Here is a 57,671-nt window from a genome sequence, read left to right on the forward strand (position 1 = left end):
ATTTCTCGTGTCGTCGATTTTTCTCGCTGAAAATCGACGGCACTTCAAAAACTACGAATTAATCAGCGCTTCCCTAACTATTTTCATGATTTTCTCCAAAACGGATCGTGCTTTGAGACAGTCGCACCGATTCGATCCGACGCTTGAGTTGGTCGCGATTGCGGCGCATCGCCATTGATGCCAAACGCGCCGGCATCGTTGCGACTTCCTAGGCGACGCACCGCGACAGGCCGGCATGCCGGCCATGCGCGTGGTCCGCAATGCCCCGCTCCAGCGCTCCAGGGCGAAACCGCTCAGACTTTGCGACGCCGCGCGGCGATGCCAAGCAGCGCCAAGCCGCCCAGCAGCATCGCATAGCTCGCCGGTTCCGGAATCGGTGGCGCAACCGGATCAGGCACGCCGGTCAGCATCCAGCGACCGGTGTCGCCCAAATTGCCATTTATTGGATGGTGGACGGTATACACACGGGCGTCCCAACTACCGTTGCTATCGCTGTGAAAGCTCAAGCCATTTCCATTGAAAACATTGGAAATATGGAAATCCTCCTTCGCGTAAACGCCGAGCGTCGCAGGCATGGTCCCACTGATGGAGAACGAGGGGGCAAGATTGCGAACGGAAATCGAGCCGGATACTGCATTGCCGTCATAGAAAAACGAGACAAAATCGTTTGCGGTGATGGCCGTGCCGGGGACGTAATTGGCAGACAATACCAAGTCCGCACCGTCGATCGAATCTTGATGACAGCTTGACGTGCAATTCCCGATAAACGAGTAGACATAGGTGTCGTGGACGTACGCCTGGGCCGTGCCGGCGAAACCCGCCATCGCCAATAAACATGCGCTTGTTAATTTTTTCATAGTCGCTTTCTGTTGATGAGAAATAGGGTCCACCGACCCGAGGGCCGCGTCGCGCGTGCGAACGGCGGGGAGATCACAGCGGGCTGGATACGCGCGCCCAGCCGATACGGCATCGCTATCGCGATTTAATCGTGTTTTTGTCCATCTGATTCTTTCGCTACGCGCGCGTCTGCAGCACAAATGTGCTACAGGCCGCGTTGAGTAGATGCGCGTCCGATCCGCGCCAATACAACACAAGGCCGCGTTGGCGCGCGCGGCGCTCACCGGCCGGCCTACGTGGTGCGGCGTTGAGGCAGCCACAGCGTGAAACAAGCCCCGCCCGGACCGGAGCGCCCGTCCATCTCGCCGTCACTGGTCGAGTCGCGGCGGCGCTGGCTAAAGCGGCTTCCGCTTGCCTGGATATCGTGTAGCCGCTGCGGTACATCTCGCTCGACGAAGCCACGGTTGACGCCGCCATCAAAGCCGCCGGTGTCGGCATTTTCTTGACTTCATTCATATCGTTCACCCATCCGCTGAATGATGCCGCTTTGACAATCAACACTGTAGCATCGGCGGATCCTGCCGAGAATAGGGGAAAGTCCCCGATTTACCCCGTCGTCAGGTACTGGATCGCGAACCGCACCAAATCCTGCCCGCTGTCGAGTTGAAGCTTGTCCTTCAGATTGGCGCGATGCGCTTCGATGGTCTTGACGCTGCGGCTGAGTTTTTCGGCGATCTCGCGCGTGCCGAAGCCCTGTCCGATCAAGTGCAGGATGTTGAACTCGCGTTCGCTCAGGTTGGCGAGGGGCCCCGGGCCGGCGGGTCCCGGCGCCGCCGGCTGCCGCAGCAGGCGATCGTGCATGGCGGCGCTCAGATAGGTCTGCCCGGACAGGACCGTGTGCACGGCCAGCAGAATATGTGCGGTGCCCTCCTGCTTCATCAGGTAGCCGTTGGCGCCGGCCTGCAGGGCGCGTTCGGCGAACACCGACTCATCGTGCATGCTCAGGGTGAGGATCGCCAGTGCCGGATACAGCCGGCGCAGCTCCTTGATCAACTCCAGGCCGGAGTCGCCATTGAGCGAGATGTCGACGATGACCAGGTCCAGCGCGCCGGCGCACATCGCCAGCAGCGCCTCGTCCATGTTGGCCGCCTGGCTGCACAGATCGAAACCGTCCTGCAGCTTGAGAAACTGGGCCATGCCCTCCCTGACGATCGGATGGTCGTCGACGATCATGATGCGCGCCGCGCGGGATCCATCGGTATTATTGAGGCTCATTGTGCTGTCCTTGTCCGCCCTCGGCGGGATAATTGATGACGACGGTCGCGCCGCCCCCGGCATTTTTCACGAACGCCACGTCGCCGCCCAGCCGTTGCGCGCGGAAGCGCAAGCTGCTCAGGCCCAGTCCATGGTGGCGTCCGACCAGTTCCGGATCGAAGCCGATGCCGTCGTCGCCGACCGCCAGGCGACAACGGCCGTCGCGGCAATCCAGCGCGATCTCGACTGTGCGCGCCTTGCCATGCCGGACCGCGTTATTGATCGCTTCCTGGACGATCCGGTACAGATTGATGGCGGCGGCGGGGTCGCTGACGTGGACGTCCCGGGCGACGCGCACGGTGCAGCCGATGCCGACCGTGTGGCGCACATTGTCGGCCAACTGTTCCAGCGCCGACGGCAGGCCTTGCGACTCCAGCGCGGCTGGATAAAGTCCCCTGGCGATGCGGCGGGTCTTGTCGATCGACTGGTTGACCAGGTCGACGATGCGTTGCGCCGCCTCGGCCTCGGGCCGCGCGCTGTCCTCGAGGCGTTGCGCCATCGCCGCCCCGAAGAAGGCGACGCTGGTCAGGTGCTGGCCCAGATCGTCGTGCAATTCCTGGCCGATGCTTTTTTGCTGGGCTTCGCTGACCTCGATAAGCGCCATCTCCATCCGCTCCCGCTCCGCCGTTTGCGACGCAGTCTGCTCTCGGATCACGTCCAACAGGCGCCCGAACTCGGCGGCCAGCGAATTGAAGTTGCGCGCCACCACCACCAGCTCGTCGCGGGTGTCGATGTGGATGCGGGTGTCGAGCCGGCCGCTGCGGAACGCTTCGGTGCCTTCGGAAAGACGCTTCAGGGAACGCAAGGTGGACAGGTAGATCCCGGCGAACAAATAGGCGATCGCGCCGATGGCGCCCAGCAGCAAGGCCGCAATGCTCCATTGCCAGTGCTGCAGGCGCTCGATGCGGGTCAGCAAATGCGCGTCGGCGACGGCGGCGGCGTCGCCAAGCAACTGGCGCGCCAATGCCAAGTTGGCGATGGCCAGCCCCCCGAGTTCATCGGTGCCGGCGTGGTCGGACAGAGTCTTGTCGGCCGCCTCCTGCTGCAGGGCCAGCTGCGCGAGAAATCGCCTCAGTGCCGGCTCGAGCGCGGTCGCGGCGGGATGGCGCGCCTGCAATTGGGCCATGCCGTTCCTCAGGCCGGTCGCCGATTCGCTCAGGACGACCTGGGCGCCAACGGCGTAGAGGGCCATCTCGCCAGTGTTCAGGGCGAGCGCGTCGCGCTGCTTGGCCAGCGTCTCCAGCACCAGCGGCAGGCGATCCGACAGCATGTCGAAGGCGGCGTCGAGTTCGGGATCGACATTGAGGCGGTGCACGCGGGCGCTCTCCTGGATCAGGCCCAGCATGGCATTGATCACCCCCGTGAGCTTGGCGAAACGGCCCAGTGGATCATCCTCCGGGGCGAACCGCCTGCCCACCGCCCAACTGCGCTCGAAGCGCTCGGCCGGCTCGCGCAAGCCGGCCGAATGGGCTTGGGCCAGCAGCTGGGCAATGTCGCGGCCCAGTTGGTCCGGCGCTGCGGCCGCTGCGCCGGTGCCGCCGACCGAGCGGCTGCGCAGGGACACCAGGCCGGCCAGGATATCGGTCTGGGCGATATAGCGCTGCAAGCCGGCCCGTTCCAGCTGCGCCAGCGCGATGTCGGCGCGGTCGCGGTGCAACAGCGGGATGCTGAGCGCCGCCAGGGCGATCAGCACCACGCCGCCGATCAGCAGATATTTGCGCGAAAAACTCAGGCGCTCGGACAACCATATCGTCGGTGCGAAAAAATGGCGCATCGTCACTTGGCGGTGAGAACGATTTTCAGCGGCTCCTCCACTTGGCTGCGCCCGACATAGCCGATCGCGCCCGGCGAGGAGCGCGTCAGCCTGGCCGCCTCCTCGGGCGTGGCCGCCTGTTTGGGCGGGAAGCCCATGCCGGTGAATGCCTGGCGGGCCCAGTAGGCGCGCACCTGGCCGACGCTGCGTCCAGTCACCTTGCGGTAGAACTCGCTGCGCAGGGCCGAGCCCTCCTTGATGTCGATCGGCTCTATCGGCGTGCCGTCGGGCCAGGTTTGTATCTGCTTGAAGAAGATCTGCGTGGCCTGGCCCGCATCGATTTTCTCCACCGGCGCGTCGCGTTTGGTGATGACGACGAGCGGGTCCTCGGCATGGGCGGCGGCGGAAGCAACCAGCAGCCCGGCGGCCAGCAAGAGCGTAGAGAATTTCATCATGGGGCGGCCTCAGAAGATCATATCGAGCGTGACAGAAAACAGATTGACACGGTTGTTGAAGGGCACCTGCGAGACCGCGAAGAAGCCGGGCGTCATGGCGCTCGGCGTTTTCAGGTAGTCATATTGCAGCTTGAGCGCGCGGTTTTCCTGGAAGTCGTAGCGCACGCCGAGGCTGACCGAGCGGGTCGACAAATCCGAGCGCGCGCCTGCCAGGTCGAGCGCCCCCCTCAACAGCACGAGTGCGCGGTCCAGCACCGGGGTGACGCCGTTGACCGCCAGCGCGCTGGTATCGTTCGGCGCGCTCATCCGGTCTTCGCGCGCGATCGAGACGTAGGGCGTACACTCGCGCAGGTTGTAGCCGGCGGTTAATTGATACCCTTGATACGTGCCGGCCAAGGCCTTGGCGGAACGCGTCTGAATCGCCTCGCCCATGAGACGCCAATTGTTCAAGGTGCTGTCGAAGCCGACGCTGCTGTAAATCACGGGGCCATCGACGGGGCGAATGAAACCCGACAGTTGGTCGGCCAGCGTCGTCAGCTTGCCCGACACGCCCGCCGGCAGCGACGGGTTGGCGGCCAGGCTCCGAAAGTCCCTGACTGCGCTGGCGGTGCCGACATCAAATAGATCGATGGCGGGCGAACGCAGCGTGAAGTCGCCCATCCAGGTACGCGAGACGCGCGCGGTCAGATTGGGCAGGGTGAGGCTCAGGGCCAGTCCGCGCACGTTTTTCAGCGTGACGTCGGCCTCGCTGTGATACAGATCGAATCGGCGCTTGTACCGGTAGCCGCCATAGTAGCCCTGCACCAGAAAGGCGGCATCGCCGACGGCATGGCGCCATTGCAGGTCGGCACCGTCGATGGCGGCGGAACTGTTGACTTGCGCGTACAGCGGCATCGGCTGGCGTACCATCAGATAGGCAAAGCCGATTTCGGCGACGTCGGAGTCGAAATACATGGGACTACGAATGCGGCCGGCCCGCAAGGCGATGCCGTTGCCGAACTGATGGCGCAAAAAAGCCATGCGCACTTCCGGCTTCAGGTCGCTTCCGGCCCGTGCCACGCCCTGGAACAGCAGCGTCGTGTCCCGCATCGCCTGCCAGTCCAGTTGCAGGCCGAACACCGAGTCGAGGTCGGGGGAAATACCGCTGAACACCGGAGTTTTCTGTGTATGGGAGAAGACCAGGCCGGCGTCGGCGTTGTCGCTATGCGTCAGACCCAGGGTCGCAAAACCGGACAGGCGGAGCGCCCCGGATGCGGTGTTGGTCTCGTCGGCAGCCCTGGCGATCGGCAGGGCGAGTTGTGCAAAACACAAAGCGCCCAAGCACCAGCCGACCCGCCTTCCGGATACTGACATGTTCGCCATGTATGTCCTGAACTGTTTTAATTGCATGATTTAATGACATGTCCCGGCATGATACACAATAGAGCGCGACCATCCCCCGCCGCCGCCCACGCTCTGCCCCAATTAGAGGATCTCGCCCAGCGTCGAAATGGCAACGCCATTGAGTGCCAAAACGGTGCCGACCAGCGTCAGCGCCACATGGGAGCCATCGCTGTAGGTCACGGTCTGTGAAGCCGCATGCTCCACATCGGTGCCTATCGCCGCGATTTGCCGCGCGCTGCTGATGTCGGTGAAAATGGCCGTCGTGCCGGAACGGGAGACACACAACTGCGCCGCGCTGAAGCTGTCGAACACGATCTCGTTCGGCCCGGCCGATCCGCTCAAGATCAACTGTCCTCCCGCCGCGATATGGATGGTGTGCCCGGCGGCGCTCGGGCTGTCGATCGCCTCGACAACCATGGCGTTGGCGACCGTCCAGGTCGGCGTGGACGGCGTCTCGATGATAAAGGTGTTCGGTGACGAGAGCCCGGCAAAGCCCACCGTTGCACCGGCGTCGGCCGCTTTGATGGCCGCAAGCTCCTCGGCCGGGATGGCGCCGTAGATGGTGACGCTGGCGGCGCCATGGACCGCCGGGTTGACCGTCCAGGCACCGCCCGACAAGGTGGCCAGCTTGGCCGCCGTATCGGCGATGGCTGCGAAGGTGGTGACGTGGCCGTCGCCCAGCAACGTCGCGGCCTGGGCGACCGAGGTGGTCCCGCTCACCGTCAGTGCCGCGGCATGCGCCAGCGTGGCGGCGCCGAGCGAGGCCAGGTCGGTCGCCGCGCCACTCAAGGCCACGGAGTCGCCTCCCGCCGCCAGCTTATCGAGCAGTACGGCCAGCGCCGCCCCGTTGGTCGCCCCCGGCGTCACGCCGAGCGTCAGCACGTGCCCGGCGTCGCTCAGCGCGATGCTGCCGACAGCGTCGATGTTCGCTTCCAGGGCGCTGAGCGCCGCCTGCACATTGGCTGCCGTGTCGGACAGCGCGAGCGGACGCAGCGCCACGCCAAAGTCGGCCGCCAGGCGCGCCCCGTCGGCCGCGCCGACCGTGCTATCGGTCACTCGGATCGAGACCGACGCAAAGTCACTCAAGCCAGCCGCGGCGCCCAGACCGGCGTCGTGGTCCGCCTCCAGATTGGCTGCCGTGCCGGAGATCTCCAGGGTCAGGCCGAAGCTCGGGTAAAGCTTCCCGATCAGCGCCTGCAAGGAGGCGCCGTCCATGCCACTGACGGTGTAGGCCAGTGGCCCCGTCCCGGCGTCGGTCAGATCGATGGCGTTGAGCTGCGCGGGGTTGGCGATCCAGTCGGCGAGGTGCGCCTGCACGTTGCTGATGCTGTCCGATACATGGAATGGCTGCACAGCGGCGCCGAAGTCCGCGACCAGCGCCGCCGCGTCGGCCGCGCCGATGGTCTTTTCCGTCACCGTCACCGTGTAGCCGGCAAAGCCGCTCAAGCTGTTCAATCCGCTCAAACCGGCCTGGTAGGCCGTTTCCAGACCGGCGGCCGTGCCCGACAACACCAAACGCACCTGGCTACTCTGGGCGGGCATGTCGGGCGGAAGGCCGGGTGGCATGCCGGGCATATCGGGCAGGCCGGGCATGCCGGGGGCGCCCGTGCCCGGCAGGATCTTCTCGAGCAGCGCCTTCAGCGCGGCGCCGTCGATTCCATCGACCGCAAAGGCCAGCATCGACGGCGCGCCGGCGTCGCTCAGCTCGATGTGGTCAAGACGGCCAGCGACTGCCATCAGGCCGGCGAACTGCGTCTGCACGTTCGCCACCGTGTCCCTCACCGTCAGCGGCCGCAGCAGCGGACCGAAATCGTAAGCCAGCGCGGCCGCGTCGGTGGCGCCCAACGTTGCATCGCTGGGCGCCACCGTCACCCCGGCAAAGCCGCCCAGGTTGTGCAATCCCGTCAAGCCGCCGTGATAGGCCGCCTCCAGATTCGCGGCCGTGCCGGACAAGGCCAACGTGACATGGGCAGTGTTCGCGAGCCGGCGATCCAGCATGTCTTGTAGATTGGCGCCGTCGGTGCCGCTGACCGTGTACGCCAGTGTTGCCGCCTGGCTATCGGTCAGCGTGACGCTGCTAGTATGCTCAATGCCGGCGACCAAGGTGGCGAAATGAGCAATCACATTGGCAGTCGAATCCGACACTGCAAACTGCGTCAAGGCGCCAAAATCAGCGTTCAACGTTGCCGCGTCGGCGGCACTGACTGTGCTGTCGTTTACGTGCACCCAAACCCCGGCAAAACCGCTCAGGCTAGCCAAGCCGGACAGGCCGGCACCGTAAGCCGTCTTCAGGTCTGCGAGCGAGCCGGCCAGCGTCAGTGACACGTAGGGATTCGGTACGATCTTGCCGAGCAGCGCCCGCAGTGCCGCACCGTCGGTGCCGCTAACCGTGTAGAACAGGTCTCCCCGCGCATCATCGGTCAGCGTAATGTTGCCGATAAGATGCTGATTGCTGGTCAGAGCGGCGATTTGGCCCTGCAAACTCCTCGCCGAGTCCGCCACCTGGAGCGACGCCGTGAACAGGCGCAAGGCGGCGCCATAGTCGGCGATGAGCTGCACCGCATCGACGGCGCCGACCACGCTGTCGACATCCGCGACCGTCACGGCGGCAAAGCCGCTCAGACCGTTCAAGCCAACCAGGCCGGCCCCATACGCCGCTTCCAGATCGAGCGTCGTGCCAGCCAACTCAATCGAGACGTGGTTGTTCGGCGTGATTTTTCCGATCAGCGCCCCCAGGCCGGCGCCGTTGTCGCCGTTGACCAGATCAACCAAGGTGGCAGCCGAGGTATTGGTCAAGGTGATACTGCCGATGCTAGCGGCATTGGCGACGATGGTGGCGAGATGGTGCTGCAGGTTCGCAGCGGTATCGACGATCGCAAGCGGCGACAGCGCCGCGCCGTACCTGATGCTCAGGCTGATTGCATCAGCCAGGGATATTGGGCCATCGGTATCGCTCACTGTCACGCCGGCGAAACCGCTCATATTACCCATGGGTGTGACGGGGCTATAGTCTTGCAATAAACTGCGCGTGGAGCCCGATAGCGCGATCGTCAATTGGGCGTTCGGCGCCAAGACCCGCTCCAGTAACACGCTCAAACCGGCGCCTTCATTCCCGTCCAGCGCCAAGGCCAGCGTGGCCGGCCCGGTATCGGTCAACGTCACCGAATAGCCGCGCAACGCATGAATCCCAGGATAAGTGCCGTCATGGTAGTAATTGGGCCAGTACAGCAAGGCGGAAAGATCCGCCCCCAGATTGGCCGCAGTGCCGGACAACGCGATCGTCACAACACCGCTCGGCACCATATGCTCAAAAAACGTCCTCAACGCAATATTTTCGGTCCCGTTGACCGTGTAAGCCAACGTCGCCGGCGTCACGTCGGTGAGCGTGACGGTGCCGAGATGGTCTATATCGCGAAGCAAGGCTGGGAGTTGCGCCTGCACGTTGGCCACCGTATCCGTGATGTCTGCCAGTACGTGTGGAAACAGCATGCGCGCGCGCGCACTGAACGGCGGGTTCACATGCGGACTCACCTGCCAACTGCCGCCCTGCTCCGCATTGCCCACCAGGCCATATGCGGCAGCCACACGGGCGCCGGTGGCGTCGGCGACGGCTTGCACAAAACACTGGCCCGCCGCATCGGCGCCGGTGCGGCAACTCCAGAAGACGATATCCAGGTCGCGTACCGCCGCGCCGTCGAAGCGCTGGCGGAAGTCGCCGGCCGTCAGTGCGTGCCCGCCCAGACTGATCGCGCCGGGGGCGCCGTGCGCCAGCAAATGCAGCGTTGCCAGTCCGGGCGTGGCCAGCGCGGCGGCGATCAGGCCGATGGCGTCTTCCCCCTGACGAACCAGGCGGATATGCACGCCAGATGCCAGGTCGTCGAGCAAGATATCCAGGTCTTCCAGGTCGGCATCGGCGATCAGGATCGTATAAGGCGTACTTTGCCATTCATGACGTAGAAAGGACTGGTTGTCGTTGTGGTACTGCGGGCAGATGGATTTCACGGCAATGTCTCCGAATAGGGAATGATGCGAGGAGTCAAAAACTAGGTGGGTATTCAGCTTCATTGGTAGCTCACCTTGCCGCCGCCGAGCGCATTAAAGGCAGCCAGGGAGCCAATGATGGCCGACGGTGAACTCACGCCGATCAGCGTGATCCGCGTCACGGTGCCGTTGACGTTGACGGTCAATACCACGTCAGCGCCGCTGTTGGCGACGACGAGGGCGTTGCTCCCGCCTCCGGTGATGGCAATGCTGTCGTCGGCGCCGAAGTTGGTGATGCGGGTAAAACTGGCGGTCGCGACGTTGGCGGTAAAGCTAAAACGCCCGCTACCCGACGTGGCATTGACGATCGCCGGGGAAGAAATACTTCCATTCAGCGTGTTCAGGTTCAGCACAGTTGGTGTGGGCGTCGGCGTCGGTGTGGGCGTCGGTGTGGGCGTTGGCGTTGGCGTTGGCGTTGGCGTCGGTGTCGGTGTCGGTGTCGGTGTCGGTGTCGGTGTCGGCGTTGGCGTTGGCGTCGGCGTTGGCGTCGGCGTTGGCGTTGGTGTTGGCGTTGGCGTTGGCGTTGGCGTTGGCGTTGGCGTTGGCGTCGGCGTTGGCGTTGGCGTCGGTGTTGGCGTCGGCGTCGGTGTTGGCGTCGGTGTTGGCGTCGGCGTTGGAGTTGGCGTCGGCGTCGGCGTCGGCGTAATCGTGATCGCTGGCGTCGGCGCCGCCGCTGTCACCGCTACCTGGATTGCACTGAGCGCGGCGCTGGGTGTGGCGGACGCTGCCGGCACACTCGTCAGACTTTGTGTTGCGGCCACCAATGCTTGCACTGCAGCCGTGCCGGCGCCGGCGTTGGCGGCAATGCTAGCCAGCGTGGGCGATACGGCGATGGTAGCCGCCAGCGCGGCCGGCGTCGCGCCGGCGTTTTGCGTCGCCACTGCCTGCGCGGCGGTTTGCACCGGCGCGATGGCGATCAGACCGACACTCACGGCATTTTGCACAGCCGCCAAGGCGCTGCCGGTCAATATGCCGGCTCCCGCGTTCGGGTTGGCTTGCAAAATCTGGCTGACGCTGGCGGCAATTGTCGCCTCGGTCAGATTGGCGACCTGTGCCGCCAGCGGCGCCGTGGCCTGCATGGCTGCGGCATGGGCGAAGAACCGCGTTTGCGTGGCGGCAGCCGTGACCAGCGTGCCGATCGAAGGCAGGCTGACAGCCTGATTCGGTTGAGCTTGCGTCTGGGCGGCGATGGCGGCGGCTTGCTGTACGATCGCTGCGCCGATAGCCGACGCGGCGCTCGTGACCGCGTTCGCTTCGGCGTTGCTGCCGCTTGCCGCATTGCCCGATTCCGCCGAGGCGAGCAGGTTGAGCGCTTGCTGGAGCGCGACCATGTGTTGCAATAAGGTCGGTTGCTGCAAAATCAAGGTCATCGGGTCCTGATTCAGGACGGTCGAGGCGGACAAGCCGAATACCGTCGCCAGTTGGGCAGCGGCTTGCTCCGCCGATCCGGCGACGCCGGAAGAGACCATGGCGCTGACGACCGTGCTCAGGGGCGAGATCGGGATCAGCGGCTGGGTGGCGTCGCTCACCAGCGCGATCATGCTGTGGATGAATGGGGTGTTGGTGGAGCTGTCGATGCCACCGCTGACGACCAAATGGGCGTCGGCAAGCTGGGCGGGCGTGACGCCGGCCGTCAGGCTGTAGCGGCCGTTGGCATCGGTCTGAGCGGTGGAGATGACGGTGCTGCTGCCTGCCAGTATCAGCGATACCGTGGCGCTTTGCACGTAACCGTCGGCCGCGACGCCGCGCAGGGTGGTACTTGGGGACGCGACGACGGTCTGCGCTCCGCTTGCGCTGCCGGCCCCACCGCCACAGGCGGTCAGGGCGACGGCAATGGCGCTCAGCGACAACGCCGCAGCGGCAGCCGCGGGCTTGTGGGGCGAAACGGATTCGCCATGGCCGCGAGCATTTTTTGCGACGGCACCCCAGGCGTGATTGACGCGGCCCCAGGCCAGACGATAGAGTTGATTCATTGCGCTGCATTCCCTTAAGCATGGACGTCGGTTGCCCCTCCTTTGAAGAATGCGGACCGAACAATTATTTTTTTGGTGTGAATGTGCTACCGTATCAAGCCGGGCGTGATATCGGCGTGACATCGGCGCGGCCGATCGGCATGTTGCCAAGTCAGCCAGTTATGGCTACGCTCTGCCTCCCGCACATCGCCCATCGACGCCACACTATGCCCTTGCCTGCCGACACAGCCCTGCTCCTGCTTGGGACACCTGAATTGCATTTCGGCAAAAGAACCCTGCTAGGGCATGCCAAGCCGCGCATGGTTTGCTTACTCGCCTATTTGGCCGTTGAAGGCGCGGTGGCCAAGGCCGACGTTGCAGCCCTGTTCTGGCCAGCGATACCGCTGCCATCGGCACGCGCCAATCTACGGCAATTGCTACATCGGCTGCGCGACGTGCTGGGCGACGCCAACGCGCTATTGGAAACGCCAGGGGCCGACCTGGTCCTGGCCTCCGGCTGTATTATCGATGTCCGCCAGTTCCTCGCCCGCGAGGGCACAACGGACATCGCCACGTGCACAGCGCAGCTGGCACTGTACCGTGGCGAATTCCTGCAAGGTTTGTCGCGGGAAGGTTGCGGTTCCGACCTGAACGCCTGGATTAGTGCCGTGCAACAACTTTGTCGCCGTCGAGCCGCGTCTCTGGCGACCGAACTGGCCAGCCACTTGTTCCGGCAAGAACGGCACGAGGCGGCGTTGCACCATGCGCTACAAGCGTTGACGTTCGATCCAGCCAATCAGGAGGCGCTGCATCTGGCCATGCTGCTGTATTCGCGTAATGGCGCTGCACAACGCGCGCTGGGGATCTACCAGGATTGGGAACGCAGGCTGGTCAACGAAGTCGCTGCACTGCCCGCCCCGGAAACCCATGCGCTGTACCAGCAAATTAAGAAAAACGCATGGGAAGAGGCCGCACAGCGCGGCGATCTGCGTATGAACGAGTTCGACCGCCGCGTACTGTGCGTCCTGGCCGTGCTCTGGCCCATGCCCGACGACGACGAAGCGGAAGCCGCAGCCGAAGCCATCGACAATCTCCATGCGCGCTGCAGCGCGGTCATGTGTCGCTTTGGCGCCCATGTGGTCAGTATGCCGCAGGGTGGTTTGCTTGCCTGGTTCGGCTATCCGGCTAGCCTGACGCGTTCGGCCATGACGGCGGTGCGCGCGGCGGCCGCGCTGCGCCAGCAAGTGCCTGAAACAGCTGGCATGGCCCTGGCCCTGCATGCCGGCAGTTCGCTGTGCAACGCGCGCACGCCCGACATCAGCGGCATCCTGGCCCGCGCGGTGCTGGGCCTTGGGACCGCGACAGCCAAAGGCAGTCTGACGGCGACAGCGGCATGTTTCGCCGCGCTGGACCGCCCGCACTGGTTGACTGCGGCGCCCGGCGCGGCAACAAGGGAGGACGCGGGGCCGCAGTGCTATTGGATGCAATGGCACAACTGGCAAGACGCCGGTGCGCCCGGCATGCCGCATGCCCCCGGTCTGCTAGCCGGACGGACGGCGGAACTGGCGTGCCTGCACCAGTGTTGGCAAGCGGTCCAGCGCGGCGAATTCTCGTTGGTGCAGATCGGTGGCGCCGCCGGAATGGGAAAAAGCCATCTGCTGCGCGCATTCCTGCAGGATGCCGGATCGCCCTGGATACTCCAGACCCATTGCGACCCGTTTTCATCGGACACCCCGTTGCACGCCATCCTGTCCATGTTCGACGCCGCGGCGCAAGCGCCCGGCGGCGCGCTTGTGCGGCAGGCGATGACGCGCCATGTGCCGCTGCCGGCGGCGGCCCGCCGTGCCGCCCAGGCGGAGTGGGGAGCATCCCGGCCGGTAACGCTGGAGGGCCTGGAACAGCTGGTCGCAGGACTGGCCGCCGCCGTGATGGAACTGGCGGCGATCCGGCCACTGGTGCTGGCGATCGAGGATGTCCATTGGGCGGATCCTTCCACCCTGGCGTTTTTGGCGAGGCTAGGCCGCGACTCAGACAACACGCCGGTGTTGGTATTGGCGAGCACACGCGGTACGGAGCCGTTGTGGAGCGGCGTTCCGGTTTGCCGCATCGAACTCGATGCACTCGATGACCACGCGGGCCAGGCCTTGGTGCGCGCCCTGAACCCGGCGCTGGACGTGGCACGCGCGGCGCGCATTCTGTCGGTCGGCGGCGGTCACCCCCTGTTTTTATCCGAATTGGCACGGCGGCCCGATTTGCCTGAGCTGCCATCCAGCATTGGCGAACTGGTGCAGGTGCGCCTGGACGAACTCGGTTTCGCGCGCAAGCTGGCGCAGTTGGCGGCGCTACTCGGCCTGTCGTTCAAGCGCTCATGGTTGCAGGCCGTCGCGCTGACGCATGACTTCGACACCTTCGCGCCCGACGCCCTGCTGCAGACCGGTTTGCTCCGTGAAGAGCCCGCGTTGCAGCTTTCGTTTTCGCATGCGCTGCTGCGCGACGCCATCATCGCGTCGCTGCCGCAGCACCAATTCAGGGAACTGTCGCGCTCGCTCGCGGAGACGCTGACCGGGCAATTTGCCGACGACATCGAACAAACGCCGGAACTGGCGGCGCGCTGGTTCACCGATGCGCGGGCGTGGCAGGCCGCGCTGTCCTGGCGCTTGAAGGCATGCCGGCTGGCGATCAGCTATGTTGCCTTTCCCGAAACCGTGCGAGAGATGGAAAGCGGTCTGGCACTGCTGCCACACCTACCATCCCAGAGCGAGCGGGATGAATGGGAGCGCGCATTCCGCCAGACCTGCAACCAGGCGGTCACGCCGGTCCGAGGTGTCCACAGCGATGCGTCTGTGGAGCACTATCGGCGCCTGGTCTTGCTCACGGCGACGGCAAGCGGGCTGCCAATCGACCACGATGCGATGCGCGCCCTGATGTATGCCACGGAGGCGCAGCACGGGCAGCGCTCCCTACTGCATCTGCTCAGGCGCCTGCTGCGCATGCCGCAAGTGCAGGCCGGCGATGGCGCCGCCCTGCTCCGCTTGCAGGAGTCCTATGTGCACGCATTGATGCTGAGCGGCCGAATCCGGCACGCGGCGACACTGCACGCAACGCTGCTGCCCCAGCCCTGGTCCGCGCCGGCCGGCACGCACGACGCCTTGCCCCACGATCCGCGATGGTGTCTCGCGGGCCGCGGCATCATCCTGCGCATGCTCGCCGGCGAGTGGACGGACGATGCCGCCACCGAGCGCGAGTGCCTGGAAGCGGCAAGAGACTCCCGCCAGCCGCTCACCCTGGCCTATGTCCTCACCTTCCTCATCATGGCTTATCTTCCTGCCCGCTTGCCGCAGCGCCTCGAACCGTTCATCGACGAACTGCTGGAAGTGTCAGGGAAACTGGGGTTGGCTGTGTTCGGACTGTTTGCACAGCTTGCGCAAGCCAGTTGCCGGATACTGATAGGCGACCATAGCCGATGCACGGAGATGAGCGCGCTGCTCGCCGACATGCGCGCCTACGCGGCGTTCTGTTGCCCGGGCTTCCTGTTGTACCTGGCCGAATCGTGGCAACTGCAAGGGCGTACCGACATGGCGCTGGCCGCGCTGCAGCAAGGGGAAGCGGACATGGCGCGCTATGGCATGTTCCTCTACCGCGCGGAATACCTGGTGTTGCGCGCCAGGCTGGCTGACGGGCGCCCAGCTGCGCAGGCGCTGTTGGAGAAGGCCTACCGCATTGCTATGCGACAGGGCTCGCGCGCGTTTGCGTTGCGGGCACTGCTTGCCCTGGCGCAGTTACCTGGAGGGGAAGACAATACGGATACACACCGGCGCCTGGCCGACCTTCTGGCGCAACTGCCGGTTGCGCAGGAATTGCCGGATGTCGCGCAATCGATGCGTGTGATAGCGCGGTGAAATTCCGAAAACTGGCACCCAGACTCGACTATAGTGGATCCCGAATCTGAGACGATGGTTTAAGCTGTAGTCCGTGAAAGGATGACAGCAAATGAGTGAAGGTAAAAAGCGGCGAGTGCATACGGCGGAGTTCAAGGGCAAGGTCGGCCTGGAAGCGGTACGTGGGGTGACGACGGTGACGGAGATCGCGCAGGAGTACGGTGTGCATCCGGTGCTGGTTGGCCAATGGAAGAAAGAAATCCTGGACAACGCTGCGGCCTTGTTTGATGCCAAGCGCGGTCCCAAGCCGGTCGATGAAAGCAGCCCGGAAGACAAGCTGTATGGCGAGATCGGGCGGCTAAAGATGTAGGTCCATTGGCTAAAAAAAAAAGCTAGGGGAATGACGCAGGCCGAGCGCGCGCATTGGATTGAGCGCGGCGATGAGGTGCCGCTGGCGATGCAGTGCGACCTGGCAGACGTGCCGCGCTCCTCGGTCTATCGGCGAATCGATGCCGAGCACCGGGGCCAGCTCGAAGACGCGCAAGAGCTCAAGCTGCGGAGTTGATCAATGAAGAGTACACCAGCCATCCGTTTTACGGCAGCCGGCGAATGATGGTGTTTTTGCGAAATGGCGGTCATATCATCAATCGCAAGCGCGTGCAGCGCCTGATGCGCAGCATGGGCCTGGCAGGTATGGCGCCGGAGCCGAACACGAGCAAGGCGCATCCCCAGCACAAGGTCTATCCCTACCTGTTGCGGGGCGTGCCGGTGACGCGGCCCAACCACGTGTGGTCGACGTATATCACCGACATCCGATTGGCGCGGTGCTTCGCCTATCTGGTGGCGATCATCGACTGGTATAGCCGCAAGGTGCTGTCCTGGCGCATCAGCATCAGCATGGACGCGTCGTTCTGCGTGGACTGCCTGGAGGACGCCTTGCGCCATCATGGAAGGCCGGAAATATTCAACAGCGATCAAGGCTCGCAGTTCACCAGCCGGGCCTTTACCGACGTGCTCAAGCGCGAAGGCGTGACCATCAGCATGGATGGGCGTGGGCGTGCGCTGGACAACATCTTCGTCGAGCGTTTGTGGCGCAACGTGAAATACGAGGACGTGTACCTGAATGGCTACGCCAACATCGCGGAACTGATGGTGGGCCTGGCGCATTGACCGACACGGCGGCCACAACCTTTGCGCTGGATCGCCGCCGGACAGCTACCGATATGTTTTCACCACTTGCATTTCCCAGCGCTCGTTGGCGTTCCCACCGCCCCAATCCCAGACACAGATGGCGCTGCCAGCGCTCGGTGCATGATCATTGCCGGCGACGTTGAAGTTCTGGTTGCCATCCCCGTGCAGGCGGATCGCCGCGTCGGTGCAATTCCAAATCGAGAATCGTTGGGCATCCGTCCCGACATTCTGACGATGTCCGTTGGACACTAATGCCTTGCCAGTCCAGGCATTGAAGAACGCATAACATGGATAGCCACCCTCGTCGTCAAATCGGAGCCGGTCCCACAATTGTATTTCAGTGCCTTGTGCTTGCTTGGGGGCGTTTTCCTGCAAAGGCTGCGCCTTGACCGCGCCGGCCTCGTTCTCCGTCACGACCAAACGAAATTCCCGCGCCGTCCTGTAACGCAGGACGATCCTGACGCGATCTTGGTAGATCGGCATGGTCTGTGCAGCCACCGTCCAGCATTCGTTGGCGCGTCCTCCGCCCCAATCCCACACGCAGACCGAGCCCTCCTTCGGATCATTGTCACTTCCAACTACATTCAAATTCTGGTCCGAATTGCGAACGGGGCTAATGGCCGCGTCTCGCAGCGACCAGAGCGAAAGACCGAGATAAGGCATTTCTACCTGAAAAACCACGCCCCTGTCGACCATCGATGCCGCAGCCCGTTGAGATGCAACGTTCACGAAACAAGTGTGGCCGAAAAGACTCAGTTGATACCACAGCTGTTCATCGCTTTTCCGGTAAGGGCGGACCTTCAAATGGCCGGTGGGGTCGTCCGGATTGACCGAGAGCGCCAGCGCCGACCGATCTCTCAGGCGTATGGCGACGATGGTGGATTTACCGACCGGCTCGTTTTGCCGCATCGTCGGCCGTGTACCCAATCCGAAAGGCCCCTGTTGATGGATAGGCAGCGCGCCGCCGGCTTGCCCCAACAGGAACTCCGCCCACTCACGTTGCAGCGGAGTGAGATCACGGTAAATACCCTCCACGCTCGTAGACTTGGCGGTTCCATGCCTGCCAAGCCGACCATTGAACAGCGCCCACTTTTGGCCATTGACCGCATTGTTTTGCGCGTCGATCCCGACTTCCACGACCACAGGTCTCCAGAGCCGGGCCGTAGAATCAGGAAGGATATCGATAAGCAAAGCGCCAAGTCCGATCTTCTCTTCGCCACCGGGCAACACCGCCCAGTCCTCCTCGTTCCGCCCCTTCATATTGTAGGTGGCATGTGAATTCAGGGCTAAGCCTACGACCACTCTCCCGTCGACCCGAAGCACATCCCCGCTCCCAAAGAAGGTACTGTCGCCGTGCGCCTCGAAGCGATGACTGATCGGCACCGGCGCGGAGCTATTCGGGGGCGCGGAAATTCGTACGCTATAGGACTCCAGATCTCCCTCATGCTCAGCATACGTCGGGATGATGCAATTAAAATCATGATCGCGAAATTTTCCGCGTACCGTCTGCGCGCCGTTGTAGGCGAAGAGAAAATAGTAATTTATGTCGATGAACACGCCGTTCGGATCAAGCTGCACCGATGCATAGATGGGCGCCTCTCCCCATGGTTGTCCCGCGTAGGCCGCCGGATCCAGTTCAAGCCGCAATTCCTTGGCCAATAGATCGCCAAAATCATCGACTGATAATTTTTCCTTTTTGACCGTTCCGGCCGCCTCCCAGTCGATTTGTCCATCCGCCTTGATTGGCTGCCTGATCACTTTAGCCTTGTCGATCAGGAATTTGATGCCGCAGGGACGATAACGCTCGAGCGAATGGTAGCAAACCAGCGGAGCGAACTTTTCTATCAATTGCTGATTGGAATATGTGTCGAGTATCCCTTGGACCAGAGTTTTGCGCATACAGTCCCTCCATTGTAACAAGCCTCAATCTCCGAGCACAACGCAGCGCTCCCCTATTAAATCGAAAGCAAAGTTTCCCACATTTAAAGATATTGCAATGTATTTATTCCATAATAAGTCTCGTGAATAATCACCGGGGGCGAGGCACGCCGAGGAAGCTGGCACAACTAGCCTGAAATCATTTCCGGTGTCAGGCGGCCATAAACCGGCTAACATGCGGGCATGCGCCCCAACGCCTTATCAGCATGATTTGCCGCCTGCTGCCCACGCTGCCTGTGCCGGCCGCAGAACTGGTGGTGCTTGTAGACCGTGCCGCGCACATGCCGATGGCAAGTTTCGCGTCCGGTGGCCTGGTCGCAGGCATTCACAAAGACCATTTGCCGCTGATACCTGTAGACACAGATCAACATGATCTGGTTCAGCATGGCCCAGCATCAAGCAGTAAGCGATCACGCGGCGGCGCAACGCGTCGCCCGCCAAGGTCATGCAGATCCAAGCGTAGCGGATTGTCCGCAAACATCTCCTTCCAGATCCGTGGCGTGAGCTGATGGGCAAGTGAGGCCGGATGCTGGCCGACACGCTGCAGCACGTCCACGAAGTAATCGTACGGGTTGATGTCGCGCAGCCGGCAGGTGGCCATCCCTCCGAAAAGCCGATACCATCATGCGTACCATCAAAATGCGCTGCTTGTCGTTGCACGAGCCTGCCAGACAATGCGCGCTCAAAAAGAAAAAGCCCCTGAAAATCAGGGGCTTAGTCTCATCCGTTTACCTGCCGGCGCCAGCGGCTGCCGGCTACGGCATCACTCCCACTCGAATATCAATGAGAGTGCTCAGTCACTAATTTAACGGGGAATTTTCGCGATCCTTGCAGCTGATACCGTCAGAAATACCATCAATTGAGTGGGCTGCGAACTAGCAGGATTCAGTAGCACCAACTTGCGCTTACTCTATCGCACAGCGACAAAGATGTCGACATTGTTACCTGCATCGGCGGCCCGGATAAATTTTTCGCGTTGCAAACCAACTGCCTGCCTGGTATGTGGAACAGCCTCCCAATCCTTCTTGCTGCCTGGCGACGACGCCGAAGATCCAGGCCGGATGACGCCTGATTCGGAGTAGTTGATCGCCAGCGTCATCAACGCAGAAGCAACTTCAAAAAATACAAAAAGTGCAAATATAAATGTCATTTCACGAACTCGCGCCCCTGCAGTGTGAATGCTCAAATACGAGGCCACGGGAGCTTTCCAAGGACAGTCTTCATAGGTGGCGCCTGCGATTGATGGCTCCCATCAGCTCCCTAAAAATCCCGCAGTACTCCGTGCTCACTCCGTACTCAGCCACCAAATTTTCGTTGGCCATGTCTAGATAGGCGGCATGGGTCAGGACGAATGCCTTGCGTCGACTGCTCTAACCCATCTCGGGAAAATGATCTGGCAACTACAAAACATGCATTCAAGATGTTGCTTTAAGTCGCGCCTTAATGTAAGATTTTACTTACATGTTTAAGTGCTTCGAGCGTTTTCCAAATCCACCAACAATTCCTGCCGTTCCGATAGCTGAAAGGAAATAGATGAATGTTCTTCTTACCACGAGCCTGCTGACCACCCTGTGGTCCGGTCTAGTCCTCGGCATCTCCTTCGTGGCCCAACCTGCCAAGTTCGCCACACCTCAACTACCACGGCCGATCGCGCTTGCCACCGGCCGACAAATGTTCCGCGCCATGCATCTTGCCGAAAGCGTGCTTGCCATCAGCGCGCTGCTGTTGAGCGTCGCCGGTGCCGCACCGCGCCTTTGGCCGGTGTTCGGCGCAGCACTGATGTTGCTGACCCAAATGATCGTCCTGATGCCCCCCTTGTCAGCCAGGGTCGACCTGCGTCTAGCCGGTAAGACGCCCCCCGCAAGCATCTGGCACGCCCTGTTTGGCGCCAGCGAGGTCGCCAAGCTGATTCTGCTGGCCATTGCTTCGCTTTGCCCACTGCTCCCAGTCATTCATCCACTTACCTACGGCTAATCATGGATACCGTCGCCATTCTTCTGTCTTCATTTATCCTGTCCATCACGGGCCTGCTTGTCTTCATCTGGTCGCTGCGCAAACGCATGTTCGACACCAACCCGGCCGCCGCCAACGTCATTTTCTCGGCAGGCGAAATCGGTTGCGGCGAAGACCCTTCCGCAACGGCGGCCCAGCGCGCAGTCCTGCAACGCCCCGCCGCCCCGCTCGACACAGTGCAACAGGAGCAATTACAAAACGAACTGGCGCAGCGGGTCGAAGCCGATCGCTCCACCGCCTTCGTCGCCTTCGTCTTCCTATCCTGCGCCGTCGTGTGGCTGATCGTCGCCTCCTTGGCAGGCTTGACCAGCTCCATCAAACTGCATGAACCGGACTGGTTGGTGACTCAGGCCTGGCTCACGTTCGGCCGACTGCGCACCATCCACCTGAACGCGGTCGCCTACGGTTGGGCGCCGATGTCGGCATTTGGCATCGCCATCTGGATGTTGCCGCGCCTGCTCAAGACGCCGCTGATCGGCGGCCGCTACGCCATCCTGGGCGCCATGCTCTGGAACGCTGGTCTGATAGCCGGTCTCGGCGCCATCGGCGCCGGCATCAACGACGGCATGGAATGGCTGGAGATACCCTGGCAGGTCGACATCCTGATCGTCGTCGGCGGTGCCTTGATCGGCCTGCCCCTGGTCTACACGCTGCAAGCGCGCAAAGTCAGCCACCTGTACGTGTCGGTCTGGTATATGGGCGCGGCACTATTCTGGTTCCCTATCCTGTTCTTTATCGGTAACCTGCCCATGCTGCATTTCGGCGTCCAACAAGCGACGATGAATTGGTGGTTTGGCCACAATGTGCTGGGCCTGTTCTACACGCCCATGGCGCTGGCCTCCGTCTACTACTTTCTGCCGAAAATCATCGGCAGGCCGGTACAGTCATACAACCTTTCGTTGTTGGGATTCTGGACCCTGGCCTTCTTTTACGGCCAGGTCGGCGGCCACCACCTGATCGGCGGCCCGGTCCCTGGCTGGCTGATCACCCTGTCCATCGTCCAGAGCGTCATGATGATCGTGCCGGTAATTTCGTTCTCGATCAACCAGCACCTGACGATGCGCGGCTACTTTGCCAGACTGATCTACTCGCCGACGCTGCGCTTCATCGTGCTCGGCGGGATGATGTACACGCTGAGCTCAGTGCAAGGCTCACTCGAAGCCCTGCGCAGCATCAACACGGTGACCCACTTCACCCACTTCACTGTGGCACATGCCCACCTGGGCCTGTACGGCTTCTTCACCATGGTGATGTTCGGTTCGATCTACTTTGTGATGCCGCGCGTGATGTCCTGGGAGTGGCCATATCCGCGCCTGATTGCGGTCCATTTTTGGCTGGTAGTACTCGGCTTCTCGATCTACTTTATTGGCCTGTCCATCGGCGGCTGGCTGCAAGGCATGGCAATGCTTGATGCCGCCAAGCCCTTCATGGAGTCGGTGCGCGTCACCATCCCCTACCTGAAGAGCCGCTCGGTCGGCGGCGCCATCATGACGCTGGGCCATCTGGTCTTCGCCGTCCACTTCGCCGCCATCGCCCTGCGCCACGGGCCAGCCCGCACCGGCGCGGCCTTGCTGTACCGCCGCGCCGCCCCCAACACCCCGGCAGGAGCCTGACCATGCATGACGAATTGAAATTACTCAGCGGCGCAATGGTCACCCTGGCGCTGGCCACCTCCGCGCTGGTGGTGCTCCCCTTCATGCAACTGAGCACGGTGGAAGCACCGGCCGCGCTCAAGCCCTACACGGCGGCGCAGCTGCGCGGCCGTGAAGTCTATATCAAAAATGGCTGCATCTACTGCCACTCGCAGCAACCGCGCGACAAGGCGCAGGCGCCCGACAACCTGCGCGGCTGGGGCCGCGCGCCAGTGGCCGCCGACTACTACTATGACAAGCCTCACCTGCTGGGCACGATGCGCACCGGGCCGGACTTGTTCAATATCGGCGCGCGCCAACCCAGCGCCGACTGGCACCTGGGCCACTTGTTCCAGCCGCGCGCTTACGCGCCCGGCTCCATCATGCCGTCCTACCCCTTCCTGTTCAACGTTAAGGAAACGGCCGAACCCGGCGACCGCGTCGTGACGCTCCCGCCCGGTTACACGCCGCCAGGCAAGGTCGTCGTGGCCACCGAGGAGGTGCAGGACCTGGTGCGCTACCTGCAAAGCATGGACCACACCTACCCGGTGCTGGACCAGGCCGATCTGCCGAAGAAATAGGAGGAAATGACCATGATCGAACAACCGAAGCACGACGTGCGCGCACGCGAAAACCCGGACCCCCACGAACGTGGCCGCCCGGTGCCGCGCCTGGTTCTCGGCATCGTCGCATTGGGATTGCTGTGGGCGGTCGGCTACATCGTCACCAACCAGCGCAATGACGCGCCCGAGCTGGGCGACCAGCGCACGCTGTCCACCCTGGCCGGCAAACCCGCAGCTGCGGCCGGCGCAGCGGACGGCGCGCAAATTTACAGCGCCAATTGCGTGGCCTGCCACCAAGCCACCGGCGCGGGTTTGCCCAGCGTCTTCCCGCCGCTGGCCGGTTCGGAATGGGTGCTCGCTGCCGACAAGGTGCCGGTCAACATTCTGCTGCATGGGATCACCGGCAAGCTGACCGTTAAGGGCAGCACCTTCAACGGCGCCATGCCTGCCTTCAAGGGCAAGTTGAATGACGCCGAGATCGCCGCAGTGTTGAGCTATGTGCGCAGCAGCTTCGGCAACGGCGCCGGGAAAATCGCCGGCGACAGCGTCAAGGTCGAGCGCGAGGCAGGCAAAGACCGTACCGATCCATGGAATGGCGATGAAGACCTCAACCAGCTTAAACAATAAGGCACCCTGGCCGACGCTGGCGGCGACATGTCTGGTCTGCATACTGGGCGCAGCCGCGCTGGGCCAGGCGACCATGGGCTACCAGCTAATATCGACCGAAGACGGCCGGCGCCTGGACATTTTACGCACGCCACGCCGACTGCCTTCGGCCGCCATCCATCATCCGTATGCCACGACCTTGGAGCACATGCTCGATAGCGACAGCAGGGTCGCCATCGTCACGTTTATGTACGCCAGCTGCAACGCGGTGTGCTCGGTGCTGGGAACGGAGTTTCAGCAAATGCAAGCACAGATCCTTGCGCGCGGAGTCGAGCGGCAGGTGCGCCTTGTCAGCATCAGCTTTGACCCGCGCGACGATGCAGCGACGCTCGCCGCCTATGGGCAACGCCTGCACGCCGATCCTAGCGTATGGCAATTCGCCAGCATCGACCGGGCGAGCGAACGGACGGCGCTGCTGGACGCATTCGGCATCGTCGTACTGCCCGCGCCGCTGGGCGAGTTCCAGCACAACGCCGCCTTCCACCTGATCGACCGCCATGGCAGACTGGCGCGGATCGACGATTACGATCATCCCGAACAGGCACTGGAACATGCGCTGCGATTAGCACGGCAAGCGGCGCCGGACCGACATCTGGCGAGCCGATGATGCCAAACCGCTTACATTGCCTGGGCATGGGACTGCAACGCATCGTCGCAGGCATGGCGTGCCTGGCGCTGGCCGTCCTGCTGCGCCATTGGTTGGAGGCGCAGATGCTGCGCCACATGCTGCTGCAACTGCCGCTGATCACCGCCGCCGGCTACCTGCTGGCGGGACCTACGCCGTGGATGCAACACGCGGCAAAGTTCGACGAGCATGGCATCTGCGGACTGACCGCGCTGCTCTTCGTCAGCGCCTACTGGATGATACCGCGCGCACTGGAGTTGAGCCTCGGCGACGCATCGGTGCAGATGGCAAAATTCACATCGCTATTGCTCCTGGGCGCGCTGCTTCCCGGTTCGTTCCGGCGCGCCGGCATCATCGTCCAGCTTTTCTTCCTTGGGAATTTCTGCTGGATGATGGCCATCGTCGGCATCCAATATCAAAACCTGCCGCAGCGCCTGTGCAATGCCTATCTGCTGGACGATCAATCGATCACCGGCGCTGCGCTGGTCACCGCGGCCATCGCGATCGCCCTCGTCTGGTGCCTGCGCCAGGCGCCCACACTTTTTTCCACCTCACAGAAAACACATATCCATGTCCCACCTGGAACTGACTCCCGCCTCGATCTCGACCCTGGTTCACGCCTTCTATGACGACATCCGCGCCGATCCCGACCTTTCGCCTGTTTTTAATGCCGCCATCGGCGAACACTGGGCGCCCCATCTGGATCGCATGGTCGACTTCTGGTCGACCATCATGCTGGGCAGCCGCAGCTTCCAGGGTAACGTGTTTGGTAAGCATATGCTGTTGCAGGGAATAACCGTGGAGCACTTCCAGCGCTGGCTGGAACTGTTCGAGCGCAACGCCGTACGCCTGTTCGCCCCCGATGTCGCAGCCGAATTCCTGGTGGTGGCGCGGCGCATCGCCGGCAGCCTCCAATACGGCTTCTTCGGTAAAGTCCTGGTGCAGTAAAAACGATAAAGGCCGGCGAAAACAATCACCGGCCTCTTCTTTGATAGGCAGCCCGAGGGCTGGCGCCAATGTCGGCGCTTAGCCTCCGCAACTGCCGCAGCAAGACCGCGCTTGCGGCTGCATCATCACCAACCGGCTGGCATAGCCCGCCTCGGACAGCGCGGCAAGCAGCTGCGCTGTCGTCACGCCGTGTTCGTCATACACGACACTACAGGTATCGTTCACCTCGCCGATCAGCACATCGCTAACGCCCGGCATCGCGTTCAGGGCAGCTTCGGCATCGGCATCGTAACCAGCCTTGCTATGGTCTTCCAAATTAAAAGAGGCAAGTCGCATAAGGGTTCCTATGTAAGAGGGATGAAATTAGAGAAAACAGGGAAAAGGCAAAAACCTGGTGGCGTTGGCCGCCTGGAAACGCGCCCGCCAGACATGCAATGCCGACGGCAAGGCCGCTGCAGGCTGCGGCGCGCAAACAAAATCGCCCTGCGCCAGCTCGGCGCCAGACTCCAGCAGACGATACCAATCGAGCACGGTGTCGACCCCGGTCCGCCATGTCCGGGGCGGCTCCCAGTCCAGTACTTCGGCGAACTTGCCGTGCACCGTCTGTGTGCGCAACATGGCACCCGACAGATGCAATGAAACACCTACCGACAGCCCGCTCACTCGCCAGCCAGCCGCGGCTTCCCATGCGGCAGCCATCCACTGCGCCACCAAGCTATCCAGCAATCCATATTGATCGGCTTCGCATAAGAAATCAGCAGGCGCAAGCAGGCCAAGTCGTGGATGGGCCCAGCGCACGGTGGCCTCCAAGCCATGCAACGCGCCTGTCTGCACCGTCACGACCGGTTGAAAAAATGGGATGAACTGGCGTCCGGCCAACCCCGTCCGCAATTAAGCCGCCGAGACGGCAGGCGATCGGCACAACGTTCGCCGGTGGCGATCGTCCTCGGCGGACAACGGCGGGTAAGAGTGGGTGCGCATCGTGTGTGGTACCGCACGTGTCTTGCGCGGCATAAGATTCAAATTACATACATCTTAATTGAGGCATCGCGCAAAATCAAGTATTATGAATACAGCTTTAACGTAAGCAAGCGCCACCGGCGCTCCCTTCACCCCACCACCCGTTTGGAGATACCATGAAAACCATCCCTGACAGCGCCATCTGCTACAAGAGCACCGCGGTCTTCACGCAAGACACCATTCCAGCCGCCCTGCTGCGCAGCCACACCACTGCCGAGCATGTATGGGGCCGCATCACCGTTCTGGAGGGGAGCTTGCTGTACCGGATCACCGATCCGGCGGTCGAGCCAGAAGAATGGCTGCTCGACGTTCATTGCCATGGCGTCGTTGAACCCAAGATCCAGCACGAAGTCGCGCTGCTGGGCCCCGTACGTTTTCAGGTCGATTTCCACCGCATACCGGCAGCGCCAACCGGAAGTTAAGTTAAGAGCGCCGAACCGCAGCGCGCGTCCGGTGAAACTTAACCGGCGTCAGCGCGGGTTGCGGCGCAGGCGCCAGCAGCGATTCCAGCGTCTGTTCATCGAGCACCTTCAGATAGGCGAAGGTCGCCTCCGCCAGCGCGTGCTGCAGCCGGCAATCGCCGCTCAGGGGGCAATGGTTGTTGACGCGGTCAAAGCATTCAGCCATATGGAAGTCGGTCTCCGAGGCGCGCACCACACTGCCCAGATTAATTTCGGACGGCGCCAGCTTCAGACGCAAGCCACCGTTCCTGCCGCGTACTGTTTCAACCATACCGCTCAGGCCAAGTTGATAGACCACCTTCATCAGGTGATTCTTGGATATCGCATGCGCGTCGGCGATGTCCTGGATCGTCACCAGCCGGTCACGGTGACTCCCCAGATAGAGCAGGGTGCGCAAGGTGTAGTCGGTAAAAGAAGTGAGTCGCATGGTGCTGTCCGTAGCCGCTGGGATTAAAGGTGTAGATTATATGGTGCTTATTTACTGAGCATACAGTAAATTTCAAACGGCAGCACCTTACCCTATCGGTACCGCCTTTTTTTCATCTCCCACCATTTCGGCCTTGCACAGTTTGCTAAACATGTATATGATCTACCTCATAAATTATCCAGAAATGGCAAACAGGCGTCGCGCCTTTTTTTACGCCATTAAAGATGTATTTAAAATCCCTGTTAAATGGGTTTCAGTGTCACCTCATCCAAGGAGCCTCCATGCAGCTACACCTTCCCACCCTGCGCAAGCTGGCCGCAATGGCCGGCCTGCTGGCCATTGCGGCCTTGCCGACCAGCGATGCGTTCGCCGCCTTGCGCAAGTACGACATGAACATCGAGGACACCCGCATCACGCTGGTGGAAAAACAGCAATATCACACCTTCGCATTCTCCGGCCAGGTCCCGGGCCCTTTGTTCTACGTCGACGAGGGCGACCAGATCGAGGTCAATGTCAATAACGTCACCGCCCTGCCCCACTCCATCCATTGGCACGGCATGCTGCAAAAGGGTACCTGGAAGATGGACGGTATCGCCGGCACCACCCAGGAGGCGATCAAACCGGGCGAAAGCTTCACCTACAAATTCACCGCCGAGCCATCCGGCACCATGTGGTACCACTGCCACGTCAACGTCAACGAGCACGTGGTCCTGCGCGGCATGTGGGGTCCCTTCATTGTGCGGCCCAAAAAGCCGACCGCGCTGGAGAAAACGGTGACCAAGGAATTCATCATGATGTTATCGGACTGGGATTCCAAGTGGGCCAACAAGCCTGGCTTCGGCGGCGTTCCAGGCGACACCTACGACTACTTCACCATCAACGGAAAATCATTCCCGGATAACCAACCATTGCGCGTCAACAAAGGCGATGTAGTGCGCATGCGCCTGATCGGCGCCGGCGATCTGGTGCACAGCATCCACTTGCACGGCCACGTCATGACGGTGGCCTTCAAGGATGGCTTCCCGCTGCCCGCGCCTTACAAGGCCGACACCTTGGCCGTCGCGCCGGGCGAACGCTACGACGTCATCTTCACCGCCGACAATCCCGGCCGCTGGATGCTGCACGACCACGTCGACTCCCACACCATGAACGGCGAACGGCCGATGGGCGGGATCATGAGCGTCCTCGAATACAACGAGATCAAGGGCGACGACTCCTTCTACGAATGGAAAAACAAAAAATTCGAACCCAATTTCTACTACGAGGAATCGCTCAAGAAGGGTCCCGGCATTTACACCAACGACGGCTTCAAAGGCCAGGCTGTCCAATAAACCAAGGAGCTGAAGATGCGACTCAATCTTTTAATCGGCGCGCTGGCCAGCCTGTCCACTCTCGGACTGGCGCCGGGCGGCGTCCACGCGGCCGATCTGCTCAGCCAGCAGTGCGTGGCCTGCCACGCCATTGCCAAGCCCGACCACGCCACGCTGGACCGCCTGTGGGAACGCAAGGCGCCCGACCTGTACTACGCCGGTTCAAAATTCAACCGCCCCTGGCTGGTCAACTGGCTGCAGAACCCGACCACGCTGCGCGCAGGCGGCGTGATGTACGCCAAGTCGGTCAAGGCGTCCGCTGACAAATCGGCCGATGTGATCGACCCGGCGCTGGTGCCGGCCCACCTCAAGCTGTCCGCCGCCGATGCGACCACCGCGGCCGACCTGCTGATGACGCTCAAAGGCGACGGCCTGGTCACGCCGGGTGCCTACAAGAACGAAGCTGCCGGCTCGATGGCGGCGATGCTGTTCTCCAAGCTACGCGGCTGCACCTCCTGCCACACGGCCAAGCCGGGCGGCGCGCCGACCTCTGGACCGGAGCTGCACACGGCTGGCGAACGCCTGCAGCCGGACTTCGTGGTGGCCTACATCAACAACCCGCAGAAATTCGATGACCACACCTGGATGCCTAACCTCGGCCTGACTGATGCCGACGTGCAGAAGCTGACCGGCTATATCAGCACCTTGAAATCAACGGAGAAAAAATAATGCGCCTGCTGACTAGAAACCGACTGTATGCGCTGGTGGCCGTCGGCATCGCCCTGTGCGCGTTCGACGCGGCGCGGGCCGACGAGGCGCCCCACGCGGTCAAGCTCTACAACACCTACTGCGTGCAGTGCCACGGCATCAACCGCGATGGCAATGGCATCAACAGCGCGGCGATGGCGGTCAAGCCGCGCGACCACACCGACACCAAGGCCATGGGCGACACCCCCGACGAGACCCTGTTCAAGGCGATCAAGGGGGGCGGCCTGGCCGTCAGCAAATCCGTACTAATGCCTAAATGGGAAGGAGTGTTAAACGACGATGACATCAAGGAACTGGTCACCTACCTTCGCGTCGTCAGCAAGACCAGCGCGAAATAGAGACTGGAACCGCAACAGCAAGCACCAAGCAGTCAATTCGACCAACGTTCAATCAACTAGAGAGTAAGCTATGAAACAACTGAGCATGAGCATCGCCGTGGCACTGGCGCTGATGAGCGGCGCGGCCGTGGAAGCCAAGACCGTCAAGATCAACATGACCGCCAAGGAAGTCGAAACCCCGATCGACAACAAGGGCACCATGTATCGTTCCTGGACCTATGAAGGCATGGTGCCAGGTCCGGTGGTGCACGTCGAGGAAGGCGACATCGTCGAGTTCACCCTCACCAACGACAAGTCCAGCAAGAATTCGCACTCGATGGACTTCCACGCCGCGCGCGTCGACGTGGTCAAGGACTTCGAACAGGTCAAACCGGGCGAAAAAGGCAGCTACACCTTCCGCGCCGACTACCCGGGCATCTTCTACTACCACTGCGGCGCCGACCCGATGATCCAGCATATCGCGCGCGGCATGTACGGCGCCATCATCGTCGATCCGAAGGATAAAACTGCGATGCCGAAGGCCGACCGTGAATATGTGCTGATCCAGTCGGAGCTGTACGCCAACCCGGACAACCAGGCCGACATGATGGCCAACAAATGGACCAACGTGATGTTCAACGGCGGCATCTTCAAGTACGACCCGGTCCACGATCCGGCGGCGACCCGCATGCTGCAAGCCAAGCCTGGTGAGCGCGTGCGCATCTACTTCATCAACGCCGGCGTAAACGAATTCGCCTCCTTCCACGCCATCGCCGGCATCTGGGACCGCGTCTACCCGAGCGGCAATCCAAAGAACGCGCTGCACGGCCTGCAGAGCTATGTGGTCGGCCCTGGCGACGCTTCGTCGTTCGACATCATCTCGCCGGTGGAAGGCGCCAACGCGCTGGTCACCCACTCGATGCGCCAGGCATTGACGGGCGCGATCGCGATCCTGCAATACACCAACGACGCCGATCCTAAGATGGGCCGCGGCGACAACATCCTGGTGCGCTAAGCAGGCACCGATGGCGGGCTTCGGTCCGCCATCCCCCCCACACATCAGAAAAAGAGAAATTCATGGGTACGCAAAGCAGACGATTCCTGGCCGGGCTGGGCCTGACCGTGGCAGCCGCCGCGCTGGCCGGCTACCTGGCCAGCCGCGGCGACCACGCCCGGTCCACCCCCGCAGCTCCTTCCGACACGACGCAAGCCCACTACACCTGCGCCATGCATCCGCAGATCCTGCTGGACCATCCGGGTAACTGCCCCATCTGCAATATGCGTCTGGAGCGCAGCGGCGGCGCCGACATGACCGGCCAGATGGACATGATCCAGGTCGACCAGGCCACCCAACAGAAAATGGGCCTGCAGCTGGCCACCGCCAGCGTGACCGATATGACGCACGCCATCCACGCCTTCGCCACCATCGCCGCCGACGACAGCACCACCGTCTCGGTCAACCCGAAAGTGGAAGGCTGGCTGCGCCGCCTGTACGTGCAGGGCGTGGGCCAGACCGTGCGGCGCGGCCAGCCGCTGTACGACATCTATTCCCCTGAACTGCAACAGCGCCAACGCGAGTACATCGACCTGCTCACCCGCAAGGATGGCCTGCTGGGCGATAGCATGGCGATCGTCAGCTCCAACGCGGCGATGATCGGCAGCCTGTCCAAGGAAAAATTCCGCGCGCGCGAACGCTTGATCGCCGCCGACATGGGCGCCGATCTGGTCGATCAGCTGGAACGCAGCCGCCGCGTGCAGGACGTGGTGCAGGTGCGCGCCGCCCATGACGGCGTGGTGACCACGCTCGCCATGCATGAAGGAAACTACGTCAATCCCATGCAGCAGATCCTGTCCTACGCCGACCACCGCAGCGTCTGGGCCGAGATCGCGCTGTTTCCAGACCAGCTGGAATGGATCCACAACGGCGACGCCATCGTGTTCCGCTCCGCATTGGACAAATCGGTCCAGCAGCGGGCCCGCGTCGACACCGCCACGCTGCAGATCGACCCACAAACCCGGACCGCCAAACTACGCGTGGCGCTCACCAATCCGCAGGGCGCCTTCCGTCCCGGCGCCTTCGCCGACGTCGACATCGCGGCCGCAAGACAGCCGCGCCTGAGCGTGCCGCGCGACGCCGTGATCCGCACCGGCCACGGAGATTTCGTCGTGCTGGCGGCCGAACACGCACACTTCCGCCGCGCCCGCGTCAGCACCGGCGTCGAGAACCAGGAGTTGGTGGCCATCTTGTCCGGCATCCAGGCCGGCGACCGGGTTGCGATCAACGGCCAGTTCCTGCTGGACGGCGCGGCGTCGATGCAGGCGATGCAGGCGCGGCTGGACAGCATGGCGCCGTCCCCCGTGGCCGCCGAGACCCAGCACCAGCACCCACACGGCCGGGAGATGACGCCATGATCGCCCGCATCATCGCCTGGTCCATCCGTCACCGCCTGGCGGTGCTGGCGGCATGCATGCTGTTGCTGCTCGGAGGCGTTGAATCGCTGACGCGCTTGTCGCTCGACGCCCTGCCCGACCTGTCCGACGTCCAGGTGATCGTCAAGACCGACCTGCCAGGCCAGGCGCCGCAAGTGGTGGAGGACCAGCTGACCTATCCGCTGGCGGCCGCCCTGCTGGCGGTTCCCGGTACCAAGGCCGTGCGCGGCTTCTCCATGTTCGGCGAATCCTACGTCTATGTGATCTTCAAGGACGGCACGGATCTGTATTGGGCCCGTTCGCGCATCCTGGAAAGCCTGAGCCAGGCCAGCGGCCGCCTGCCGCCCGGCGCGGCGCCCACGCTAGGCCCGGATGCCTCCGGCGTCGGCTGGGTGTTCGAGTACGCGCTGGTCGACAAGAGCGGCAAGACCCCGCTAGATCGTTTGCGCGCGCTGCAAGACTTTTACCTCAAGCTGGAATTGCAAAGCGTGCCGGGCGTCGCCGAAGTGGCCACCCTGGGCGGCATGGCCCGCCAGTTCCAGGTCGAAGCCGACCCTGCCCGCCTGGCCGCGCATGGCGTGGGCATGGAGCAGCTGGCGCAAGCCATCAAGGACGCCAACCAGTCCAGCGGGGGCGCGCCGATCGAGATGGCCCGCGCCGAGTACCTGCTGCGCTCGAATGGCTACCTGAAGCAGCCGTCCGACTTCGACGACATCCCCATCGCCAGCGAGGCCGGCGTGCTGCGTCTCAAGCAGTTGGCGCGCGTCGCTACCGGCCCGCAGCCGCGCCGCGGCCTGGCCGACCTGGATGGCAAGGGCGAAGTCACCGGCGGCATCGTCGTCATGCGCCACGGCGAAAACGCGATGGCCACCATTTCCGCCGTCAAGCAGCGCCTGGAACAACTGAAAAAAGGCCTGCCGCCCGGCGTCGACATCGTCACCACCTACGACCGCTCCGGCCTGATCGAGCGCGCCGTCCATACGCTGCGCGACAAGCTGCTGGAAGAGTCGATCGCCGTCGCCATCATCTGCGGCCTGTTTCTGTTCCGCCTGCGCTCGGCGTTGGTGGCCATCGTCACCCTGCCGCTGGGCATACTGGCGGCGCTGTGGATCATGCGCCTGCAAGGCGTGTCGGCCAACATCATGTCGCTGGGGGGCATCGCCATCGCCGTCGGCGCGATGGTCGATGCCGCCATCGTCATGATCGAGAACATGCATCGCCATCTGGAGCAGCAGCCCGCGCGCCCGCGCGGCGCCGACATCTGGCCACTGGTGCAGAAGAGCGCCACCGAAGTCGGGCCGGCGCTGTTCTTCTCGTTGCTGATCATCACCGTTTCCTTCCTGCCGGTGTTGACGCTCAGCGGCCAGGAAGCGCGCCTGTTCGCGCCGCTGGCCTACACCAAGACTTACGCGATGGCCGCCGCCGCAATGCTGGCCATCACGCTCACGCCGGTGCTGATGGGGTACGCGATCAACGGCCGCCTGCCGCCCGAATCGGCCAACCCGCTTAACCGCGTGCTCAAGCGGCTGTACCGCCCCTTGCTGGAAGGCGCGCTGGCGCGGCCCAAAACCACGGTGCTGCTGGCGTTGGCGCTGCTGGCCAGCACCGCCATTCCGCTGCAGCGCATCGGCAGTGAATTCATGCCGCCGCTCGACGAGGGCGACCTGCTGTACATGCCGACCACCCTGCCCGCCATCTCGGTGGCCGAGGCGGCCGACCTGTTGCAGCGCACAGACCGCCTGATCGCGGCGATGCCGGAAGTGGCGCGGGTATTCGGTAAGGCCGGCCGGGCCGACAGCGCGACCGATCCGGCGCCCTTGTCCATGCTGGAGACCAGCATCATGCTCAAGCCACGCGCCGAATGGCCGGCGGGCGCCAGCCGCAACAACGCCGAACTGATACAGAAACTGGACCAGACCGTGCATCTGGCCGGCCTGACCAATTCCTGGGGCTTTCCGATCAAGACCCGCATCGACATGCTGTCGACCGGCATACGCAGCGCGCTCGGCGTCAAGTTGAGCGGTCCCGACCTGGCCACGCTGGAACGCCAGGCCCGCCAGGTGGAAACCCTGCTGCGCCGGCTGCCAGGCACCCGTTCGGTGTTCGCCGAACGCAGCCAGTCCGGCCGCTACATCGATATCGATGTCCAGCGCGAGGCCGCCGCACGCTACGGCCTGTCGGTCGCCGACATCCAGCGCGCCGTGCAAAACGCCCTTGGCGGCGAAAGCATCGGCACGGTCATCGACGGCCGCGAGCGGTATCCGATCACGCTGCGCTATCCGCGCGGCGAGCGCGAAGGCCTGGGCGGACTGGAAGAGATTCGCCTGAAGGGCAACGGCGGCGCCATCGTGCCGCTGCGCGAAGTGGCGCACCTGGGCGTGGCCGATGGTCCGACCGAGATCAAGAGCGAAAACGCGCGCCCGGTGGCCTACGTCTATGTCGACCTGAAAGACGCCGATGCCGGCGGCTACCTCGAACAGGCCCAGCGGCTGCTGGACCGGGAGCTGGTGCTCGAACCGGGCTACACCCTGAGCTGGCAAGGCCAGTACATGAACTTCAAGGAAGGCAAGGCGCGCCTGTGGAGCGCCATCGGCATGACGCTGATGCTGGTGTCCGGCCTGCTGTTCCTGCACTTCCGCGACCTCGCCAAGGTGGCGCTGGTGCTGGCCTGCCTGCCGTTCTCGCTGATCGGCGGCCTGTGGCTGACCTATCTGCTGGGTTACCAGATTTCGGTGGCGGTCGTTATCGGCTTGATCGCGCTGGCCGGCGTGGCGACTGAATTCGGCATCGTCATGCTGCTTTACCTCGACCAGGCGATGGAGGAACACCCCGACGCGCTGGGCGCCATCCTGGCCGGCGCCTTGCTGCGCCTGCGCCCCAAGGCGATGACGGTGGCCGTGATCCTTGGTGGACTGCTGCCGGTGATGCTCTCCGACGATGCCGGCGCCGACGTCATGAAGCGCATCGCCGCGCCCCTGATCGGCGGCATGATCAGCGCGCCGATTTTTTCGCTGATCGTAATTCCCGCCGTCTACTGGCTGATGCGCCGCCCCAGCGTCGCCGCACCGGACGCAAGGATGGCAGCATGAACGCGCTGCTCAACCTACTGCGCTCCATGCGCTTCGCGATCGCCATCCTGACCGTGGTGGCGGTGGCTGCCACCACCGGCTCTGTGCTGGAACAAAACCAGCCGGCCGTCACCTACGTCAGTCGCTACGGCGAATTCTGGGCCGTCTTCTTCGACCGCTGTGGCCTGACCGATGTCTATCACGCGCCGTGGTTCTTCCTGCTGCTCGCCTTCATGGCCTGCTCGACCACGCTTTGCCTATGGCAGAACACCCCCGCGATGCTGCGCGACCTGCGCAGCTTCCGCGAGCAAAAGAGCCTGGCCAGCCTGCGCCAGCTCCCGCACAGCGTGGAGCTGGACTTGCCGGCGGGTGGCATGCCGGCCGCGCCGCTGGCCGCCTACCTGCGCGCGCAAGGCTTCCGTTTCAAGCAAGCGGCAAGCACCAACGGCTACCTGCTGGCTTCCCGCAGCGGCGGCGCACGCCGGCTCGGCTACCTGCTGGTGCACGGCGCGATGGTGCTCATTTGCGCCGGGGGCCTGGTGGACGGCAATGTCGGCCTGCGCCTGCGCTTGTGCAGCGGCGCGCTGCGACTGGAAACCCGCGACCTGGAACCGGCGCAGGTGCCGGCTGCCAGCCGCCTGCCGGCGGACGCCGGCTCCTTCCGCGCCAGCATGAACGTCACCGAGGGCGACAGTTCCAATACTGCCTTGCTGCAACTGGGCGACGGCTATTTGCAGCAGCAACTGCCATTCGCGGTCCACCTGAAGCGCTTCCGCATCGAGCACTATGCCAACGGCCAGCCCAAGGACTTCGCCAGCGACATCGACATCGTCGACGGCGCCCGCCGCCTGCCGGTGACCTTGCAAGTGAATCATCCCTACACCTATCGCGGCGTCACGCTGTTCCAGTCGGGATTTGCCGACGGCGGCAGCAAGGTCCGGCTCAACATGCTGCCGCTCGACGGCGCAGCCGGACAGCCCGTGAGCGGCACCGTGGGCCGCGGCAGCCCCCTGCTGCTCAATGGCGAGCCGTACACGCTCGAATTCAGCGAGCTGCGCGCCATCAACGTCTTTAGCAACGACCGTGCACCTGAGCGCCGTTGGAGCTCGCAAGGTTTGCCGGGTGAACGCGTGCATGACGTCGGCCCGTCGCTGTCGTTCCGCCTGCGCGACAAGCTGGGCCAATCCGACGAGTGGCATGTCTACCAGCGTCCCGCAATGATCGACGGCGCCAGCTACTTCCTGCTCGGCCATCGTGGCCAGCAAGACGCCGCGCTGCGCTACCTCCGCTTGCCTACCGACGCCGACGCCAGCCTGGGCAGCTATCGCCAACTGCTGCAGGCCATGGCCGATCCGGCCCGCCGCGCCAGCGCCGCCAAGGCGGTGGCCGCCGGCGTGCAGGATCGGCATCTGGCCGCGGCACTGGAAACGGCCGCCCAGCGCTTGTTGCAAGGCTTCTCCGTCCAGGGCTATCGCGCGCTGGCCGGACTGGTCCCCGCTGACGGCGACCAGGACCAGCAGATGCGCGTCGGCCGCCTGTACCTCGAACTGTTGGAGCGCGCCGCGCAACAGTTGATACGCCCCGCCGATCCGCGCCTGGTGCATGACATCCTGCAGGCCCACAATGAGGCACTGGAGCTGCAGCTGCCCGCGCTGTTCCAGTTCGAGCGCTACGAACAGGTCAATGCCAGCGGCTTGCAAGTCACCCACGCCCCCGGCGCCATGATGGTCTATCTGGGTTCAGCCCTGTTGGCGCTGGGCGTGATGGCCATGTACTTCGTGCAGGAGCGTCGGCTCTGGCTGCACGCCAATCCACACCAGCTGCTGCTGGCGTTCAGCGCGAACCGCCACAGTCCGGCCCTCCAGAATGAATTTGAACGTCACCGCGACGCCATCGGCCGCCTGATCCTGGCCGCCGCCGCCCCATCCACCGCAACCGCAAAGTGAGTCCCATGTCCACCTACCCACACTGCCCACCAACGCTGCCGCCGTCGCCAACCCGCAGCACCGGCCTGATCCGCGACTGCCTGTACCTGTCGCTACTGGCCGGCGCCTGCTGCTACGTCTTGCTGCGGCACGCCGCATCGCTCGACAGCTTCGACATCGGCATCCTGCTCTTCAGCGCCGCCGGCCTGGCCGGCATGGCCCTGCTCTGGCGCGCACTGCAAGCGCTTACGCTCGCCAGCGCGGCACTGACCCTGGTCGCGTTGGCGCTCTACGGCCACCAATTGAGCAATGCCGACCGCAGTTTCGCGCTCAAGTACTTCCTGTCCAGCCAGTGCGCAATCATGTGGATGGGATTGGGCTTCTGGAGCGCGACCGTCATGTACGGGATGGGCTGGTGGCGGCGTTCCGCCTACTGGCTGAACCAGGGTGCGCGCGCCGCATGGCTGGGCTGCCTGTTCGGTCTGACCGGACTACTGGTGCGCTGGTACGAATCCTATCTGCTGGGCAGCGACATCGGCCACATCCCCGTCTCCAATCTCTACGAGGTGTTTGTATTGTTCAGCCTGATGACGACCCTGCTCTACCTGCATCTGGAGCGCCAGTTCGGCAGCCGCCAACTGGGCGTATTCGCCATGTTGCCAGTCGCCGCCGCCGTGCTGTTCATGTTCAGATACGGCATGGGCGCACATGAAATTCAGCCGCTGATACCGGCGCTGCGGTCCTACTGGATGAAACTTCACGTCCCGGCCAACTTCATCGGCTACGGTGCCTTTTCCATCGCGGCGGTGTTTGGCGCGGCCTGGCTGTTGGCCGGCCATCCCACCTTCGCCAGCCGCCTGCCCTCGCGCGCCTGGCTCGACGAATTGTCGTACAAGGCCATCGCGCTGGGCTTCGTGTTCTTCACCATCGCCACCATCCTCGGCGCGCTGTGGGCCGCCGAGGCATGGGGCGGCTACTGGTCCTGGGACCCCAAGGAAACCTGGGCGCTGATCGTCTGGCTCAATTATGCGGCGTGGCTGCATACCCGCCTGGTCAAGAACGTCCGTGGCACGCTGCTGGCCTGGTGGTCGCTAGTCGGCTTCGGCGTGACGCTGTTCGCCTTCCTGGGCGTGAACATGTTCTTGTCCGGCCTGCACTCCTACGGCAGCCTGTGAGGAGCCCATCGTGAATACCAGTTTAGCAGTCTGGATCAACCTGATACTGGCCGGCGCGCTGGCCAACCTGCCGTTTGCCCGCGCGCTTGGCCGCCGTCTGTATGCGCCGCCGGCGCCCCTTCCCGCGCATTGGCTCGACACCATTGCATGGCTGCTGTGCTACGGCATGTGGATGGGCATTGCCACGCTGTTGCAGACCAGCAGTGGCAGTGCGCCGCCGATGGGATGGGAAATTCGGGTCGTCACCCTGGCGCTGTTCGCTGTGCTGGCGTTTCCCGGCCTGGCCTGGCGCTATCTGCTGCCGCGCAAACCGCAGGCGCGTAATAACACACATGGACAATAACAACATGGAGATAGCATGACTCAACTTGGCAAGAGCTGCTGGATAGGACGGCGATCGGTCCGGCTGCTGATGGCGGCGCTGCTGGCACTCGGCGGATTCGCCGGCGCTGGCGCGCAGGGCGTGGCAGCACCGGTGTCGAATCGCGTCAACATCAATCTGGGCGAAACGCCTTGGCGCTATATCAAGGACGTCGATCCGCAAAACGCGATGGCGCCGGCCTTCGACGACAGCCGCTGGGCTGCAGTCGGCGTGCCGCAATCGCCCAGCGACCAGGATACTTTCCTCAATCTGGAAGCGGGTGGCAACGAAGGCCAGTTAACGGGCAATCTGAACTGGTACCGCAAGCATTTCAAGCTCGCGCCGGACTACGCGAACCGCAAGATCTTCGTCGAGTTCGAGGGCGCCCACGTTGGCGCCCAAGTCTACATCAACGGCAAATTCGTTCCCGGTAATAGCACGGTTAACCCCAACGCGACCCACGTGATCGGTTTTGTACCTTTCGTGGTCGACATCACCGACAGCGTTAAGTTCGACGGCAGCGATAACGTGCTGGCGGTGAAGGTGGCGCGCGGCGACAAATTCTTCAAGTCGCCTGGTTTTTCCGGCGCCTTCCGCTTCGGCCAATCCGACGCCGGCTTGTTCCGGCCGGTGCGCATGCACATCACCGACCGGGTGCACATTCCGCAAAACGTCTACTCAGTGCTCAACACCTGGGGCACCCATGTGGCCACACTCAGCGCCGACGCCGCATCGGCGACCATTAAAGTGCGCACCAATGTGCTCAACGAGTATGCGGGCGACCAGCAGGTCACGCTGACCACGCAGATCGTCGATGCCGCCGGCAATGTCGTGGCGACCGCGCAGGAAAGTCGCGTCGCGCCGGCCAATGTACTGCCCGGCCTGCATCCGATCGCCTTTGACCAGACGTTGACGGTCGCCTATCCTACGCTCTGGTATCCCAACAACAGCGTCTACGGCAAACCCTACTTGTACCACGTGCTGCACAGCGTGAGCATCGCCGGCAGCGTGGTCGATGCCGTCAGCACCCCGCTGGGCATACGCACCATCTCGTGGGACCAGAATTTCCCGATCATCAACGGCCATCCTCATTATCTGTGGGGGGCGTCAGGCCGCTATGACTATCCCGCGCTCGGCTCGGCCATGCCTGCCGAACAGAAATGGCGTGACCTGCGCCTGCTGGCCAACGCCGGCGGCAGCTTGTACCGTCCCGGCCACTCCAGCGAAGGGCCTGAATTCCTCAATGCCGCCGACGCCTACGGCGTGATGGTGATCCAACCGTCGGGCGATGGCGAGAACAGCTTCGCCATCCTGTGCGACGCCGCCATCACCACCAACTGCACCAGCGCCGACAACGCGCTGCTCAAGCAGGAGTTGCACCGCGACGTGATCGTCAACGGCCGCAACAACCCCTCGGTGCTGGCTTGGGAGGCCGACAACGGCGCCACCGACACGGCTTTTGCCCAAAGTCTGAAAGCCCTGTCGCACGTCTGGGATCCCATCCAGCCGCGAGCCCAGTCCGACCGTACGCCCAATCCAGCCAACGGCGACATCCTCGGATGCAGCCAGCAGGGTTGCGACATCCTGACCAAACGGGCCTTTCCCGACGTGCCGGCCTGGGGTTCGGAATACTGGGGCATGGGCGCCGCGCGCGCCGCTTACGACGTTGAGCTGGCCTTCGCCGCGCCGTACCTGAAGGACTGGAGCAACAGCGTGCGCGCCAAGTCCTTCGGCATTGCACACTGGTATCTCGCCGATACCCCGGGCGAGATCGAAACCCAGGTCGACGGCATGGCAGCGACCATGGTGCGCGGTAACGCCGCCTCCATGATGGACGGCAACCGGGAGCCCAGACTGCTGTACTACATCTACCAGGCCGCTTGGACGCCGTTCGACGTCAAGCCGGTGGTCAAACTGGGCCACCACTGGAACCGCGCCGGCATGGTGCGCGTCAACGCCTTCAGCAACTGCCCGCTGGTCAGACTGCTGATCAACGGCCAACAACAGGGAGCCGACGTGGCACCCAATGCGCAGGACGCAGATCCCAGCGCCGACACCAGTCAGGCCACCACGCTGCTGCCGGCGCAAGCGCACTGGGACGTGAACTGGCAGCCCGGCACCCTGACCGCCGATTGCCTCGACAATTTTGGCCACGTGGTCGCCAGCGACCAGCTGGTCACCGCTGGTCCCGCCGACCACCTGCTGCTGACGGTCGAGCCGGAACTGGTGAAGCCGGACGGTAATGCCTTTGTCCTGAGCGCCAACGGCAGCGACGCCGCCTTCGTCACTGCCACGGTAGTCGACGCCAACAACAATCGCGTGTTCGATGCCAAGCCGGTGCTGACCTTCAGCGTCAGCGGTCCTGGCACTTATCGCGGCGGCGCCGACCATGCGGTCAGCGCCGGCCAGCCTGCGGGCTTCCACGCTCCCGGCGATCCCAACTTGTCGGCTGAAGGCGGCATCGCCAAGGTCGCCGTCAAGACCCAGTTTGTGCCGGGCACGGTGACGGTCAGTGCGCATGCGGACCACCTGGGCGACGGCAGCGTCACCTTCGACGTGCAGCCATTAGCTAGCCCGGCGTACTACGACGGTGCGACACTGCAGGTCGCCGCGCCAGCGCCAAGCGAGCTGCAACTGGTGGCCCAGCCTATCGGCCAGTTGGTCGCGGTCGGACAGACCGCCCACTTCACCGTGCTGGTCTCAGGCACCGGTCCGCTGCGTTTCCAGTGGTTGAAAAACCAGCAGCCTATCGCCGGCGCCAACAGCTATGACTACACCACGCCCGTCGCCCAATTGGGCGACAATGGCGCGAGCTACAGCGTCCAGGTCAGCAATCAGGTCGCCGGCGTGACCTCCGGCGGCGCCACGCTGACGGTGATGGCGCCCAGCGCTCCGTCCATTGTCACGCAACCCGCCGCGCAAAGCATCGCCAGCGGCCAGAGCGCCCAGTTCTCGGTCACGGCGGCGGGCTCCCCGGTGTTGAGCTATCAGTGGTTACGCAACGGTGTCACCATCCCCGGCGCCACCGACAGCGTCACCGCGACGCCGGCGATGCAGGCGGCCGACAGCGGTGCCGTCTACAGCGTCGTGGTGAGCAACGGCGTCGGCAGCGTCACCTCGACCGGTGCGGTGTTGACGGTGGGCGCGCCGATAGCGCCATCGATCATCAACGCACCGCGCAGCCAAAAGGTCTCGTCCGGCCAGGGTCTGAGCTTCAGTGTGCTGGCCAATGGCTCCGCCCCGCTGCATTACCAGTGGCGGCGCGGCGCAGTGGCGGTCGGAGGCGACGACGCCAGCTATGTCATCGCCGCCGCACAGACCAAGGATGCCGGCGACTACACCGTCATCGTCAGCAATGCCGCAGGCAGCGTGACCAGCCGGGTTGCAACGCTCGACGTCAGCGGCGGCAGCGGCGTCAATTTCGCCGTCGGCGCCAGCGCGACATCGAGCAGCCGGCAGAACGACGCCAGTGCCGCGAACTTTGCGATCGATGGTGACACATCCACCCGCTGGGCCTCGGCGCCGGGCGTTGATCCGTCCTGGATCGCGCTGGACCTGGGCGCGGTGCGCACCTTTAATCAAGTGACGCTGGTGTGGGAGAACGCCTATGGCTCCGCCTATCAGATCCAGACGTCCGACGACAACGCCAGCTGGAGCACGGTATATACGCAGGGTGTGGGGCACGGCGGCACCGAGACGCTGCATTTCCCTAGCGTCAGCGCACGCTACGTGCGTATGCTGGGTACCGCTCGCGCCACCGCCTATGGCTATTCGCTGTTCGAATTTGAAGTCCACGATGTGCCGCAATGCGGAGCCGGCGAGCGCTATGCGCTGCAAGGAGCGCTGTCTGGAGAGTACAGCTCCACGATACCCGGCATTCCATCCGGTCCCTTCGTGCCGACCGTGAAGGATAATCTTAGCCAGCTGGAATGGCAGCAGTACGTCACCACCTTCCAGCAACAAGGCGCGCAATTCACCCAACCTGTCGCCGCCCAATACTGCGCCTCGGTGGGCATGCGCCTGCCCACCCGCGCCGAAGCCATGACCATCGCCGGCGCCAACTATGCAGCCTGCGGCTTTCCCACACCCTGGGGCAGCTGGACCACGACGCCGGTGCCGAACGACCCAAGCAGCGCCTACTTCGCCTTCTCGAACGGCAACACGGTCGCCGGCATTATCGTCAACACGCCGGGGTGGGCCCTGTGCGTCCGCGGCGCCACCATCGCACCACCGGTGATCTCACTCCAGCCTGCTGACCAGAGCGCGCAGCAGGGCGACAGAGCCCAGTGGCGCGTCATGGTTGACGGCAACGGCCCGTTCAGCTACCAGTGGTACAAAAACGGCGCACCGGCCGGTGTCACCGCGAGCCCGCTGCTGATCACCCCACCACTCGGCGCCGACGACAACGGCGCCCAATACAGCGTGGTGATCAGCAACGGCGGCGGCAGCGTCACCAGCGCCGGCGCGACGCTGACCGTGACCGCACCGGTCAATAACAGCGGAGGCGACACCAATACGCCACCTCCGCAGCCATCGGGCCCCAGCGCCAACCTCGCCCTGGGCAGACACGTCAGCGCCAGCGGTTCGCAAGGCGACACCGATTCGGCGGCTGCGGCGACGGATGGCAACGCAGGATCGCGCTGGTCTTCGGCATTCGCCGACCCGTCGTGGATTGCCGTCGATCTCGGCGCGGTCCAGACCATCGACCGCGTGGTACTGCGCTGGGAAGCGGCATATGGCGTGGCGTACCAGATCCAGGTGTCCGGCGACCAAAAGAGCTGGACTCCGGTATACACCCAAACCAGTGGTGTCGGCGGTGTGGAGGACATCCGATTCGCCGCCGTCAACGCCCGCTATGTGCGCATGTATGGCACCCGCCGTTCCAGCCAATACGGTTATTCGCTGTTCGAGTTCGAGGTGTACAACACCACCGCCACGCCGCAGTATGTGATATCGGCCAGCAGCGGCGCAAACGGAGCGCTGACGCCAGGCGGCGATACTGCGATTTACCAAGGTGGCAGCCAGGTTTACACCGTCGCCCCCGCACCCGGCTTCGCCGTCACCGGACTGACGGTCGATGGCAAGAGCCTGGGCATCCAAAGCACTTACACCTTCGACAACCTGCAGGCGCCGCACCGCATCAGCGCCACCTTCGGGCCACAAGCCGCCAGCATCAACCTGGCGCTGGGCCGCCCCACCGACTCCAGCGCGTTGGAAGATGATGGCCACCCCGCCTCCGCCGCCGTAGACGGTAAGGCCGATACGCGTTGGTCGTCAGCGCATGCCGACCCATCTTGGATGTCGATCGATCTGGGCTCGCCCCAGACTTTCAATCGTGTCGTCCTGCGTTGGGAAAACGCCTACGGTGCCGCCTATCAGATCCAGGTATCCGACGATATGCTTAACTGGAGTACGGTCTACACCCAGACCGCAGGTGTCGGCGGCATCGAGGACTTCGGCTTTGCACCAACGACGGCACGCTACATCCGGCTGTACGGCACCCAGCGCTCATCCCAATATGGCTACTCGCTGTATGAGTTCGAGCTATACAACAAGCCGGTTCCGCCGGCGATGATCTCACCGCCGGTCGACCAGCGCGTCAATGCCGGCCAGGACGCGACATTCATGATCGCTGCCAGCGGCACCGCACCACTGCACTACCAATGGCTGAAAAACGGCTTGCCGCTGGCGGTGACGGAGGCTCCGGCCTACACTATCGCCAGCACGACAGCGGCCGACGACGGCGCCGTGATCTCGGTGGTCGTTAGCAACGGTGCCGGCAGTGTCAGCAGCCAGGCGGCCAGGCTGACCGTCATCACGGCGCCAGTTGCGCCAGGCGGACAGGCCGGCGCTGGCACAGCGGGGGCAGGTGCCAGCGTCAACCTCGCATTCGGCAAGCGCGTAACCAGCAGCGGTGTGCAAGACCAAGGCTTCCATGACGCCGATGCGGTGGACGGCAACACCGGAACGCGCTGGTCGTCAGCCTTCATCGACCCGTCATGGATCGCCGTCGACCTGGGCGCTTCGCTCAGCTTCGACCGCGTGGTGCTGCGTTGGGAGGCGGCCTACGGCGCCGCATATCAGATCCAGGCATCGACCGACGGCCAGAACTGGGCCACGCTCTACGCCCAGGACAACGGCGCCGGCGGCACCGAAGATATCGCGCTGCCGATGACGACGGCGCGCTTTGTCCGCATGTACGGCACCAGGCGTTCGTCACAATACGGTTACTCCCTGTTGGAGTTCGAAATATATAACAGCACCGCGACGCCGCACTACACCATTGCGGCCAGCACCGGCGACCACGGCGCCGTCAGCCCCACCGGCAGCCAAGTGGCGCAAGGCGCCGGCCAGACATTCACCTTCACCCCGGCCACCGGCTATGCGGTCGCCTCGCTGCTTGTCGACGGCAAGGCCATCGCGCCGCGCGACCGCTACACTTTCGACAACGTAATCGCAGCGCATGCTATCGCAGCGACATTCGCGCCGGTCGCATCGACCACTAACCTGGCTCTGGGCCGCCCGGCCACCGCAAGCGGTGTGGAAAACGGCGACACTAGCGCTGCCAACGCGGTCGACGGCAGGTCCGATACGCGTTGGGCTTCGACCTTCACGGATCCCTCCTGGCTGGCGGTGGACCTCGGTTCCGAACTGGCATTCAACCGCATCTCGCTGCAATGGGAGGGGGCGTATGCCACGGAGTACCAAATCCAGACTTCGCACGACAATCAGACCTGGGCAACGGTATATTCGCAAGTGGCGGGAACCGGCGGACTCGAGACGTGTACCTTCGCGCAGGTGACCGCGCGCTACGTCCGCCTGTATGGTAGCCGGCGCTCGTCGCAGTATGGCTACTCGCTGTACGAGTTCGGCGTCTACAACGACGGCGACAGCGCTGCCACTCCGCCGCCGGTGGCTATCCTCACGCAGCCGTCCACCCAAACCGTGCTGCTGGATCAAAGCGCGGCATTCACCGTCGGTGCCGCTGGCGCGGGACCATATCACTACCAGTGGCGCAAGAATGGGGTCGACATCGGCGGCGCCACCCTAGCCGGCTACAACACGCCTCCAGTCACCACGAGCGACGACGGCGCGCTGTACGACGTCAAGGTGAGCGACGCCAGCGGTGCAAGCGCGACATCGAATGCGGCGGCCTTGATCGTCCGCCCCGCTCCGGCGTATACTGCGCGCCCCGGCGTGATCGGCGTCGATTTGCAGAACAATACCAAGGGCGCGTTCCGCGACGACCAAGTGTATGTGGCCGTGATCGCGCGCGATCCGGCCACCGGCCAGTTCTCATGGCTGAAACCCGACGGCACCATCGTCGCCGCCTCGGCCGCCGACAATGACGCCGGCGGCCACCTCAGCAAAAATGGCCAGAACTACAGCAACTACTTCTTCACGCTTGCCCAGAGCAAGCAGTTGACGCTGCCGAAGATGGATTCCGGCCGCGTGTTCGTCTCGCTGGGCGGGCCGATGTATATCAAGATCCTCAACGACGCCAACGGCAATGTGGGCTTCGCGGGACCGAATGTGCTCAATCCTACCGATCCTAACATCGACGTCAATTTCGACTGGTATGAGTTCAGCTACAACAATGCCGGCCTGTGGATCAACACGACCCAGGTCGACCAGTTCAGTTTCCCGCTGCTGTTGGACCTTTACGGCTCCGGCAACAGCGTGCATGCGCAGACCGGCATCAACCAGGACCGCGCAACCCTCCTCAGCGCCTTCCTGGCCGAGACGCCGGCCGCCTTCCATCCGCCGCCCGGCGCCATTCGCATCCCGGCGCCGACCAACGGCAGTTTCGGCACAGGCCAGGCCAACGCCCACTATTTCGACGCCTATATCGATCAAACGTGGAGTTATTACGGCGGCCATACCTTGTCGATGGACGTCGGTGCGCGCCGGTTCCAGGGCGGGGTGCGCGACAACCAGCTGGTGCTGACCGAGCTAAACCTGAACAACGGCGCCTACGTGGGCGGCGACTACCTGGTCAGCAAGCCCAGCACGCAGGATGTGTTGAACGGCGCGGGAGCGCTAGCCAACGGCAACGGCACCGAACTGGCCATCGAAGCACAGGTCTGCGCGGCGTTCAACCGTCACGTCATGGAAGATGCGAGCCAGTGGAACACGCCGCCAGCTTGGTACGGCGGCGCGCCGGCCAATGCCTACGCGAAGTTCTGGCATGACCACGGCGTACGCGGATTGGCCTACGGCTTCCCATATGACGATGTGGCCAATCAAAGCTCGACCATCATGGCGGTGCAACCGGAGCACCTGATATTTGGCATCGGTTGGTAAGTTTCCGTCCTTCAGTCCAAGCCCGACCCCAGCGTCGGGCTTTTTTCATCTCCTCCGAAAACCCACTTAAAGAAGTAAATAAAATGCTTGTTAAAAGACGGCTCGAAAACTATAATTAATGCATGGGTAATTTACTGAATAAGCAGGGGTTGATGTTCTGGATCGCGAGTCTTGCGCTCCTGTTCAACCTGGGCACCCCCACCCTGCTGCATGCGGTGCACGCCCAAGCCACGCCTGACGCAGCGCAGGATATTTGCCGCGCTCCCGGCAGCGTGGCTCCGCTCAAGCGCATACCCTCGGCGCCGGGCGGCATCATGCAGATCGACGACTGCCAGCAATGCCTCGGACCGACGCCGCTGCCGCCGCTGCCATCGCTGAGGGCGCTGTCGACGCCAGTGCACGCCGGTCTGTCACGCACACGCCCGCTGCCGGGCCGCACGATAGTTTCCAGTCCACTTAGCCTCAAGTCCAGCCCACGCGGGCCGCCGATCGCGGCCTGATACACCGTCCCATGTCGCAGAGCGTCCAGTTGGCCCCACCGGGGCCAGGGAAAAACTCGCCCCAAAAAAACATTGCAAAAAATGCTGAAGGATTTTCCATGTCGTCATCCACACACAACCTATCGTCCCGCCGCGTCGGCGGCATTCTCCTGCTAAGCGCCATGGCCCTTCAAGTCCAGCAGGCATGGGCTGAAGACGCGCCGGCGGCGCCCGCACAACTGGCTATGGTGACGATCAACGGCGGCCGCCCTACTTCGCTGCCGACCCAGATACCGACCACCATCGAAGGCATCACCGCCGCGCAACTCGAACAAACCATCAATGCCACCGATGCCGAGGATGCGCTCAAATACTTTCCCAGCCTGAACGTCCGCAAACGTTACATCGGCGACTACGACCATGCGGTGCTCGCCAGCCGCGCCTCGGGAACCGGCAACAGCGCCCGATCCTTGGTCTATGCGGACGGCATCTTGCTATCCAACCTACTCGGCAACGGCGCTGTCTATACCCCACGCTGGGGCCTGGTGACCCCGGATGAAATCGAACGCGTCGACGTGCTGTATGGCCCGTTCTCGGCGGCCTATCCTGGCAACTCGGTGGGCGCGGTGGTCGATTATCTGACCCGCATGCCAACTGCACTGGAGGTCCACGCCCGTGTTGCGGCCTTCGGCCAAGACTTCCGCCAGTACGCCACCGACCGCGATTTCCGCGGCCACAACGGCAGTGTCTCGGTCGGCGACCGCAGCGGCAAGCTGGCCTGGTGGCTCAGCTTGAGCCGGCTCGAAAACGACGGCCAGCCGATCGCCTTCGCCACCCGCCTGCTCACCGACGGCGTGGCCGGCGGCAAGGGCGGTACGCCGGTCAGCGGCGCCATCGCCGACCGTAATCCGTCCAACCGCGACTGGCTGGTACTGGGCGCAACCAACCAGATCCACACTGTACAAGACCATGCCAAGGTCAAACTCAGCTACGATCTGACGCCGACGCTGCGCGCCAACTACACCTTGGGCTGGTGGAACAACGAGGCGGATCGCCACGCCGAGTCCTATCTGCGCGACGGCGCGGGCAACACCATCAGCAGCGGCCAGGTCAACATCGATGGCCGCCGGTACACCCTCACGCCGTCGGACTTCGCGCCGTCGAAGGGAGCGCTGGAACACTGGATGCAAGGGATCTCGCTGAAGAGCCACAGTAAAGGGGAATGGGACTGGGAATTGGCCGCCAGCGCCTACGACTACCACCGCGACCTGGTGCGTACGCCGACCGTGCTGACCGACGGCACCATCGGCGCCAAGGCCGGCACACTGACCGACATGAGCGGCAGCGGCTGGAACACACTGGCCGCCAAAGGCATCTGGCGCCCCAATCCTGACGGCAGCCACGTGGTCGATTTTGGTGTGCAACGGGATGCCTTCCGCCTGCGCACGCTGGTGTCGTCCAGCACCGAATGGAGCGGTGGCGGCGCCGCTGGTTTCCTGTCGCGCTACGACGGCGATACGCGCCTGGAGAGCGTGTATGCGCAGGACACCTGGCGCTTCGCAGACCAGTGGAAAACCACACTGGGTGGGCGACTGGAGCAATGGCACGCCTTCGACGGCGACATCGCCAATGCACAATCGGCCAAGCGCTTCGGCGAACGCCGCGACACCGCCTTCTCGCCGAAGCTGGCGCTGGCCCATGCACTGACCCAGGACTGGAACGTGCAGGCCTCGCTAGGCCGCGCAGTGCGATTCCCGACGGTCGCCGAGTTGTACCAGGGCGCCATCGTCGACGACACGCTGGTCAACAACGATCCCAATCTGAAAGCGGAAAAGTCCTGGACCGGCGAATTGACTGCCGAGCACCGGCTCGACAGCGGTTCGCTGCGCGCCACCTTGTTCCATGAACGCACCCGCGACGCCCTGTATTCGCAGAAAGACGTGACCGTCATTCCGAACGTGACCAACATCCAGAACATCGACCTGATACGCACCAGCGGACTGGAACTGGCGGCGCAAGCCACCGACCTCCTGTGGCGTGGCTTCGACCTGAGCGGCAGTATCACCGCCACCCATTCGCGCATCATCGACAACACGCGCTTCCCGGCCAGCATCGGCAAGGAACAGCCACGCGTGCCGAGCCGACGCGCCACCCTGCTGGCGAGCTATCACCCTAACGACAACTGGTCCGCCACGTTGGGCGCGCGCTACAGTGGCAAGCAATACGGCACGCTCGACAACAGCGATCCAAACGGCTCCAGCTATACCGGCGTCAGTAGCTATTGCGTGACCGACGTGCGGCTGCGCTACCGGCTGGATCGGCAGTGGAGCGCGTCGGTCGGCATCGATAACCTGGGCAACAAACGCTACTGGGCCTACCACCCCTACACCCAACGCACCCTGATCGCAGAACTGCAATTCGACCTGCGTTGATCCAACCAAACGGGAGTACCTTATGACACCGACCAAGAGCTTCACCCAATGGCTGCAAGGCCTGGGCCTGTCCACGCTGCTGCTGTGCGCAGTGACCGAGGCCCACGATCCGGCAGCGCACGCGACGCAGCACAAGGCATCGGACCTCGGCAGCGCCGTGGCGATGGACGCCCAGGGCCGCCTTTGGCTGGCCAGCAAGGCGACCACCGCCGACGGAGAACAGCTGGTGCTGCAATCCTCGGACGACCAGGGGCGCCACTGGACAACACCGCAGACGGTCAGCCACGAAACCGTGGTCGCCAGCGGCGATGAACGACCCCGTATCGCCTTTGGTGCACAAGGCCAGATCTACTTGAGCTACAGCCATCCGTTGGCCGCGCCGCACACCTCCGAATTGCGCTTCCTGCGCTCCGACGACGGCGGCCTCCACTTCAGCGGCGCCATCACGGTGCACCAGAACCACGACGTCATCACCCACGGCTTTGCGTCGATGGCGGTCGATCACGCTGGTCGTGTCTTCATCGCCTGGATCGATAAGCGCGACCAGCAGGCGGCACGGGCAAACGGCACCACCTACGCCGGTGCGGCGTTGTACTACGCCGTCTCGCAAGACGGCGGGCGCAGCTTCAAGGGCGACTACAAGATCACCGACCATGCCTGCGAATGCTGCCGCAGCGCGATCGCCACCGACGGCGCCGGCCAGCCGTTGCTGCTGTGGCGTCACGTCTTCGCGCCCAACATCCGCGATCATGCACTGACCATGCTGACACCGGACGGCAAACCGGCTGCGCCGCAGCGCGCCAGCTTCGACAATTGGACGCTCGACGCCTGCCCGCATCAGGGGCCGGCGCTGGCAATCGGGGAGGACGGCCGACGCCACCAAACCTGGTTCAGCGGCAACGCCGATGGAGGCGGCTTGTTCTACGCCAGCCAGAATGCCGACGGTGCGCTGGGCACGCCAGAGAGGCTGGGCAGCGAGCAAGCCGCACATGCGGACGTCGCGGTTGCGGGTCGTCACATCGCCCTCGCGTGGACCCAGTTCAACGGTAGCGCCACTGAGCTGCTGAGCCGGAATTCCTACGACGGCGGTGCGACCTGGACCGAGCGCACGCTGTCGAGCACCACGAGCGACGCCGACCAGCCGCATCTGGCCAGTGGCCCGCGCGGTATCGTGCTGGTATGGCGCAGCCAGGAAAGCCGCATACAAACCTTTACGCTGGAGCCTACCTAAATGATCAGGCCTTTACTGTTGACGTTAGCGATCCTGGTTGCCGGCACGGCCAGCGCCAGTCCCCCGCCATTGTCATTCGAGAGCGACGGCATGGCGCACATCCTGACCAGCGAGGCGGGCAAGCCCTTTGTGCTGATCATCTGGTCGCTCGATTGCAGCTATTGCCAGGCCAGCATCGCCAATCTGGCCGCGGCACAGCAACAGGACGATGGCCTGGAAGTCGTCACACTATCGACCGACGCATTGTCACAACCGGGCAATGCGGAAGCGATACGCGCGCGACTCGCACAACTAGGTATTCGCGGCGGCAGTTGGGCGTATGGCGACGCACCGGCCGCGCAGCTACGCTATGTGATTGATCCGAAATGGCGCGGTGAAACGCCGCGCAGCTACTGGTACAACCGTCACGGCGAGCGCATCGCTGTGCACTCCGGCCTGATTTCCACCGCCACAGCTCCCGCTACAGATGCGCTGCCCTGAGCGGCGCCCAAGCCGCACTGCTTCTTGAATAAATTGATATCAACCCACCATCATAGAAAGACAACCATGAATCAAACGATACCCTCCACACTAGAAATCGGTATGCTGATCTACCCAGGCATGACTGCACTCGACATGGTCGCTCCCCAATTGGTCTTTTCCAATTTGCCAGGCGCGCGGGTACATCTGGTCTGGAAGACGCTCGAGCCGGTATTGTCCGACAGCGGCATGACCATCCTGCCCACCTGCACGCTCGATCAGTGCCCTGCCAAGCTGGATGTCCTTTTCGTCGGCGGCAGCAAGGCCGCCACCTGGCCCCTGCTGGAAGACCGGGAGATCACGACCTTCCTGGCCGATCGCGGAACGCGCGCCACATGGATCACAAGTGTCTGTACTGGCTCACTATTGCTGGCCGCAGCGGGCCTGTTGCAGGGCTACCAGGCGACGTCGCATTGGGCCGTGCGCCCTCTGCTGGCGCAATTGGGGGCAACGCCGGTGGACGCGCGCGTGGTGCGGGACCGCAACCGCATCACCGGTGGCGGCGTGACGGCGGGGATGGATTTTGGCCTGACGCTGGCTGCACTACTCTGCGGCGAGCCATTCGCCAGAACGCTGCAACTGTTGGTGGAATATGACCCACAGCCGCCCTTCCCCGGTGGCCATCCTGATACCGCCGTGCCGGACGTGCTGCAATTGGCGACCGCACTATACGCCGAGGAGGTGGCCAAAGCCAGTGCGACCATCACCGCCCTGCATCAGCATAAGGGTTAGCAAGCCAAGCGGCTGGGCGATGAGACGCATCGCCCGTTTGAGTTGATCCACTCGTGCGATGTCTTCGTAAATGTGGGTTGTTCGACGATCAATTTTTTCTTGGTGTCCCGCGTGCCCCGCACCGCAACCGAAGCACGCCAGCCCTTACCGGATTTGCTGTAGCTGGCCATAGCTGCTGAGATGTGTAAAACGTGTGTAAATTTTGTGTAAAGCGTAGCAGAAAACAGAGGTCTTAAGCGCACGTTTGTGTGATTTCCCACAAACAAAAAACGCCATAAACCCCTGATTTACAAGGCTTTATGGCGTTTTATGATCTTTATCAAAAAAGCGGACTGGTGCTCCGAGCCGGAATCGAACCGGCACGCCTTGCGGCGGGAGATTTTAAGTCTCCAGTGTCTACCAATTTCACCATCGGAGCGAAACAGCCCGCAATTATGCCACGAACCCGCCATAACTGCCATACCGGCAACTGTCAAATCCGATAACATGGCACCATTGCCAATATCTACGTCCCAAGGATAGTCATGACCGTTTTACGCCGCCTGCTCGTTGCGATGCTGTTGGTGATGCTCCAGTGTTTTGCAACCGCTGCCGACACCCTCCCCGCACCCCAATCCGGCACGCCGTCAACCCCGCCAGCGCCGGCCAAACTGGTCTTCGCCAACCGCACCATCTTCGTATTCCGCTCAGTGCTGACCGGCTACCCGCCGGAGGAACGCGCCGAGGGCGCACGCAAGCGCCTGGACGCCGCGTTGGCCCGCAATGGCCCGCAGCAGCCCGGCACCCGTCCTATCGCCGAAGGCACGCAAGTGATGCTGGACGGCGCCCTGCTGTTCCTGGTCACACCCGCCGACATCAACCCGCTGGCCGGCGACACCACCGACAGCGTCGCCAGCGAAAGCGCGGCAACCCTCGGCAAGGCCCTGCTGGAACGCCGCGAGCAAGCCAGCCCGCGCTACCTGCTCATCGCAGCAGCCCTGTGCGCGGCTGCCACGCTTGCATACGCCCTGATTCTGCACGGCCTGCGCCAGATGCACCGCTGGGTGGGCAAGCGCTCGACCCAGGCCATCAGCCGCCGCCTCGGCCAGGTCAAACTCAAGAACGTGCGCATCCTCGACGCCGAGCACTACGTGGCCTTCATGCGCCAGTTGGTCAACCTGTTGATCTGGGGCCTGCGCCTGATGGCGACCTATCTCTGGTTGGCCTTCGTGATGGGCAAAATCCCCTACTCGCGCAGCTGGGGCGAACGCCTGCAGGACTATCTGATCGACGTCGCCACCAGCGTCGCCCAGGGCATCATCGAAGCGCTGCCTGGCCTGGTGCTGGTGGCCGTCATCGCCGCCATCGCGCGCCTGGTGATGCTGACTGCCGCCTCGGTATTCCAACGCGTGGAATCCGGCGAGCTGCAAATCGCCTGGCTCGATCGAGACACCGCCACGCCCACGCGCCGCATCCTGAACGTGGTGATCTGGCTGTTCGCGCTGGCGATGGCCTACCCTTACCTGCCCGGCGCGCATACTGCGGCGTTCCAGGGTGTGTCGGTGCTGGTGGGTTTGATGGTGTCGATCGGCGCCTCCAGCATCGTCGGCCAGGGCGCCAGCGGCTTGATCCTGATGTACGCGCGCTCGCTGCGCAAAGGCGAATACGTGCGCATCGGAGAATCGGAAGGCACGGTGGTCGAACTGGGCATGTTCGAAACGCGCCTGCGCACCGGCCTCGGTGAAGAGATCACCATGCCCAACGCCTGGGTGCTGTCCAACACCACCAAGAACTACTCGCGCGCGCACGCCGGCACCGGCTTTGTGCTCGACACCACCGTCACCATCGGCTACGACACGCCTTGGCGCCAGGTGCACGCCATGCTGGAGCTGGCGGCCGCCAGGACCGAGGACATCGCCGCCACGCCCAAGCCCTACGTAATGCAGATCGGCCTGTCGGACTTTTACGTGGAATACCGGCTGGTGGCCTACGCCACCGTGGAAACACCACGGCGCCGCGCCGAGGTGCTGAATCAACTGCACCAGTACATCGTCGACGTGTTCAATGAATTCGGCGTGCAGATCACGTCACCGCACTTCACGCGCGAGCCGGCCACGCCGCATGTGATCCCGAAAGAGAACTGGCATCCGGCGCCGGCGGTCGCACCTATCGATCTGGCGCGGGACCAGCAGCAGTAGGCACTATCTAGGCCGGCGGCTCGCGGTCGCGCGCCACCGGCGGCAGGCGGTGCTTGAGGGTGCCGACCTTCTGCGCGCGGTAGATGCCTGTGTGGCCGGAGAACAGATACGCCACCACGCACGCCAGCGCCGCGTAGGGCCCGATCTGCGGACCGAATAATTCGATCGCCATGATGGTCGACGCCAACGGCGTGTTGGCCGCGCCGGCGAACACCGCGACGAAGCCTATCCCCGCCAGCATCGCGAATGGAAGATGCAGCAGCGGCGCCAGCGTATTGCCCAGCGTCGCGCCGATGTAGAACAGCGGCGTCACCTCGCCGCCTTTGAAGCCGCTGCCCAGCGAGGCCACGGTGAACGCGAACTTGCCGAAGAAATCCCAGGGCGCCAGCGGCTGCTGGAACGCCTCGACCATCACCGGGATGCCGAGGCCAATGTGGCGCGTGCCGACCATCCACACCGCCAGCGCCACCAGCGCGCCGCCGATCAATGGACGCAACGGCGCATACGCCACATGGCGCTTCATGAAGGACGACGCGGCGTGCGTGGACTTGGCGAACAACATGCCGGTCAGGCCGAACGCGATGCCGGCCACCAGCACGGCGGCCATGCTCCAGAAGCCGATCGCCACGACGCCGCTCATCGCGTAATGAGTGTGATGCACACCCCAGGCCATGCCCACCTGGTCGGCGACGATGGCCGCCACCATGCAGGGGAAGATGGCGTCGTAGCGCAGGCGGCCGATGGCCAGCACTTCCAGGCCGAAGATGGCGCCGGCCAGCGGCGTGCCGAACACGGATGCGAAACCGGCGCTGATGCCGGCCATGAGCAGGATGCGGCGCTCGGCGTGGCGCAGGCGGAACACGTGGGTGAGCTGGTCGGCCAGCGTGCCGCCCATCTGCACGGCCGTGCCTTCGCGGCCGACCGAGGCGCCGAACAAGTGCGAGATCACGGTGCCGATCAACACCAGCGGCGCCATGCGCAGCGGGACGACTTTCTTGGGATCGTGGATTTCGTCGATCAGCAGGTTGTTGCCCGCTTCGACGCTGCTGCCCAGTGTGAGGTACACCCAGCCGACCGCGAAGCCGGCCAGCGGCAGCAGCCAGACGATCCAGGCATGCGCTTCGCGCCAGGCGGTGGCGCGGTCCAGCGCGAACAGGAAGAAGGCCGATGCGGTCCCGCTGAGCAGCGCGATCAGGCCCGCGATGAAGGTCCATTTGCCGATATACGGCAGCAAGGCGATTTGTTCTGGGTAGCGGCGTGATTTCATCTGACTTGCATACTAGCAAATTCATCAGATGGCGGCAATCAGGCTAATGAGGAGAACCAAATCCAAACCCAACAGGTCTAACACCTATGGAAGAGCGCATCGCAAAACTTGAGGCCATATCCGACAGCAGCGTTGCAACGGTCGCTGCGCTGAGGACTGACATGAACGATCGATTCAAACTTGTCGATACACAATTGGCCGAGCTGCGTCGGCAAAAGGTCGAGACCGACATCATCTTGGGCCGACTCGATGCCCAAGCAGTTCAGATCGCCGATCTTCGGCAATACATGGACCAACGATTTACCCTAAGCCAGGAAGAAACAAACCTGCGCTTCAAACAAGTAACCCTACGTTTAGATCAAGTCGAACTGAGTCTCAAGGAGCTTGATAGACGGATGGATGAGCAAGCCTCTCAGATCAAAGACCTCCGTTCTGAATTCCGCTACATCGCTCGCTGGATCATGGGCACCCAGTTCACCGTTGTCTTATTCCTGCTGGGGCTGGCCGCAAAGATTTTTTACCCGTCCTGAACACCGCCTCAAGCCAGCCTGACCAGCGGATTGGCAATGATATTGTCGATCTGGCGGATCGCCTCGTCGCAGGCGGCGGCGATGGCTTCGTCTTCGGTGTCGCGCATGAACTGCATGGTGGCGCCCTCGAACACCTCCACCCCATCCGCGCCGGCGCGCTCGATGTCGCAGCTGGCGGTCCAGCGGCGGTCGGTGGTCGGTAACGCGGTCGGCACGATCTCCCAGCCCTTGTAATGCATCTTGTCCATGACGCTCTCCTCGATAAGCAAACAGACTATCACGAAGCGCCAGGCGCGCCGCGCACGGATGCGCTGCGCGCCTGCCCCATCAATCCTCGCTGTCCTGGTGCGCGGTGCGGCCGATCGGCTGCTCCATATTCGCCAGGAACCAGCTCAGCGAGGTCATCACCGCCACATGGCGCTTCAATTCCAGCGGGCTGACCTTGTCCAGCGTGTCGGCCGGCGTGTGGTGGTAGTTGAAGTAGGCCGACGAATCGACCATCGGCTCGAACACCGGCACGCCGGCGCGCTCCAACGGGCCGGTATCGGTCGGGCCGGTGATATCGCGGCGCTCGAACTGGCCGGCGCCGATCGGCGCCAGCGCGTCCTTCAGCGGCGCGAAGTACTTCACCATCGGCGGCGTCACGCTGCCGATAAAGCCGAACGGACGGCCACCGCCGCTGTCCGACTCGATGGCGGCGAAGTGCTTGTCCAGCTTGCCCTTGTTCGCTTCAAAGTAGGCCTTGCCGCCACGGGTGCCGTTTTCCTCGTTCATCCAGGCGATCACGCGGATGGTGCGGCGCGGATGCAGGTCCAGCTTCTTCAACGTCTCGATCACGCCCATGGCGCCGGCCACGCCGGTGCCGTCGTCGTTGGCGCCGGTGGCCAGGTCCCACGAATCGAGGTGGCCGGAGACGACCACCACTTCATCGGCCTTGTCGCTGCCCGGCCAGTCGGCGATGACGTTGAAGCTGTCGGCGTCCGGCAGGGTTTGCGGGGTCAGCGTCAGGTGCATCTTGACCGGACCGCGCGCCAGCAGGCGGTCCAGCAGCAGCACGTCCTCGGTGGTGATGGCGGCGGCGGGAATGCGCGCGCCGTCGACCAGGCCGGTCACGCCGGTGTGCGGAATGCGGAAGTTGGCGCCGCCGACAGAGCGCACCAGCGCCGCCGCCGCGCCCAGCTCCGCCGCCATCTTGGGACCGATATAGCGGAAGCCCGCGCCCGGACCGTAGGCCGCGCCGGCGTGGCCGCGATCGGCCATCTCCTGGTCGAACGCCACGTCCACCAGCACGATGCTGCCCTTCACCTGGGCCGCCTTGGCTTTCAACTCCTCCAGGCTGCGCACCACCAGCACCGGCGCGGTCAGGCCGGTGGCGGACGTGGCGCCGGAACCGCCCAGCGCCGTCAGCACGATCTTCTGCGTGATGCCGGCCGGCCGGCCGTTGTAATCGACCAGTTCCGCTGTCTCCACGCCGCGCACCCAGTGCGGCACCTTGACCGCTTGCAGCGTGACCTTGGCGCCCAGCTTGCGCATGGCGGCCGCCACCTGCT

43 protein-coding genes, 1 tRNA gene and 1 pseudogene (1 of these 45 running past the window's edge) are annotated in these 57,671 nt (G+C 63.5%); 28 read left to right on the forward strand and 17 right to left on the reverse strand.

What is annotated here, in order from left to right; translation table 11 throughout:
• Nucleotides 1-293 precede the first annotated feature (293 nt).
• The 7 genes from AC07OK_RS22930 to AC07OK_RS22960 all read right to left on the reverse strand — a co-directional run bounded on the left by AC07OK_RS22930 (nucleotide 294) and on the right by AC07OK_RS22960 (nucleotide 11,507).
• Nucleotides 294-857 carry a PEP-CTERM sorting domain-containing protein gene (locus AC07OK_RS22930; protein ID WP_494692452.1) on the reverse strand — a complete coding sequence of 188 codons (564 nt, stop codon included), beginning with the start codon at nucleotides 855-857 and terminating at the stop codon, nucleotides 294-296.
• A gap of 586 nt (nucleotides 858-1,443) precedes the next feature.
• A complete protein-coding gene (locus AC07OK_RS22935) occupies nucleotides 1,444-2,112 on the reverse strand; it encodes a response regulator transcription factor (RefSeq protein WP_494692453.1) in 669 nt (222 codons plus the stop codon).
• Nucleotides 2,099-3,925 (reverse strand): sensor histidine kinase, encoded by a 1,827-nt coding sequence (locus AC07OK_RS22940; RefSeq protein ID WP_494692454.1) that lies wholly within the window; start codon nucleotides 3,923-3,925, stop codon nucleotides 2,099-2,101. The genes AC07OK_RS22935 and AC07OK_RS22940 overlap by 14 nt, the downstream gene beginning before the upstream one ends.
• Before the next feature lie 2 nt (nucleotides 3,926-3,927).
• Nucleotides 3,928-4,359 carry a substrate-binding domain-containing protein gene (locus AC07OK_RS22945; RefSeq protein ID WP_494692455.1) on the reverse strand — a complete coding sequence of 144 codons (432 nt, stop codon included), beginning with the start codon at nucleotides 4,357-4,359 and terminating at the stop codon, nucleotides 3,928-3,930.
• Nucleotides 4,360-4,368: 9 nt separating this feature from the next.
• Entirely contained in the window at nucleotides 4,369-5,721 is a 1,353-nt protein-coding gene (locus tag AC07OK_RS22950; RefSeq protein ID WP_494692456.1) for a hypothetical protein, read from the reverse strand.
• A 102-nt stretch (nucleotides 5,722-5,823) separates the two neighbouring features.
• Nucleotides 5,824-9,807, reverse strand: coding sequence for a DUF4347 domain-containing protein (locus AC07OK_RS22955; RefSeq protein WP_494692457.1), 3,984 nt, complete (start codon nucleotides 9,805-9,807; stop codon nucleotides 5,824-5,826).
• Complete coding sequence (locus AC07OK_RS22960) at nucleotides 9,804-11,507, reverse strand: hypothetical protein (protein ID WP_494692458.1); 1,704 nt, start codon at nucleotides 11,505-11,507, stop codon at nucleotides 9,804-9,806. The genes AC07OK_RS22955 and AC07OK_RS22960 overlap by 4 nt, the downstream gene beginning before the upstream one ends.
• 269 nt (nucleotides 11,508-11,776) lie before the next feature.
• Between AC07OK_RS22960 and AC07OK_RS22965 the strand changes: the two genes are divergently transcribed.
• The 3 genes from AC07OK_RS22965 to AC07OK_RS22975 all read left to right on the forward strand — a co-directional run bounded on the left by AC07OK_RS22965 (nucleotide 11,777) and on the right by AC07OK_RS22975 (nucleotide 16,783).
• Entirely contained in the window at nucleotides 11,777-15,634 is a 3,858-nt protein-coding gene (locus tag AC07OK_RS22965) for an ATP-binding protein (RefSeq protein WP_494692459.1), read from the forward strand.
• A 91-nt stretch (nucleotides 15,635-15,725) separates the two neighbouring features.
• Nucleotides 15,726-15,983 (forward strand): transposase, encoded by a 258-nt coding sequence (locus AC07OK_RS22970; protein WP_494692460.1) that lies wholly within the window; start codon nucleotides 15,726-15,728, stop codon nucleotides 15,981-15,983.
• A 92-nt stretch (nucleotides 15,984-16,075) separates the two neighbouring features.
• The gene (locus AC07OK_RS22975; protein WP_494692461.1) at nucleotides 16,076-16,783 is read left to right on the forward strand and encodes an IS3 family transposase; all 708 of its coding nucleotides are present in this window, start codon (nucleotides 16,076-16,078) and stop codon (nucleotides 16,781-16,783) included.
• A gap of 45 nt (nucleotides 16,784-16,828) precedes the next feature.
• Here the strand turns inward: AC07OK_RS22975 and AC07OK_RS22980 are convergent, their stop codons facing one another.
• The 3 genes and pseudogenes from AC07OK_RS22980 to AC07OK_RS22990 form a co-directional block, all read right to left on the reverse strand.
• Nucleotides 16,829-18,703, reverse strand: coding sequence for a Vps62-related protein (locus AC07OK_RS22980; RefSeq protein ID WP_494692462.1), 1,875 nt, complete (start codon nucleotides 18,701-18,703; stop codon nucleotides 16,829-16,831).
• A 418-nt stretch (nucleotides 18,704-19,121) separates the two neighbouring features.
• A pseudogene (locus tag AC07OK_RS22985) lies at nucleotides 19,122-19,343 on the reverse strand (transposase domain-containing protein); the annotation flags it as partial.
• Between the two features lie 309 nt (nucleotides 19,344-19,652).
• Nucleotides 19,653-19,940: a hypothetical protein gene (locus AC07OK_RS22990; protein ID WP_494692463.1), complete on the reverse strand. Its 288-nt coding sequence runs from the start codon at nucleotides 19,938-19,940 to the stop codon at nucleotides 19,653-19,655.
• 335 nt (nucleotides 19,941-20,275) lie between these two features.
• Here AC07OK_RS22990 and AC07OK_RS22995 point away from each other — a divergent pair, with 335 nt between their 5' ends.
• The 7 genes from AC07OK_RS22995 to AC07OK_RS23025 are packed head-to-tail and all read left to right on the forward strand — an operon-like array spanning nucleotide 20,276 to nucleotide 25,188.
• Complete coding sequence (locus AC07OK_RS22995) at nucleotides 20,276-20,716, forward strand: DUF4149 domain-containing protein (RefSeq protein WP_494692464.1); 441 nt, start codon at nucleotides 20,276-20,278, stop codon at nucleotides 20,714-20,716.
• Between the two features lie 2 nt (nucleotides 20,717-20,718).
• Nucleotides 20,719-22,368: a cbb3-type cytochrome c oxidase subunit I gene (locus AC07OK_RS23000; RefSeq protein ID WP_494692465.1), complete on the forward strand. Its 1,650-nt coding sequence runs from the start codon at nucleotides 20,719-20,721 to the stop codon at nucleotides 22,366-22,368.
• A gap of 2 nt (nucleotides 22,369-22,370) precedes the next feature.
• The gene (locus AC07OK_RS23005) at nucleotides 22,371-22,967 is read left to right on the forward strand and encodes a cbb3-type cytochrome c oxidase subunit II (RefSeq protein WP_494692466.1); all 597 of its coding nucleotides are present in this window, start codon (nucleotides 22,371-22,373) and stop codon (nucleotides 22,965-22,967) included.
• A gap of 12 nt (nucleotides 22,968-22,979) precedes the next feature.
• The gene (locus AC07OK_RS23010) at nucleotides 22,980-23,576 is read left to right on the forward strand and encodes a c-type cytochrome (RefSeq protein ID WP_494692467.1); all 597 of its coding nucleotides are present in this window, start codon (nucleotides 22,980-22,982) and stop codon (nucleotides 23,574-23,576) included.
• Nucleotides 23,548-24,222 carry an SCO family protein gene (locus AC07OK_RS23015; protein ID WP_494692468.1) on the forward strand — a complete coding sequence of 225 codons (675 nt, stop codon included), beginning with the start codon at nucleotides 23,548-23,550 and terminating at the stop codon, nucleotides 24,220-24,222. The genes AC07OK_RS23010 and AC07OK_RS23015 overlap by 29 nt, the downstream gene beginning before the upstream one ends.
• Nucleotides 24,219-24,869 carry a hypothetical protein gene (locus AC07OK_RS23020; protein WP_494692469.1) on the forward strand — a complete coding sequence of 217 codons (651 nt, stop codon included), beginning with the start codon at nucleotides 24,219-24,221 and terminating at the stop codon, nucleotides 24,867-24,869. Before AC07OK_RS23015 ends, AC07OK_RS23020 begins: the two co-directional genes overlap by 4 nt.
• Entirely contained in the window at nucleotides 24,811-25,188 is a 378-nt protein-coding gene (locus tag AC07OK_RS23025) for a group III truncated hemoglobin (RefSeq protein WP_494692470.1), read from the forward strand. Before AC07OK_RS23020 ends, AC07OK_RS23025 begins: the two co-directional genes overlap by 59 nt.
• Nucleotides 25,189-25,266: 78 nt before the next feature.
• On the opposite strand, the gene AC07OK_RS23030 is transcribed toward AC07OK_RS23025, so the two are convergent.
• Together AC07OK_RS23030 and AC07OK_RS23035 are read right to left on the reverse strand one after the other, a co-directional pair.
• The gene (locus tag AC07OK_RS23030; RefSeq protein ID WP_494692471.1) at nucleotides 25,267-25,524 is read right to left on the reverse strand and encodes a heavy-metal-associated domain-containing protein; all 258 of its coding nucleotides are present in this window, start codon (nucleotides 25,522-25,524) and stop codon (nucleotides 25,267-25,269) included.
• A gap of 27 nt (nucleotides 25,525-25,551) precedes the next feature.
• A complete protein-coding gene (locus AC07OK_RS23035) occupies nucleotides 25,552-26,067 on the reverse strand; it encodes an EAL domain-containing protein (protein ID WP_494692472.1) in 516 nt (171 codons plus the stop codon).
• A 257-nt stretch (nucleotides 26,068-26,324) separates the two neighbouring features.
• Here AC07OK_RS23035 and AC07OK_RS23040 point away from each other — a divergent pair, with 257 nt between their 5' ends.
• Nucleotides 26,325-26,630 (forward strand): TehB family protein, encoded by a 306-nt coding sequence (locus AC07OK_RS23040; RefSeq protein ID WP_494692473.1) that lies wholly within the window; start codon nucleotides 26,325-26,327, stop codon nucleotides 26,628-26,630.
• Nucleotide 26,631: 1 nt separating this feature from the next.
• Here AC07OK_RS23040 and AC07OK_RS23045 read toward each other — a convergent pair whose 3' ends face one another.
• On the reverse strand, nucleotides 26,632-27,096 hold the full coding sequence (locus tag AC07OK_RS23045) for an RrF2 family transcriptional regulator (RefSeq protein ID WP_494692474.1): 465 nt from the start codon (nucleotides 27,094-27,096) through the stop codon (nucleotides 26,632-26,634).
• Nucleotides 27,097-27,377: 281 nt separating this feature from the next.
• Here AC07OK_RS23045 and AC07OK_RS23050 point away from each other — a divergent pair, with 281 nt between their 5' ends.
• The 15 genes from AC07OK_RS23050 (at nucleotide 27,378) to AC07OK_RS23120 (ending at nucleotide 52,147) form a co-directional block, all read left to right on the forward strand.
• On the forward strand, nucleotides 27,378-28,427 hold the full coding sequence (locus AC07OK_RS23050; RefSeq protein WP_494692475.1) for a multicopper oxidase domain-containing protein: 1,050 nt from the start codon (nucleotides 27,378-27,380) through the stop codon (nucleotides 28,425-28,427).
• A 15-nt stretch (nucleotides 28,428-28,442) separates the two neighbouring features.
• Nucleotides 28,443-29,135 carry a c-type cytochrome gene (locus AC07OK_RS23055; protein WP_494692476.1) on the forward strand — a complete coding sequence of 231 codons (693 nt, stop codon included), beginning with the start codon at nucleotides 28,443-28,445 and terminating at the stop codon, nucleotides 29,133-29,135.
• Entirely contained in the window at nucleotides 29,135-29,512 is a 378-nt protein-coding gene (locus tag AC07OK_RS23060; RefSeq protein ID WP_494692477.1) for a c-type cytochrome, read from the forward strand. The genes AC07OK_RS23055 and AC07OK_RS23060 overlap by 1 nt, the downstream gene beginning before the upstream one ends.
• A 70-nt stretch (nucleotides 29,513-29,582) precedes the next feature.
• Entirely contained in the window at nucleotides 29,583-30,506 is a 924-nt protein-coding gene (locus AC07OK_RS23065) for a multicopper oxidase domain-containing protein (protein ID WP_494692478.1), read from the forward strand.
• A 62-nt stretch (nucleotides 30,507-30,568) separates the two neighbouring features.
• Nucleotides 30,569-31,903, forward strand: coding sequence for an efflux RND transporter periplasmic adaptor subunit (locus tag AC07OK_RS23070; RefSeq protein ID WP_494692479.1), 1,335 nt, complete (start codon nucleotides 30,569-30,571; stop codon nucleotides 31,901-31,903).
• On the forward strand, nucleotides 31,900-35,010 hold the full coding sequence (locus AC07OK_RS23075; protein WP_494692480.1) for an efflux RND transporter permease subunit: 3,111 nt from the start codon (nucleotides 31,900-31,902) through the stop codon (nucleotides 35,008-35,010). Before AC07OK_RS23070 ends, AC07OK_RS23075 begins: the two co-directional genes overlap by 4 nt.
• Complete coding sequence (locus AC07OK_RS23080; protein ID WP_494692481.1) at nucleotides 35,007-36,935, forward strand: cytochrome c biogenesis protein ResB; 1,929 nt, start codon at nucleotides 35,007-35,009, stop codon at nucleotides 36,933-36,935. Before AC07OK_RS23075 ends, AC07OK_RS23080 begins: the two co-directional genes overlap by 4 nt.
• A 5-nt stretch (nucleotides 36,936-36,940) precedes the next feature.
• On the forward strand, nucleotides 36,941-38,089 hold the full coding sequence (gene ccsB / locus AC07OK_RS23085) for a c-type cytochrome biogenesis protein CcsB (RefSeq protein ID WP_494692482.1): 1,149 nt from the start codon (nucleotides 36,941-36,943) through the stop codon (nucleotides 38,087-38,089).
• A gap of 10 nt (nucleotides 38,090-38,099) precedes the next feature.
• Complete coding sequence (locus AC07OK_RS23090) at nucleotides 38,100-38,432, forward strand: DUF2818 family protein (RefSeq protein ID WP_494692483.1); 333 nt, start codon at nucleotides 38,100-38,102, stop codon at nucleotides 38,430-38,432.
• A 15-nt stretch (nucleotides 38,433-38,447) separates the two neighbouring features.
• Nucleotides 38,448-46,754, forward strand: coding sequence for a discoidin domain-containing protein (locus AC07OK_RS23095; RefSeq protein WP_494692484.1), 8,307 nt, complete (start codon nucleotides 38,448-38,450; stop codon nucleotides 46,752-46,754).
• A gap of 122 nt (nucleotides 46,755-46,876) precedes the next feature.
• Nucleotides 46,877-47,254, forward strand: coding sequence for a DUF2946 family protein (locus AC07OK_RS23100; protein ID WP_494692485.1), 378 nt, complete (start codon nucleotides 46,877-46,879; stop codon nucleotides 47,252-47,254).
• 161 nt (nucleotides 47,255-47,415) lie between these two features.
• Entirely contained in the window at nucleotides 47,416-49,665 is a 2,250-nt protein-coding gene (locus tag AC07OK_RS23105) for a TonB-dependent receptor (RefSeq protein ID WP_494692486.1), read from the forward strand.
• A gap of 22 nt (nucleotides 49,666-49,687) precedes the next feature.
• The gene (locus AC07OK_RS23110) at nucleotides 49,688-50,896 is read left to right on the forward strand and encodes a sialidase family protein (RefSeq protein ID WP_494692487.1); all 1,209 of its coding nucleotides are present in this window, start codon (nucleotides 49,688-49,690) and stop codon (nucleotides 50,894-50,896) included.
• Between the two features lie 18 nt (nucleotides 50,897-50,914).
• Complete coding sequence (locus AC07OK_RS23115; RefSeq protein WP_494692488.1) at nucleotides 50,915-51,376, forward strand: TlpA family protein disulfide reductase; 462 nt, start codon at nucleotides 50,915-50,917, stop codon at nucleotides 51,374-51,376.
• Between the two features lie 102 nt (nucleotides 51,377-51,478).
• On the forward strand, nucleotides 51,479-52,147 hold the full coding sequence (locus tag AC07OK_RS23120) for a DJ-1/PfpI family protein (protein ID WP_494692489.1): 669 nt from the start codon (nucleotides 51,479-51,481) through the stop codon (nucleotides 52,145-52,147).
• Nucleotides 52,148-52,480: 333 nt separating this feature from the next.
• On the opposite strand, the gene AC07OK_RS23125 is transcribed toward AC07OK_RS23120, so the two are convergent.
• A tRNA-Leu gene (locus AC07OK_RS23125) sits at nucleotides 52,481-52,565 on the reverse strand.
• Nucleotides 52,566-52,671: 106 nt separating this feature from the next.
• On the opposite strand from AC07OK_RS23125, the gene AC07OK_RS23130 reads away from it, so the two are divergent.
• The gene (locus tag AC07OK_RS23130; protein WP_494692490.1) at nucleotides 52,672-54,324 is read left to right on the forward strand and encodes a mechanosensitive ion channel family protein; all 1,653 of its coding nucleotides are present in this window, start codon (nucleotides 52,672-52,674) and stop codon (nucleotides 54,322-54,324) included.
• A gap of 7 nt (nucleotides 54,325-54,331) precedes the next feature.
• Here AC07OK_RS23130 and AC07OK_RS23135 read toward each other — a convergent pair whose 3' ends face one another.
• Entirely contained in the window at nucleotides 54,332-55,591 is a 1,260-nt protein-coding gene (locus tag AC07OK_RS23135) for a voltage-gated chloride channel family protein (RefSeq protein ID WP_494692491.1), read from the reverse strand.
• Nucleotides 55,592-55,677: 86 nt separating this feature from the next.
• Here AC07OK_RS23135 and AC07OK_RS23140 point away from each other — a divergent pair, with 86 nt between their 5' ends.
• Nucleotides 55,678-56,121, forward strand: coding sequence for a hypothetical protein (locus tag AC07OK_RS23140; RefSeq protein ID WP_494692492.1), 444 nt, complete (start codon nucleotides 55,678-55,680; stop codon nucleotides 56,119-56,121).
• 8 nt (nucleotides 56,122-56,129) lie between these two features.
• On the opposite strand, the gene AC07OK_RS23145 is transcribed toward AC07OK_RS23140, so the two are convergent.
• Entirely contained in the window at nucleotides 56,130-56,369 is a 240-nt protein-coding gene (locus tag AC07OK_RS23145) for a hypothetical protein (RefSeq protein WP_494692493.1), read from the reverse strand.
• Nucleotides 56,370-56,448: 79 nt separating this feature from the next.
• Nucleotides 56,449-57,671 carry the 3' portion of a M20/M25/M40 family metallo-hydrolase gene (locus tag AC07OK_RS23150; RefSeq protein WP_494692494.1) on the reverse strand. 235 nt of this gene lie beyond the right edge of the window, so only the last 1,223 of its 1,458 coding nucleotides appear in the window; the start codon falls outside the window, past its right edge; its stop codon occupies nucleotides 56,449-56,451.

The organism is Duganella sp. GW821-FHT07G03 (assembly GCF_059418605.1).

Bases quoted from the DNA above. Each gene is read 5' to 3' on its own strand.
- AC07OK_RS22930 (WP_494692452.1), bottom strand. From the start codon at position 857: ATGAAAAAATTAACAAGCGCATGTTTATTGGCGATGGCGGGTTTCGCC.
- AC07OK_RS22935 (WP_494692453.1), bottom strand. From the start codon at position 2,112: ATGAGCCTCAATAATACCGATGGATCCCGCGCGGCGCGCATCATGATC.
- AC07OK_RS22940 (WP_494692454.1), bottom strand. From the start codon at position 3,925: ATGCGCCATTTTTTCGCACCGACGATATGGTTGTCCGAGCGCCTGAGT.
- AC07OK_RS22945 (WP_494692455.1), bottom strand. From the start codon at position 4,359: ATGATGAAATTCTCTACGCTCTTGCTGGCCGCCGGGCTGCTGGTTGCT.
- AC07OK_RS22950 (WP_494692456.1), bottom strand. From the start codon at position 5,721: ATGGCGAACATGTCAGTATCCGGAAGGCGGGTCGGCTGGTGCTTGGGC.
- AC07OK_RS22955 (WP_494692457.1), bottom strand. From the start codon at position 9,807: ATGAAGCTGAATACCCACCTAGTTTTTGACTCCTCGCATCATTCCCTA.
- AC07OK_RS22965 (WP_494692459.1), top strand. From the start codon at position 11,777: ATGGACGTCGGTTGCCCCTCCTTTGAAGAATGCGGACCGAACAATTAT.
- AC07OK_RS22970 (WP_494692460.1), top strand. From the start codon at position 15,726: ATGAGTGAAGGTAAAAAGCGGCGAGTGCATACGGCGGAGTTCAAGGGC.
- AC07OK_RS22980 (WP_494692462.1), bottom strand. From the start codon at position 18,703: ATGCGCAAAACTCTGGTCCAAGGGATACTCGACACATATTCCAATCAG.
- AC07OK_RS22995 (WP_494692464.1), top strand. From the start codon at position 20,276: ATGAATGTTCTTCTTACCACGAGCCTGCTGACCACCCTGTGGTCCGGT.
- AC07OK_RS23000 (WP_494692465.1), top strand. From the start codon at position 20,719: ATGGATACCGTCGCCATTCTTCTGTCTTCATTTATCCTGTCCATCACG.
- AC07OK_RS23005 (WP_494692466.1), top strand. From the start codon at position 22,371: ATGCATGACGAATTGAAATTACTCAGCGGCGCAATGGTCACCCTGGCG.
- AC07OK_RS23010 (WP_494692467.1), top strand. From the start codon at position 22,980: ATGATCGAACAACCGAAGCACGACGTGCGCGCACGCGAAAACCCGGAC.
- AC07OK_RS23015 (WP_494692468.1), top strand. From the start codon at position 23,548: ATGAAGACCTCAACCAGCTTAAACAATAAGGCACCCTGGCCGACGCTG.
- AC07OK_RS23020 (WP_494692469.1), top strand. From the start codon at position 24,219: ATGATGCCAAACCGCTTACATTGCCTGGGCATGGGACTGCAACGCATC.
- AC07OK_RS23025 (WP_494692470.1), top strand. From the start codon at position 24,811: ATGTCCCACCTGGAACTGACTCCCGCCTCGATCTCGACCCTGGTTCAC.
- AC07OK_RS23030 (WP_494692471.1), bottom strand. From the start codon at position 25,524: ATGCGACTTGCCTCTTTTAATTTGGAAGACCATAGCAAGGCTGGTTAC.
- AC07OK_RS23040 (WP_494692473.1), top strand. From the start codon at position 26,325: ATGAAAACCATCCCTGACAGCGCCATCTGCTACAAGAGCACCGCGGTC.
- AC07OK_RS23045 (WP_494692474.1), bottom strand. From the start codon at position 27,096: ATGCGACTCACTTCTTTTACCGACTACACCTTGCGCACCCTGCTCTAT.
- AC07OK_RS23050 (WP_494692475.1), top strand. From the start codon at position 27,378: ATGCAGCTACACCTTCCCACCCTGCGCAAGCTGGCCGCAATGGCCGGC.
- AC07OK_RS23055 (WP_494692476.1), top strand. From the start codon at position 28,443: ATGCGACTCAATCTTTTAATCGGCGCGCTGGCCAGCCTGTCCACTCTC.
- AC07OK_RS23060 (WP_494692477.1), top strand. From the start codon at position 29,135: ATGCGCCTGCTGACTAGAAACCGACTGTATGCGCTGGTGGCCGTCGGC.
- AC07OK_RS23065 (WP_494692478.1), top strand. From the start codon at position 29,583: ATGAAACAACTGAGCATGAGCATCGCCGTGGCACTGGCGCTGATGAGC.
- AC07OK_RS23070 (WP_494692479.1), top strand. From the start codon at position 30,569: ATGGGTACGCAAAGCAGACGATTCCTGGCCGGGCTGGGCCTGACCGTG.
- AC07OK_RS23075 (WP_494692480.1), top strand. From the start codon at position 31,900: ATGATCGCCCGCATCATCGCCTGGTCCATCCGTCACCGCCTGGCGGTG.
- AC07OK_RS23080 (WP_494692481.1), top strand. From the start codon at position 35,007: ATGAACGCGCTGCTCAACCTACTGCGCTCCATGCGCTTCGCGATCGCC.
- ccsB (WP_494692482.1), top strand. From the start codon at position 36,941: ATGTCCACCTACCCACACTGCCCACCAACGCTGCCGCCGTCGCCAACC.
- AC07OK_RS23095 (WP_494692484.1), top strand. From the start codon at position 38,448: ATGACTCAACTTGGCAAGAGCTGCTGGATAGGACGGCGATCGGTCCGG.
- AC07OK_RS23100 (WP_494692485.1), top strand. From the start codon at position 46,877: ATGGGTAATTTACTGAATAAGCAGGGGTTGATGTTCTGGATCGCGAGT.
- AC07OK_RS23105 (WP_494692486.1), top strand. From the start codon at position 47,416: ATGGCCCTTCAAGTCCAGCAGGCATGGGCTGAAGACGCGCCGGCGGCG.
- AC07OK_RS23110 (WP_494692487.1), top strand. From the start codon at position 49,688: ATGACACCGACCAAGAGCTTCACCCAATGGCTGCAAGGCCTGGGCCTG.
- AC07OK_RS23120 (WP_494692489.1), top strand. From the start codon at position 51,479: ATGCTGATCTACCCAGGCATGACTGCACTCGACATGGTCGCTCCCCAA.
- AC07OK_RS23130 (WP_494692490.1), top strand. From the start codon at position 52,672: ATGACCGTTTTACGCCGCCTGCTCGTTGCGATGCTGTTGGTGATGCTC.
- AC07OK_RS23135 (WP_494692491.1), bottom strand. From the start codon at position 55,591: ATGAAATCACGCCGCTACCCAGAACAAATCGCCTTGCTGCCGTATATC.
- AC07OK_RS23140 (WP_494692492.1), top strand. From the start codon at position 55,678: ATGGAAGAGCGCATCGCAAAACTTGAGGCCATATCCGACAGCAGCGTT.
- AC07OK_RS23145 (WP_494692493.1), bottom strand. From the start codon at position 56,369: ATGGACAAGATGCATTACAAGGGCTGGGAGATCGTGCCGACCGCGTTA.